At 63.6% G+C, this 56950-nt stretch carries 52 protein-coding genes (1 of these 52 cut by a window edge); 22 read left to right on the top strand and 30 right to left on the bottom strand.

Features of this window, described 5'->3' with window-relative positions:
• Positions 1-314, bottom strand: partial view of a ferrous iron transporter B gene (feoB, locus tag ACO550_RS30655; protein ID WP_315596257.1) — the beginning only. Its footprint begins 1546 nt before the window's first position; the window shows 314 of its 1860 coding nt (coding positions 1-314); its start codon is at positions 312-314; its stop codon lies beyond the left edge, outside the window.
• A gap of 36 nt (positions 315-350) precedes the next feature.
• Entirely contained in the window at positions 351-656 is a 306-nt protein-coding gene (locus ACO550_RS30650) for a FeoA domain-containing protein (RefSeq protein WP_315596258.1), read from the bottom strand.
• A gap of 222 nt (positions 657-878) precedes the next feature.
• On the opposite strand from ACO550_RS30650, the gene ACO550_RS30645 reads away from it, so the two are divergent.
• Together ACO550_RS30645 and ACO550_RS30640 are read left to right on the top strand one after the other, a co-directional pair.
• A complete protein-coding gene (locus tag ACO550_RS30645) occupies positions 879-1397 on the top strand; it encodes a sigma-70 family RNA polymerase sigma factor (RefSeq protein WP_315596259.1) in 519 nt (172 codons plus the stop codon).
• Positions 1394-2149 (top strand): anti-sigma factor, encoded by a 756-nt coding sequence (locus ACO550_RS30640; RefSeq protein ID WP_315596260.1) that lies wholly within the window; start codon positions 1394-1396, stop codon positions 2147-2149. The genes ACO550_RS30645 and ACO550_RS30640 overlap by 4 nt, the downstream gene beginning before the upstream one ends.
• A gap of 174 nt (positions 2150-2323) precedes the next feature.
• On the opposite strand, the gene ACO550_RS30635 is transcribed toward ACO550_RS30640, so the two are convergent.
• Positions 2324-3226, bottom strand: coding sequence for a LysR family transcriptional regulator (locus ACO550_RS30635; RefSeq protein ID WP_315596261.1), 903 nt, complete (start codon positions 3224-3226; stop codon positions 2324-2326).
• Between the two features lie 126 nt (positions 3227-3352).
• Here ACO550_RS30635 and ACO550_RS30630 point away from each other — a divergent pair, with 126 nt between their 5' ends.
• Genes ACO550_RS30630 through ACO550_RS30620 form a run of 3 tightly spaced genes read left to right on the top strand, consistent with a single transcriptional unit; the run spans position 3353 to position 7388 of the window.
• Positions 3353-5164, top strand: a complete 1812-nt coding sequence (locus ACO550_RS30630; RefSeq protein ID WP_315596262.1) for an acyl-CoA dehydrogenase family protein — start codon at positions 3353-3355, stop codon at positions 5162-5164.
• 58 nt (positions 5165-5222) lie between these two features.
• A complete protein-coding gene (locus ACO550_RS30625; protein WP_315596263.1) occupies positions 5223-6221 on the top strand; it encodes a tripartite tricarboxylate transporter substrate-binding protein in 999 nt (332 codons plus the stop codon).
• A 27-nt stretch (positions 6222-6248) separates the two neighbouring features.
• Positions 6249-7388 carry a CoA transferase gene (locus ACO550_RS30620; RefSeq protein WP_315596264.1) on the top strand — a complete coding sequence of 380 codons (1140 nt, stop codon included), beginning with the start codon at positions 6249-6251 and terminating at the stop codon, positions 7386-7388.
• Between the two features lie 158 nt (positions 7389-7546).
• Here ACO550_RS30620 and ACO550_RS30615 read toward each other — a convergent pair whose 3' ends face one another.
• The 4 genes from ACO550_RS30615 to ACO550_RS30600 are packed head-to-tail and all read right to left on the bottom strand — an operon-like array spanning position 7547 to position 12217.
• Positions 7547-9244, bottom strand: a complete 1698-nt coding sequence (locus tag ACO550_RS30615; RefSeq protein WP_315596265.1) for a lactate permease LctP family transporter — start codon at positions 9242-9244, stop codon at positions 7547-7549.
• A 47-nt stretch (positions 9245-9291) separates the two neighbouring features.
• The gene (locus ACO550_RS30610) at positions 9292-10737 is read right to left on the bottom strand and encodes a LutB/LldF family L-lactate oxidation iron-sulfur protein (RefSeq protein ID WP_315596266.1); all 1446 of its coding nucleotides are present in this window, start codon (positions 10735-10737) and stop codon (positions 9292-9294) included.
• Positions 10734-11447 (bottom strand): LUD domain-containing protein, encoded by a 714-nt coding sequence (locus tag ACO550_RS30605; RefSeq protein ID WP_315596267.1) that lies wholly within the window; start codon positions 11445-11447, stop codon positions 10734-10736. The genes ACO550_RS30610 and ACO550_RS30605 overlap by 4 nt, the downstream gene beginning before the upstream one ends.
• Complete coding sequence (locus ACO550_RS30600; RefSeq protein WP_315596268.1) at positions 11444-12217, bottom strand: heterodisulfide reductase-related iron-sulfur binding cluster; 774 nt, start codon at positions 12215-12217, stop codon at positions 11444-11446. The genes ACO550_RS30605 and ACO550_RS30600 overlap by 4 nt, the downstream gene beginning before the upstream one ends.
• Positions 12218-12373: 156 nt before the next feature.
• Here ACO550_RS30600 and ACO550_RS30595 point away from each other — a divergent pair, with 156 nt between their 5' ends.
• A complete protein-coding gene (locus ACO550_RS30595) occupies positions 12374-13081 on the top strand; it encodes a FadR/GntR family transcriptional regulator (RefSeq protein ID WP_315596269.1) in 708 nt (235 codons plus the stop codon).
• A gap of 76 nt (positions 13082-13157) precedes the next feature.
• Here ACO550_RS30595 and ACO550_RS30590 read toward each other — a convergent pair whose 3' ends face one another.
• Entirely contained in the window at positions 13158-14186 is a 1029-nt protein-coding gene (locus tag ACO550_RS30590) for an AI-2E family transporter (RefSeq protein WP_315596295.1), read from the bottom strand.
• A 252-nt stretch (positions 14187-14438) separates the two neighbouring features.
• Between ACO550_RS30590 and ACO550_RS30585 the strand changes: the two genes are divergently transcribed.
• Both ACO550_RS30585 and eutC read left to right on the top strand, forming a co-directional pair.
• Positions 14439-15821 carry an ethanolamine ammonia-lyase subunit EutB gene (locus tag ACO550_RS30585; RefSeq protein WP_315596270.1) on the top strand — a complete coding sequence of 461 codons (1383 nt, stop codon included), beginning with the start codon at positions 14439-14441 and terminating at the stop codon, positions 15819-15821.
• Positions 15822-15839: 18 nt separating this feature from the next.
• Positions 15840-16637 carry an ethanolamine ammonia-lyase subunit EutC gene (eutC, locus tag ACO550_RS30580; protein ID WP_315596271.1) on the top strand — a complete coding sequence of 266 codons (798 nt, stop codon included), beginning with the start codon at positions 15840-15842 and terminating at the stop codon, positions 16635-16637.
• 24 nt (positions 16638-16661) lie between these two features.
• Here eutC and ACO550_RS30575 read toward each other — a convergent pair whose 3' ends face one another.
• The 3 genes from ACO550_RS30575 to ACO550_RS30565 form a co-directional block, all read right to left on the bottom strand.
• On the bottom strand, positions 16662-17135 hold the full coding sequence (locus tag ACO550_RS30575) for a YbaK/EbsC family protein (RefSeq protein ID WP_315596272.1): 474 nt from the start codon (positions 17133-17135) through the stop codon (positions 16662-16664).
• Between the two features lie 30 nt (positions 17136-17165).
• Entirely contained in the window at positions 17166-18110 is a 945-nt protein-coding gene (locus ACO550_RS30570; protein WP_315596273.1) for a LysR substrate-binding domain-containing protein, read from the bottom strand.
• A gap of 73 nt (positions 18111-18183) precedes the next feature.
• On the bottom strand, positions 18184-19497 hold the full coding sequence (locus ACO550_RS30565; RefSeq protein WP_315596274.1) for an MFS family transporter: 1314 nt from the start codon (positions 19495-19497) through the stop codon (positions 18184-18186).
• 385 nt (positions 19498-19882) lie between these two features.
• Here ACO550_RS30565 and ACO550_RS30560 point away from each other — a divergent pair, with 385 nt between their 5' ends.
• The 3 genes from ACO550_RS30560 (at position 19883) to ACO550_RS30550 (ending at position 22096) form a co-directional block, all read left to right on the top strand.
• Positions 19883-20200, top strand: coding sequence for a hypothetical protein (locus ACO550_RS30560; RefSeq protein WP_315596275.1), 318 nt, complete (start codon positions 19883-19885; stop codon positions 20198-20200).
• Positions 20201-20336: 136 nt separating this feature from the next.
• A complete protein-coding gene (locus tag ACO550_RS30555; protein ID WP_315596276.1) occupies positions 20337-21494 on the top strand; it encodes an acyl-CoA dehydrogenase family protein in 1158 nt (385 codons plus the stop codon).
• 50 nt (positions 21495-21544) lie between these two features.
• Complete coding sequence (locus tag ACO550_RS30550; protein ID WP_315596277.1) at positions 21545-22096, top strand: hypothetical protein; 552 nt, start codon at positions 21545-21547, stop codon at positions 22094-22096.
• Positions 22097-22152: 56 nt separating this feature from the next.
• Here ACO550_RS30550 and ACO550_RS30545 read toward each other — a convergent pair whose 3' ends face one another.
• Positions 22153-22524 (bottom strand): PHA-granule associated protein 4, encoded by a 372-nt coding sequence (locus ACO550_RS30545; protein WP_315596278.1) that lies wholly within the window; start codon positions 22522-22524, stop codon positions 22153-22155.
• Between the two features lie 56 nt (positions 22525-22580).
• Positions 22581-25475, bottom strand: a complete 2895-nt coding sequence (locus ACO550_RS30540; RefSeq protein ID WP_315596279.1) for an insulinase family protein — start codon at positions 25473-25475, stop codon at positions 22581-22583.
• Positions 25476-25664: 189 nt separating this feature from the next.
• On the opposite strand from ACO550_RS30540, the gene ACO550_RS30535 reads away from it, so the two are divergent.
• The 3 genes from ACO550_RS30535 to thpR are packed head-to-tail and all read left to right on the top strand — an operon-like array spanning position 25665 to position 28277.
• On the top strand, positions 25665-27179 hold the full coding sequence (locus ACO550_RS30535; RefSeq protein WP_315596280.1) for an AlkA N-terminal domain-containing protein: 1515 nt from the start codon (positions 25665-25667) through the stop codon (positions 27177-27179).
• Complete coding sequence (locus ACO550_RS30530) at positions 27176-27721, top strand: methylated-DNA--[protein]-cysteine S-methyltransferase (protein ID WP_315596281.1); 546 nt, start codon at positions 27176-27178, stop codon at positions 27719-27721. Before ACO550_RS30535 ends, ACO550_RS30530 begins: the two co-directional genes overlap by 4 nt.
• Before the next feature lie 10 nt (positions 27722-27731).
• A complete protein-coding gene (gene thpR, locus ACO550_RS30525; protein ID WP_315596282.1) occupies positions 27732-28277 on the top strand; it encodes an RNA 2',3'-cyclic phosphodiesterase in 546 nt (181 codons plus the stop codon).
• Between the two features lie 200 nt (positions 28278-28477).
• Here thpR and ACO550_RS30520 read toward each other — a convergent pair whose 3' ends face one another.
• Entirely contained in the window at positions 28478-29101 is a 624-nt protein-coding gene (locus tag ACO550_RS30520; RefSeq protein WP_315596283.1) for a LysE family translocator, read from the bottom strand.
• Between the two features lie 137 nt (positions 29102-29238).
• On the opposite strand from ACO550_RS30520, the gene ACO550_RS30515 reads away from it, so the two are divergent.
• Both ACO550_RS30515 and ACO550_RS30510 read left to right on the top strand, forming a co-directional pair.
• The gene (locus ACO550_RS30515) at positions 29239-30111 is read left to right on the top strand and encodes a LysR substrate-binding domain-containing protein (protein ID WP_315596296.1); all 873 of its coding nucleotides are present in this window, start codon (positions 29239-29241) and stop codon (positions 30109-30111) included.
• 243 nt (positions 30112-30354) lie between these two features.
• On the top strand, positions 30355-31149 hold the full coding sequence (locus tag ACO550_RS30510; RefSeq protein WP_315596284.1) for a flagellar regulator YcgR PilZN domain-containing protein: 795 nt from the start codon (positions 30355-30357) through the stop codon (positions 31147-31149).
• A gap of 20 nt (positions 31150-31169) precedes the next feature.
• On the opposite strand, the gene ACO550_RS30505 is transcribed toward ACO550_RS30510, so the two are convergent.
• A complete protein-coding gene (locus ACO550_RS30505; protein WP_315596285.1) occupies positions 31170-32018 on the bottom strand; it encodes an IclR family transcriptional regulator domain-containing protein in 849 nt (282 codons plus the stop codon).
• Between the two features lie 240 nt (positions 32019-32258).
• A complete protein-coding gene (locus ACO550_RS30500; RefSeq protein ID WP_315596286.1) occupies positions 32259-34592 on the bottom strand; it encodes a patatin-like phospholipase family protein in 2334 nt (777 codons plus the stop codon).
• A 208-nt stretch (positions 34593-34800) separates the two neighbouring features.
• Here ACO550_RS30500 and ACO550_RS30495 point away from each other — a divergent pair, with 208 nt between their 5' ends.
• The gene (locus ACO550_RS30495; RefSeq protein WP_315596287.1) at positions 34801-34998 is read left to right on the top strand and encodes an oxidoreductase-like domain-containing protein; all 198 of its coding nucleotides are present in this window, start codon (positions 34801-34803) and stop codon (positions 34996-34998) included.
• Complete coding sequence (locus tag ACO550_RS30490) at positions 34995-35840, top strand: NAD-dependent protein deacetylase (RefSeq protein ID WP_315596288.1); 846 nt, start codon at positions 34995-34997, stop codon at positions 35838-35840. Before ACO550_RS30495 ends, ACO550_RS30490 begins: the two co-directional genes overlap by 4 nt.
• Here ACO550_RS30490 and ACO550_RS30485 read toward each other — a convergent pair.
• The 3 genes from ACO550_RS30485 to ACO550_RS30475 all read right to left on the bottom strand — a co-directional run bounded on the left by ACO550_RS30485 (position 35837) and on the right by ACO550_RS30475 (position 37243).
• Positions 35837-36382 (bottom strand): DUF1439 domain-containing protein, encoded by a 546-nt coding sequence (locus ACO550_RS30485; RefSeq protein ID WP_315596297.1) that lies wholly within the window; start codon positions 36380-36382, stop codon positions 35837-35839. The two genes, ACO550_RS30490 and ACO550_RS30485, sit on opposite strands and share 4 nt — an antisense overlap.
• A 144-nt stretch (positions 36383-36526) precedes the next feature.
• Positions 36527-36730, bottom strand: a complete 204-nt coding sequence (locus ACO550_RS30480; RefSeq protein ID WP_315596289.1) for a SlyX family protein — start codon at positions 36728-36730, stop codon at positions 36527-36529.
• 78 nt (positions 36731-36808) lie between these two features.
• Positions 36809-37243, bottom strand: a complete 435-nt coding sequence (locus ACO550_RS30475; RefSeq protein WP_315596290.1) for a VOC family protein — start codon at positions 37241-37243, stop codon at positions 36809-36811.
• Positions 37244-37497: 254 nt separating this feature from the next.
• On the opposite strand from ACO550_RS30475, the gene argG reads away from it, so the two are divergent.
• The 3 genes from argG (at position 37498) to ACO550_RS30460 (ending at position 43238) form a co-directional block, all read left to right on the top strand.
• Positions 37498-38823: an argininosuccinate synthase gene (gene argG / locus ACO550_RS30470; protein WP_315596291.1), complete on the top strand. Its 1326-nt coding sequence runs from the start codon at positions 37498-37500 to the stop codon at positions 38821-38823.
• A 148-nt stretch (positions 38824-38971) separates the two neighbouring features.
• Positions 38972-39991 carry an aldo/keto reductase gene (locus tag ACO550_RS30465; RefSeq protein ID WP_315596292.1) on the top strand — a complete coding sequence of 340 codons (1020 nt, stop codon included), beginning with the start codon at positions 38972-38974 and terminating at the stop codon, positions 39989-39991.
• Between the two features lie 226 nt (positions 39992-40217).
• On the top strand, positions 40218-43238 hold the full coding sequence (locus ACO550_RS30460) for a transglycosylase domain-containing protein (RefSeq protein ID WP_485995064.1): 3021 nt from the start codon (positions 40218-40220) through the stop codon (positions 43236-43238).
• Between the two features lie 42 nt (positions 43239-43280).
• Here ACO550_RS30460 and ACO550_RS30455 read toward each other — a convergent pair whose 3' ends face one another.
• The 3 genes from ACO550_RS30455 to ACO550_RS30445 all read right to left on the bottom strand — a co-directional run bounded on the left by ACO550_RS30455 (position 43281) and on the right by ACO550_RS30445 (position 46717).
• Complete coding sequence (locus ACO550_RS30455; RefSeq protein WP_315598682.1) at positions 43281-43532, bottom strand: GlsB/YeaQ/YmgE family stress response membrane protein; 252 nt, start codon at positions 43530-43532, stop codon at positions 43281-43283.
• A gap of 111 nt (positions 43533-43643) precedes the next feature.
• On the bottom strand, positions 43644-45749 hold the full coding sequence (gene fusA / locus ACO550_RS30450) for an elongation factor G (protein ID WP_315598683.1): 2106 nt from the start codon (positions 45747-45749) through the stop codon (positions 43644-43646).
• Positions 45750-45844: 95 nt separating this feature from the next.
• Complete coding sequence (locus ACO550_RS30445; RefSeq protein ID WP_315598684.1) at positions 45845-46717, bottom strand: polysaccharide deacetylase family protein; 873 nt, start codon at positions 46715-46717, stop codon at positions 45845-45847.
• 117 nt (positions 46718-46834) lie between these two features.
• On the opposite strand from ACO550_RS30445, the gene ACO550_RS30440 reads away from it, so the two are divergent.
• Positions 46835-47602, top strand: a complete 768-nt coding sequence (locus tag ACO550_RS30440; RefSeq protein WP_315598685.1) for a DUF3047 domain-containing protein — start codon at positions 46835-46837, stop codon at positions 47600-47602.
• Positions 47603-47668: 66 nt separating this feature from the next.
• On the opposite strand, the gene ACO550_RS30435 is transcribed toward ACO550_RS30440, so the two are convergent.
• From ACO550_RS30435 to ACO550_RS30400, 8 genes are all read right to left on the bottom strand, one after another.
• A complete protein-coding gene (locus tag ACO550_RS30435; RefSeq protein ID WP_485995063.1) occupies positions 47669-48439 on the bottom strand; it encodes a lipoyl protein ligase domain-containing protein in 771 nt (256 codons plus the stop codon).
• Positions 48440-48642: 203 nt separating this feature from the next.
• Positions 48643-49653: an MsnO8 family LLM class oxidoreductase gene (locus tag ACO550_RS30430; protein ID WP_315598686.1), complete on the bottom strand. Its 1011-nt coding sequence runs from the start codon at positions 49651-49653 to the stop codon at positions 48643-48645.
• 135 nt (positions 49654-49788) lie between these two features.
• The gene (locus ACO550_RS30425; RefSeq protein ID WP_315598687.1) at positions 49789-52518 is read right to left on the bottom strand and encodes a hypothetical protein; all 2730 of its coding nucleotides are present in this window, start codon (positions 52516-52518) and stop codon (positions 49789-49791) included.
• 84 nt (positions 52519-52602) lie between these two features.
• On the bottom strand, positions 52603-53574 hold the full coding sequence (locus ACO550_RS30420; protein ID WP_315598688.1) for a VTT domain-containing protein: 972 nt from the start codon (positions 53572-53574) through the stop codon (positions 52603-52605).
• A 120-nt stretch (positions 53575-53694) separates the two neighbouring features.
• The gene (locus tag ACO550_RS30415; protein WP_315598689.1) at positions 53695-54123 is read right to left on the bottom strand and encodes an Hpt domain-containing protein; all 429 of its coding nucleotides are present in this window, start codon (positions 54121-54123) and stop codon (positions 53695-53697) included.
• Positions 54120-54752, bottom strand: a complete 633-nt coding sequence (locus tag ACO550_RS30410) for a response regulator (RefSeq protein WP_315598690.1) — start codon at positions 54750-54752, stop codon at positions 54120-54122. The genes ACO550_RS30415 and ACO550_RS30410 overlap by 4 nt, the downstream gene beginning before the upstream one ends.
• A 341-nt stretch (positions 54753-55093) precedes the next feature.
• Positions 55094-55915 carry a hypothetical protein gene (locus ACO550_RS30405; protein ID WP_315598691.1) on the bottom strand — a complete coding sequence of 274 codons (822 nt, stop codon included), beginning with the start codon at positions 55913-55915 and terminating at the stop codon, positions 55094-55096.
• A gap of 358 nt (positions 55916-56273) precedes the next feature.
• Positions 56274-56663 carry an OsmC family protein gene (locus ACO550_RS30400; RefSeq protein WP_315598692.1) on the bottom strand — a complete coding sequence of 130 codons (390 nt, stop codon included), beginning with the start codon at positions 56661-56663 and terminating at the stop codon, positions 56274-56276.
• Between the last annotated feature and the right edge of the window lie 287 nt (positions 56664-56950).

Genomic DNA, 56950 nt, shown 5'->3' with positions numbered 1-56950 from the left:
TTGGTGGCATCCACCACCGATACCAGCAGGTCCGGGCGCGCTTCGCCGGGGCGCTGGCCCATGCAGACCTCGCGCGTGATGGCTTCGTCGAGGCTGGCCGAATGCAGGCTGTATGCGCCGGGCAGGTCAAGGATGCGCACCGTACGCCCGGCCGGCGACGTAAACTGGCCTTCCTTGCGCTCGACTGTTACGCCGGCGTAGTTGGCTACCTTCTGGCGGCTGCCGGTCAGGCGGTTGAACAGCGCGGTCTTGCCGCAATTGGGGTTGCCTACCAGCGCAATGCGCAAGGCTGAGGCATTCTGGGCAACTGACATGATGGGTCTTGGGTGCTGGCGACGGCGGGCGGGCCTTCAGGCAATGCGCTGGGCCGCGTCGGAAGTGTCGGCCTGGCTGGCCGGAGCAATGCTGGAGACGGTGGCGGTTGCAACGTCCACGCCAATGCGGTCCGCTTCCGAGCGGCGCAACGCAAAGCGTGTGAAGCCCACCTGGGCGACCAGTGGATCCTTGCCAAACGGGCCGAAGGTAATGATCTGCACGGTTTCTCCCGGCACGAAGCCGAGATCGCGCAGACGCCGCGCAACGGGGTCGTTCGGGGTGGCATCGTCCACCGATTTCACGATGGCGACCGTGCGCCGGGGCAGTTCAGACAACCGCATATGCTTCCAGTCCAGGGGCGGGATCGCCGCCGCGCGACAGCAAAAATCCTGTCGGGTACGTAAATAAAAATCGTTCTCGATTGTATAGCATTCGCGCCACTTGCGGGCCGTAGGGCTACTTTTACCGGCAGGAAGTCAGTGCGAATCGGGAATAAGCGGTATTGCGGTTCGTATACCTTGTAACCAACCCCTGCTTCGATGGCATCTGCCGTAACCAGACCGATGGACAAGGACTTTACAGACGACGCATTGCGCGAAGTGATTCCGAGACTGCGCCGCTTCGCCATTTCGCTGACGCGCAACGATACCAGCGCGGACGACCTCGTCCAGGCCTGTCTGGAGCGTGCGCTGTCCAGGCGCGCCACGCGCCACGACGGCAGCGACCTGCGCGCATGGCTGTTCTCGATTCTCTATCGCCTGTTTCTCGACGGGCAGCGCCGCACCCGGCGCTACGCCGGGCTGCTGTCGCTATTTGGTGCGGGCAGTGACGAAGACAGCGCGCCGTCGACCGAAGACGTGGTCATGGCGCGCTCGGCACTCGAGGGCTTCAACCGGCTGCCCGCCGAACAACGTGCGCTACTGGTACTGGTCACCGTGGAGGGCCTGAGCTACCAGGAAGCCGCCGATACGCTCGACGTGCCGATCGGCACGATCATGTCGCGCATCTCGCGCGCCCGCAAATCGCTACGTGAACTCACCGAAGGCAAGGTCGTCAATCCTCCCCTGCAGGTCCTGAAATGAATACCCTGATGCCCACCGAACCCGAACTCCATGCCTACGTGGACGGCGAACTGGATCACACGCGGCGCCAGCAGATCGAGAGCCTGATCGCCAGCCACCCTGAACTGGCGCGGCAGGTGGAACAGATCCGCCAGGAATCGCATGCGTTACGTGCCAGCATGGAACCGCCACCGGCCGCTACCCCGGCGCGGCTCGATCCATTCCGGATTCGCCGTGACCTGCGCGATCGTATGCGTCACCGCGTGGCCATTGCAGCGTCGCTGGTCATGGCCGTTGCCTTGGGCGGCATGGGCGGCTGGCAGACGCGCGATATCGCGCTGCGCCAGACCTACCTGCCGATGGCCGATGCGATGTCGGCTTACCGGCTGTTCGCCGTCAGCGCCTCGCCGCAGATGGTGGATGTGCAGGCCAGCGATCCGCGCCAGCTGCAAACCTGGCTCAACCAGCATTTCGTGCAGCCGGCGCCGTTGCCCGACTTTTCCGCATATGGCTTCCACCCCGTGGGCGGTCGCCTGATGTCTTCGGAGCAGGGTGCCGCCGCCATGATCCTGTACCAGAACCCGCAGATGCAGTCGATCGTGTACTACGTGCGTCCGTCCGGAAAGCTGCACTTCAACAATGGTGCGCGCAAGGAGGGCAACCTGCTGGCCCAGTACTGGCGCAACGGGCGCTATCTGTATGCGGTGGTGAGCCCGACTGATAACCCGGCGGCGCTGCCGGTGCAGCAGGCCGTCGAGCCCGAGCGGACATGAGCACTGGCGCAGTGCGTGGGGAACAAGGCGGGGGAAGGGTAGTACGTCCGTTCGATTAACACGTTTGTGGTATTGGTCCGCCGCACGGCTCGGCATAAGCTGCAGGCACGCTGAACACCCCGTTCCACGCGTACTTCTGAGCCACTGGTCCCTGGGCCGGTGGCTTTTTTCTTTCTAGATACCGGCCTGTGCCGCAGCGGCCGCAGCTGCCTTTACCGTGTCGACGAAATGGTCGCGCGCCGGATGGTCGGGCGCCTGTTTCCAGACGCAATAGACCTCGGACGGTACGGTGGCATCGGCCAGCGGACGGAATGCGGCGCCGGCCATGCCGGAGCGCGCCATCGCGGCAGGCACCACGGCCACCCCCATGCCCTGTGAAACCAGCGACACCACCGATAGCCAGTGGCGCACTTCGTGCCGGATGCGGGGATAGAAGCCTTGCGTCGCGCACATGTCGAAAATGCGGCTGTAGTAGTCGGGCGAAGCCTTGCGCGAGAACAGCACGAACGGTTCGCCGCGCAGGTCCGCCAGGGCCACGGCGTCACGCCCGGTCAGCGGATGGTCGGCCGGCATGCAGCAGACAAATGCTTCCGAGTGGGCCAGCGTAGTCGCCAGTTCATCGGGCACGCGGCTGGTGTGGACGAATCCCGCATCGAGTTCGCCATGCAGCAGCGCGTCGATCTGTTCCTGCGAATTCAGTTCGGTCAGCGCCACATGGATGCCTGGATAGCGCGCCTGGAATTCCTGCAGCCGTTGCGGCAACCCCCGATACAGCATCGAGCCGACGAAGCCTACGCGCAAGCGCCCCACCGCGCCGGCCTCGATCTCGCGCGCGAGCAGCCGGGCCGACTCGGCCTGCGCCAGCAACGCAGTGGCTGACTCGCGGAAGGCGCGTCCCGCCGCTGTCAGCCTGACGCCGCGGCTGTCGCGCTCGAACAGCCGGGCACCCACCGAGGTTTCCAGTTGCTGGATATTGAGCGACAGCGGCGGCTGCGAAATCGACAGTCGTTTCGCGGCGCGACCAAAGTGAAGTTCCTCGGCCAGCACGAGGAAGTAGCGCAGGTGGCGGAATTCCATGGCAATACAAAATTTATATTGATCAAGCCAATTTTAGAATTAGACACGAATCGTTGCCCATCGAATAATGGTTTCAAACAATCCCGCCCCCGTTCTGCAGGGCAGGAAGCCATCCGGAGACGATTCATGCCGACCAGCGCCGCTCGCCCCGCTGCATCCCCATTCGCCCCAGCTACCTCGCCAGCCCCCGCCGCTGACGCGCATCCGGTTCCCGATCGTCATGGCGCGAGCCTGTTCACGGCGGATCCCGACCTGCGCGCGCTGCTGCCGCTGTACTTGCCCGCCGACCTGTTCAACCACCTGCTGCCGCATCTGGAGCGCATGGGTGCGCTGGCCGGGGGCGTGCTCGACGAACTGGCCAATGTGGCCGACCATGAACCCCCCACGCTGTCGCATCGCACGCGCAGTGGTCTCGATGCCCAGCGCATCCACAAGCATCCGGCCTATGTGGAACTGGAACGCGTGGCGTTCTCGGAATTCGGCCTGGCCGCCGCTTCACATCGTGGCGGTGTGCTCGGATGGGACAAACCAATGCCGCCAGCGGCCAAGTACGCGCTGACTTATCTGTTCGTGCAAGCGGAATTCGGCCTGTGCTGCCCGCTTTCGATGACCGATTCGCTGACGCGCACGCTGCGCAAGTTCGGCGATCCGGCACTGGTCGAACGCTTCTTGCCGAGCCTGACCACGCAGGTCTTCGACGACCTGTACCAGGGCGCAATGTTCATGACCGAGCAGGGCGCGGGCTCCGACGTTGCCGCCACCGCCACGCGCGCGATTCGCGATGAGGGCGCCGAAGGTGGCTGGCGCCTGGTGGGCGACAAATGGTTCTGCTCGAATCCCGACGCGGCGCTGGCGATGGTGCTGGCGCGCGTCGAGGACGCTGACGGCAAGGCCGTCGAAGGCCACAAGGGGGTCTCGCTGTTCCTGCTGCCGCGCAACCTGGCCGACGGCAGTGCCAATCATTACCGGATCATCCGCCTCAAGGACAAGCTTGGCACGCGCTCGATGGCCAGCGGCGAGATCCGTCTCGAAGGGGCGCATGCCTACCTGGTGGGCGAGCCGGGCCGCGGCTTTGTGCAGATGGCCGACATGATCAACAACTCGCGCCTGTCCAACGGTGTGCGTGCCGCGGGACTGATGCGCCGGGCACTGACTGAAGGTCAATTCATCGCAAGCGAACGCCGTGCATTCGGCAAGCGGCTCACGGACATGCCGCTGATGCGCCGCCAGTTGCTCAAGCTCACGCTGCCCACCGAGCAGGCGCGCACCATGGTGTTCCAAACCGCCGAAGCGTTGCGCCGTGCCGATGCCGGCGAGGCCGACGCGTATCCGCTGATGCGCATCCTGACGCCGCTGATCAAGTTCCGCGCCTGCCGCGATGCGCGCAAGGTGACCGGCGATGCCATGGAGATTCGCGGCGGCTGCGGCTATATCGAGGAATGGAGCGATCCGCGCCTCGTGCGCGACGCCCATCTTGGTTCGATCTGGGAGGGCACCAGCAATATCGTCGCGCTCGACGTGCTGCGTGCGATCCGGCGCGAAGGTTCGTTGCCGGTACTGCAGTCGCATCTGCAAGCACTGCTCAAGGACACGCCGATGCATGCGCAGGCGCGCGCCACGTTTGAACTGGCCATCGCCAATGCTGCCGCGCTGGCCGCGCGTGCCGCCGAAGCCGGTGCCGCCGGCGATGTGCTGGCCCGCCAGGCCGCTTCCGCGCTGTATCACGTGACCAGCGCCGTGGCCATGGCATGGGAAGCAGGCCAGATCGGATCGGTACGTCGCATGCGCCTGGCGCAACTGGTGCTCGTGCATCGCGTGTTGCCGCAAGATCCGCTTGGTGGCGGCACCGAACCCGACTGGCTGGCCGACACCGTTGCACCGCCTGCCGACGGCACCGTCCGCGCTGCGGGGCAGGTCGACCAGATCAATGTGTTCTAAGTGGCGGGCATACGCCACCTTCACGACAAATCAAAAGCTTCACCGGAGACAACGCATCATGCCCCAATGGCACCGCCGCGCGGCCCTGGCCGCATTCGCCTCACTGGCCGCCTGCACGCTGTTTGCAACCGCCACGCCCGCCTTCGCGCAGAAGGATTTCCCGAGCAAGCCAATCATGATGGTGGTGACCTACCCGCCCGGTGGTCCCACTGACGCGATGGCACGCACGCTGGCCGCGGCACTGAAGAACAGCCTGGGCCAGCCGGTGGTCGTGGAGAATCGCGCCGGCGCCGGTGGCAATATCGGTGCCGAAGTCGTGGCGCGGGCCGAATCCGACGGCTACACGCTGATGTTCGGCACGTCGGCTCCGCTGGCGATCAACGTGAGTCTCTACCGCAAGATCAACTACGATCCGGTCAAGAGCTTTGCGCCGGTGATCCAGATCGGCCATCTGCCGAACGTGCTGGTGGTGAACGCGAACGTGCCCGCGAAGAACGTGCAGGAGCTGATTGCCTATGGCAAGGCGCATCCGGGCAAGCTCAACTATGCGTCGTCGGGCAACGGTGCATCGTCGCATCTGGCCGGTGTGCTGTTCAACAACCTGGCCGGTACCGACTTCCAGCACGTGCCTTACAAGGGCACGGGACCCGCGCTCAATGACCTGCTCGGCGGGCAGGTCAGCATGACGTTCACAGACGTGCTGACCGCGCTGCCGTTCATCAAGAGCGGCAAGGTGCGCGCGAAGGGCGTGACCACCAAGGGACGCTCGCAGGCATTGCCCGACGTACCGACCGTGGCCGAGCAGGGTGTCCCTGGCTTTGATGTTTCGGTATTCTTTGGCGTGGTGGCACCGGCCGGTACGCCGCCCGCCGTGATCGCCAAGCTGAATCATGCATTTGCCGACGCGCTGCAACAGCCTGACGTCCGCAAGACATTGCTGGCACAGGGGCTGGAACTGGCACCGTCGACCTCGCCCGAGCAGCTTGGCAGCTTCGTGAAGTCCGAAGTGGCCAAATGGCGTACCGTCGTGCAGAAGTCCGGCGCGCAGTTGGACTAAGACCAGGAAGAAGACAAGGAAGAGACCATGACGCCATCCCAACCCGGCGCGCTGGCCGGTATCCGCGTAGTCGATCTGTCGCGCATCCTCGGCGGCCCGTTCTGCGGCCAGATCCTTGGCGATCACGGTGCGGACGTGCTCAAGATCGAACCGCCGCAGGGCGATGACACGCGCACGTGGGGCCCCCCGTTCCGCGAGGGCGTGGCGTCGTACTATTTCGGCCTGAACCGCAACAAGCGCGTGATGAAGCTCGACCTCACCACCGACGCCGATCGCGAAGTCCTGCTGGCGTTGCTCGCCGATGCCGACGTGCTGGTGGAGAACTTCAAGACCGGCACGATGGAGAAATGGGGCCTCGGCTACGATGTGCTGTCACAGCGCTTCCCGCGCCTGGTCCACTGCCGCGTGTCGGGGTTTGGCGCCGATGGTCCGCTAGGTGGCCTGCCCGGTTATGACGCCGCGATCCAGGCGATGGCCGGCATCATGAGCATCAATGGCGAAGCCGAGCGCGATCCGCTGCGTGTGGGACTGCCGGTGGTCGACATGGTGACGGGCCTGAACGCGGCGCTGGGCGTACTGCTGGCACTGCAGGAACGTGAGCGCAGCGGGCGCGGGCAATTCGTGGAAGCGGCGCTTTACGATTCGGGCCTGTCGCTGCTGCATCCGCATGCGGCCAACTGGTTCATGAGCGGCAAGACGCCCGGACGCACCGGTAATGCGCATCCGAACATCTATCCATACGACACGGTTGCCACCGCCACGGATCCAATCTTCCTTGCCGTCGGCAACGATCGCCAGTTTCGCATCCTGTGCGAGCACATCGGCGTGCCGCATCTGGCCGATGACGAACGCTTTGCCACGGCCGGCGCGCGTTCGGTCAATCGTGCACTGCTCAAGGGGACGCTGGAATCAAAGATGTCCACCTGGGACGGCAAGGCGTTGGCCGACGAACTGGCCGCGGCCGGCGTGCCATGCGCGCCGGTGTTGTCGGTCCCCGATGCGTTGAACCATCCGCATACCGCCCATCGCGAGATGGTGGTGGAGATGCCGGGTGGTTACAAGGGGCTCGGCGCACCGGTGAAACTGAGCCGGACACCGGCGACGTACCGGTATGCGCCGCTGACGGAAGGAAATGCGTTCTTGCCACGCGAAGCTGCCAATGACTGACTTGTTGCTCCCCTCTCCCGCGCGCGGGAGAGGGGCTGGGGGAGAGGGCCAGCAGTTCAAGCCGAGACAAGTCGCAATTTGAACTTCATGCCCTCTCCCCCGACCCCTCTCCCGTTTCACGGGAGAGGGGAGCAAGACATCAGTGATCAACTACCCAACTACCCCGGAATCATCCCGGTCAGCACATAGGCCTGCAGCATCGTGATCACGCCCACGATGAACGCAAACAGCAGGCTGTGCTTGAGTGTAAAGCGGAACAGCTCCGACTCCTTGCCGACCAGGCCGGTTGCCGCGCAGGCCACCGCGATCGATTGCGGCGAGATCATCTTGCCCGTCACGCCGCCCGTGGTGTTCGCGGCCACCAGCAAGGTGTCCGAGACGCCGATCTGATGCGCGGTGGTGTGCTGCAGCGAGCAGAACAACGCGTTGGACGACGTATCCGAGCCGGTCAGGAAGACCCCGAGCCAGCCCAGCAGTGGCGAGAAGAACGGGAACGCCGCACCGGTACCCGCCAGCAACAACGCCAGCGTCGACGACATGCCCGAATAGTTGGCCACGAACGCGAAGGCCAGCACCAGACCGATGGAAAGAATCGGGCGGCGCAGTTCCATCATCGTTTCGCCGAATGTCACCAGCGCATCGCGCGGCTTCATGCGTAGCAGCAGCACGGAGATGATCGCCGTCAGCAGGATGGCGGTTCCCACGGCCGACAGCAGATCAAGCTTCAGCACCGCTTCATATGGCTTGGGCGATGCCACGATCGGCGCGGCCTTGATGACCAGTTGGTCGAGCATTGGCACCTTGAACTTGAGCACCGTACCGGCCAGCACACCATTGCCCGCAAACAGTGCCTTGAAAGGCGGCAGGCTCCACACGGTCACGATGGCAGTCAGGATGCCAAACGGAGCCCATGCACGGACGGTCTGGCCGAACGTATAAGGCGATGCCTTGCGGCTTGTTGCCGCTCCCATGCCACCACCGAAGCCGGCCAGCGCCACCGTGCCGCCCGATACCGTGCCGCGCGCCGACTGCGATGCCGAACGCGGCTGCCAGACGCGCAGGAATGCGGCCAGCGAGATCAGGCTCACCAGTGCCGAGGTGATGTCCGGCAACTCCGGGCCGATATGGTTGGACGTGAAGTACTGCGTCACGGCAAAGCTGCCGCCAACCACCAATGCGGCAGGCCACGTTTCGCGTACGCCCTTCCAGCCATCCATCATGAATACGAGCCAGAACGGTACCGCCAGCGACAGCAGCGGCAACTGGCGGCCGGCCATTGCGCCGATATGCATCGGATCGATGCCCGTGACCTGGCCGGCCACGATGATCGGAATGCCCATCGCGCCAAACGCCACCGGCGCCGTGTTGGCGATCAGGCAGAGCCCTGCGGCGTAGAGCGGATTGAAACCCAGCCCTACCAGCAGTGCGGCAGTGATGGCCACCGGCGCGCCAAAGCCCGCGGCGCCTTCGAGGAACGCACCGAATGCAAAGCCGATCAGCAGCATCTGCAGGCGCTGGTCGTCGGTGATCGACAGCACCGAGGCGCGGATCACGTCGAACTGGCCGGTCTTTACCACGATCTTGTAGAGGAACACCGCCGTCACGATGATCCATGCAATTGGCCACAAGCCATAGGCAAAACCGTAGCCGGCCGCGGCAAATGCCTGCGGCGCGGGCATGCCATAGGCCAGGATCGCCACGGCCAGTGCCAACGCCAGCGTGATGGCAGCGGCCACATGGCCCTTCATGCGCAGTACGGCCAGCGCAACGAAGAAGAACAGGATGGGAATTGCCGCCGCGAGTGCGGACAGCCAGAGGCTGCCCAGCGGCGTGTAGATCTGGGTCCAGGGTTGCACGGGTTGTCTCCTTGGTGGTGTTTAAATTCTTGTCGGCTGCGTGGCCGCTATTCCGGCTGATTTCGCTCGGCCAGCAGGTCTGAAAGACTCTTCGGTGCCGGTGTCAGCGGCTTGCGATGCTGCGTCCAACCCATCTGCGACGATGGTGTCAGCGCACGCAAGCGCGTGGCGGCCCAGCGGAACAGGCGGTAGGTGGCCGGATGCGCGAATGCGCCGCTCCAGAAGCGCCACACCAGATGTTCGCGGCGGCTGTACTTGGCGCCCTGGCCCTTGAGCGGATGCGGCACGGCTTCGTCGGGGTCCCGATTCGCTTCGGTGCGCAGCCGCACCAAAAGTTGCGGAATCGGAATCCGCACGGGACACACCTCGCCGCATGCGCCGCACAGGCTCGATGCGGTGGGCAGGTCCGCCGTGGCATCGAGGCCCAGCAGGTGGGGGGAAATGATCTTGCCGATCGGTCCCGGATAGGTCGTGCCATAGGCATGGCCGCCGATGCGCGTATAGACCGGGCAATGGTTCATGCAGGCGCCGCAGCGGATGCATTGCAGCGTGGCGCGCAACTGTTCGTCGGCGTAGGCCTGGCTGCGGCCGTTGTCGAGCAGCACCAGGTGCACCTCGCGCGGGCCGTCCTGCTCGTTGGCCTTGCGCGGGCCCGAGATCAGGTTGAAGTACGTGGTGATCGGCTGGCCCGTGGCCGAGCGCGTGAGCAGGCTCGACAGCGGCACGATGTGCGACAGCTTTGCCACCACCTTTTCCATGCCCATGACGGCGATATGCACATCGGGCACCGTGGTCGAAAGCCGGCCATTGCCTTCGTTCTCCACGAGCCACAGCGTGCCGGTATCGGCGGCGGCGAAGTTCACGCCGGACAGGCCGATGTCGGCGTCGACAAACGCCTGGCGCAGCGCCCGGCGGCCGGTCTGGATCAATGCATCGACATCCTCGGTATAAGGCGTGTCGGGAATATGCTTTTCGAACAGCGTGGCGATGTCGGCCTTGGTCTTGTGGATGGCCGGCATCACGATATGCGACGGCTTCTCGCCGGCCAGCTGGACGATGTACTCGCCCATGTCGGATTCGATGCAGTCGATGCCGCGCTCGGCCAGGTAATGGTTCAGCTCCATTTCCTCGCTGGCCATCGACTTGCCCTTGATCACGCGTGTTGCCGAGCGCGCCTGGGCGATGCCGTGGATGATCGCGTTTGCTTCTTCCGCGGTTTCGGCCCAGTGCACCTGCACGCCAGCCCGGGTCAGGTTGGCTTCGAGTTGCGTCAGCAGGTCGGGCAGGTTGGCCAGCGCATGCTGGCGTACCGCTTCGCCAAGATCGCGCAGATGCTCGAGTTCGTCGCCATCGGGAAACTGCACGGCGCGCTTCTGTTGCAGGAAGTCCATGGCGCCGCGAAAGCTCTGGCGCAGCTTGGGGTCATCGAGCGCGGCACGCGCCCGCGCGCGAAAGTCCTCGGACGGAACGAAGTGCAGGGTTTGCTCGCTCATTGCGCGGCCCCTTCATGATCGGTCACGATCACGACCCAGAGCCTGCGGGGGCCATGGGCGCCGTAGGCCAGGGTCTGCTGGATGTCGGAAGTCTTGGATGGGCCGGATACCATGACGAGGTTGGTCGGCATGCCGTCGCCCCAGCTCTCGGTGCGCACCGCGCTGTGCAGATCAGGGTGCAACGTCGAGGCATACACCAGTGCGATATGCGTCGGGGGTACCAGTGACATCGTGCGCGGCGAGCCGGTATCCGGTTCCAGCACCAGCGTTCCGGTGGCGGCCAGGCCCGAACGTGCCACCGTGAAGCCGGCGTCGACGGTATCGAACAGCTCTGCCTTCCATGCTTCAAGTGGACGATCGAATGCCGCCAGGGCGATGCCGGCTGGCAGCGCCCTGGCCAGCGCGGCGCCTTCGGGACGATTTTTGTCGAGCAGCAGGCGGCGCACGCCTTCGTCGGCAAGACGGCTGGCTAGCCACGTGGGCCAACTGGCGGCATCGGAGCAGATCACTTCGGCGTGCGAAGCGGTCAACGCGGCCTGCATCGACGCCACCATTGCAGCAATCGAGGGTTGCTCGGCGCGGCGGATATCGAAATGCCGGTCGATGCGCTGGTCCAGCGCAACCGTCTCCGTCGTCAGCATCGATCCGGATGTCGGCACGGCAGCACGCAGCCGGCCCAGCATGCGTTCACGGGCGCTCATGGTCGTCATGCGGCACCTCCGGTACGGCGCCACAGGAATGACGCCAGGTGTTCGACCGGCAACGGCTTACCGGCATGCGCGGCGGCGTGACCGATGTTGAGCAGGCAGCCGCAGTCGGCCGACACCAGCCGGTCGCAGCCGGTAGCGCAGGCGGAGGCCACCTTGTCACGGACCATCGCGCCAGAAATATCGGCATGCTTAAGCGAGAACGTGCCGCCAAAGCCGCAACATTCCGACTCACGCTCGTGCTCCACCCGCGTGACGCCGGGCAACGCATCGACCAATGCCACACCGTGTACCCGCGTACCCATTTCGCGACGTGCCGCGCACGAGGTATGGAGTACGACGCGCTCGTGGTCTGCGGCATGCAGATGGTCGAAGCGCACGTGCAGTACGTTGAGCAGGAATTCTGCAAGTTCATAGACGCGCCCGGCGATGTCGCTGGCCAGCGCAGCGGCCTCGGGATCATCGGCAAATAGCGCGGGCCAGTGATGGCGCATCATTCCGCCGCAAGAACCTGACGGTACGATGATTGGCCATGGCTCGCGGAACAGGTCCAACTGGGCACGCGCCACCTTGCGGGCCTGTTCAGGATTGCCGCTGCTGTAGGCGGGCTGGCCGCAACAGCTCTGGCCACGCGGAAAGTGAACGGTCAGGCCTTCGCGTTCCAGCAGGCGCACGGCATCGAGGCCGGCTTGCGGAACGAAAAGATCGACCAGGCAGGTGCCAAACAAATACACCTGTTGCGGGACGGTGGTGGGGTACTGCCTCGATTGCATTGTCTGCCTCCGGTATGGCATTGCCGCGTCTGATACGCGCTGCGACATTTTTGAGCGCATAATTCCCGCTCTTGCGCCGGAGTACAAATTGGTTGGACCAGTTAGGCGTCAAGGCCAGATTTCAGGCCAGATTCAGGGTTCCAGGGGAAGGGTTCGATGGCAGGCGGCGCACGCAATCGCGTGGAAGACATCATGCGCAGGATGGAAACCGCGCTGCTCGATGGCACGTGGCCGGTTGGTGCGAGGCTGCCCGCCGAGCGCGTGCTGGCCGAACAGTATGCGGTGGCGCGCAACACGATCCGCGAGGCGATCCAGCGGCTGGCCGCGCGCGGCCTGCTGCAAAGCCGGCGTGGCGCCGGCGTATACGTGACCGACCAGTTGCGTACCGGGATTGCCTCGCCGTGGGGGCAGCTGGTTGCCGATCACCCTGCGCTGCGCGACGACATTCTTGAATTCCGGCGTGTACTGGAAGGCGCCACGGCCTACTTTGCCGCGCAGCGTGCCGATGCCTCGGACCTCAAACGTATACGCGGGCTGCTGAAAGAACTGGAGCGTTCGCGCAAGGCTGACGACAAGGCCAGCGAGGCGGATGCCGATGCGAAGCTGCACGATGCGATTGCGCAGGCATCGCACAACACGATGTTCCTGCACCTGCACACCAGTGTGATCGGGATGCTACGCGAGCACATCACGATCAACGGCACCGGCCTGCGTGAAGCCGATGCCGCCTCCTCGGATTTGCTGTTGCTGCAGCACCGCACGCTTTGCGAAGCCATCCTTGCCCGCAGACCCGAGGAGGCGCGTACCGCGATGCAGACGCATATCGATTTCGTCCGCAGCAAGGTCGACGGCGACGGCACGTGAGCCGTGCCCCGCAATATTGGTCGTACCAATTGCTGCGTACGACAAGGCAATGGAATCAGGTACTTGGGATCGCGGACTACACGAGTTCGGCGGTCGTCAGTTCGCGCTTCAGGTACGCATAGAAGATGGGTCCGGCGATCACGCCCGGGATGCCATACAACGTCTCCATCACCAGCATCACGGTCAGCAGCTCCCACGCCGCCGCCTGTATACGCGCACCGATAATGCGCGCGTTCAGGAAGTACTCGAGCTTGTGGATCACGACCAGGAAGACCAGCGACACGACCGCGATCGGCAGCGACACCGACAGCGACGCGATCACGATGGCGGTGTTCGAGATCAGGTTGCCGAGCACCGGCAACAACCCCGCGATAAACGTAATGGCGATCAGCGTCTTGGACAACGGCAAGTGCTGGTTGAACAGCGGTAAGACCACCATCAGGTATACCGCCGTCAGGATCGTGTTGATCAGCGAGATCTGGATCTGCGCGAAGATGAACTGGGCAAACGCCTTCTGCAAGGTGCGCGCGCGATCGATCAGTGCGCGCGCCAGTGGCCGGCGGTTGGGGCGCGAGATGGCACGGTATAACGCCACCATGGCCCCGATGATCAGGCCCAGCACGATATGCAGCAAGGTGCGGAGGATGTCGGTACCGAGCCGCTGCGCCATTTGCGCATGTTCACGCAAGGCCGAGATCAGCGTGGTAGCCAGTTCTTCGACTCCGTTGGGCAGGTAATCGCTGAGCCAGGCGGGCAACTGCGCGCGCGACTGGTCGATGATGTCGGCCGCATGATCCAGCAGCCGCTCGATGGTCGTACTGTCGACACTCAGGAAACGCACCAGCGCCCAGATACCACCGGTCAGCGCGAGCAGGATGATGGCCGAAAGGATTGCCACGGCCAGCGCATCGCGGCGGGAATGGGTCAGGCGTGGTGCCAGTACGTCGACCAGCGAATATAGCAGCAGTCCCGCCAGCAATGCGGCCACCAGATTGGCGTGCATGACCAGCAGCAGCGCGCCGCCCACCAATACAAATGACACGGTGGTGACGCTGAACCAGCTGCCTGGCGTCAGGCGCCGGGACGGGGACGATGTCGTGGGCATTGCAGCGCCAGCGTCGGCGCGGTCTTCCTGATGTTCTGTGTCCAGCTGCTTCATGTCTCGGCAGGTCTCGGCAGTCGAGTACGAAAATTGGAATGGGTAGGCGGATTGTCGATGTGGCGCGTAACAATGGCAAGTCAGGATGACAGACAAGCCGGCCAGCGGACCGCGGGCGACTGCGGGCGTGAAACTTGCGTCGCCCGTTGGCCTATATTGATGAGCAGAGGACGGCGCAACCCCAGGAGACCGCTCGCCATGGCCTTTACCCATACCGTCGGCACCCGCCGGCATGTCTTTGCCGATCTGCGCTCGCTACTGGCCAAGGCCAGTTCCGCACGTTCGGGTGATGCGCTGGCTGGCATCGCGGCCAGCAGTGAGGAAGAACGGATGGCGGCGCGCATGGCCCTGGCGGAGATGCCGCTGATGCATTGCCTCAATGAGGCATTGGTACCTTATGAGGACGACGAGGTTACCCGCCTGATTGTCGACAATCATGATGCGCTGGCTTTTGCGGAGATCGCCAGCCTGACCGTAGGCGACTTCCGCAACTGGCTGCTGCGCCATGAAACCGATTCAGTGGTGCTGGCGCGCGTTGCGCCCGGTATCACGCCAGAGATGGCGGCAGCCGTGAGCAAGCTCATGCGCAACCAGGATCTGGTGGCGGTGGCGCGCAAGTGTCGCGTGGTCACCCGCTTGCGCAGCACCATCGGCTTGCCGGGACGATTGGCAGTGCGGCTGCAGCCGAATCACCCCACCGACGATCCGCGCGGGATTGCCGCGTCAATCGTCGACGGACTGCTCTATGGCTGTGGCGATGCAACCATCGGCGTCAACCCGGCCGGCGACAACCTCGGCGCGATTGTCACGTTGCTGAAGCTGATCGACGATATCCGCGTCCGCTACGATGTACCGACCCAGTCGTGCGTACTCACGCACGTCACCAATACCTTGCGCGCCATGGAGCAAGGCGCACCGGTTGACCTGGTGTTCCAGTCGGTGGCGGGTAGCCAGGCCGCCAACCAGTCGTTTGGCATATCGCTGGCATTGCTCGACGAAGCGCACCAGGCGGCCTTGGCACTGCAACGCGGCACGGTCGGCAGCAATGTCATGTATTTCGAGACCGGGCAGGGCAGCGCGTTGTCTGCCAATGCGCATCACGGCGTGGACCAGCAGACCATGGAAGCACGCGCCTACGCGGTGGCGCGCCGCTTCGAGCCATTGCTGGTCAATACCGTGGTCGGCTTTATCGGGCCCGAGTATCTGTACGACGGCAAGCAGATCATCCGGGCCGGACTGGAAGATCATTTCTGCGGCAAGTTGATGGGCGTGCCGATGGGCTGCGATGTCTGCTACACGAATCACGCCGAAGCGGACCAGGACGATATGGACACGCTGCTCACGCTGTTTGGCGTGGCGGGTATCAACTTCATCATGGGCGTGCCCGGTGCCGACGACATCATGCTGAACTACCAGAGCACGTCGTTTCACGATGCGCTGTACCTGCGCGAGGTGCTAGGCCTGCGGCCCGCGCCGGAATTCGAGGGCTGGTTGCAGCGCATGGGAATACTGGACGGCGCCGGCCGATTGCTCGAGCCCGCGGCGCGCCAGCCACTGCTGGCCATGGCCGAAGCGCTGTAGGTCCGGTGGAGAACCGAGATGCCGAGCCCACCCGATCGCGCAGTTCCCCCTGTTCGTTCCGAAGACGCCGTGGACCCCTGGACCCGTTTGCGCCAGTTCACGCGCGCACGCGTGGCCATCGGCCGCACCGGCCACGCGCAAACCACCGACACCATCCTGGCGTTCGGCCTGGCGCATGCGCAGGCGCGTGACGCCGTGCATCTGCCGCTCGATACGCGCACCATCGATGCGGCCCTGCACGATGCCGGGCAGTCCGCGATTCATGTCCACAGCGCTGCCCCCGATCGAGACCAGTACCTGCGCAGGCCCGATCTGGGACGACAGCTTGACGAAGACAGCCGGGCCAGGCTGGTTACCGCCGGGCAGCCGTTCGACGTGGTGTTCGTGATTGCCGATGGCCTTTCCGCACTCGCGGCGCAATGTCATGGCGTGCCGCTGTTGCAAGCGGTACTGGCGCGCCTGCGGCAGTGGCATATCGGGCCGGTGGTAGTTGCGCAGCAGGCACGCGTGGCATTGGGCGACGAGATTGGCGAGCGTATTGGTGCCAGGCAGGTAGTGATGCTGATAGGTGAGCGGCCCGGCCTCAGTTCGCCGGACAGCCTCGGCATCTACCTGACCTACGATCCGCGCGTGGGACGCACCGATGCGCAGCGCAACTGCATTTCCAACGTGCGGCCGGAGGGGTTGTCGTACGCGCAGGCGGCGGATCGCCTGGTGTTCCTGTTGCGCGGCGCGGTGGCGTTGGGCAGGTCCGGGGTGGACCTGAAAGACGACAGCGTCGCCGTAGGGGCGACGCTGCCGGGTGATACGGGTTGAGATGGGTGGATGCCGGAAGCTGCGCTACATCATGCGGCGTGAAAAACGCCCGCGCTGCGCGTCGTCCATCAGTGACATGAACTGTGCGCGATCCATATGCACCAGTTCCATGTGGTCGCCGGCCTCGAACCAGACTTCCGGCTCGTCAAACAGGCTTTCGTCCACATAAGTCTGCATGCCATACGACATGGCGCAAGGCGGGATGGCGCCGAGGTCGCAATCCTTGAACACTTCGCGGATTTCGTCTTCGTGCGCCAGCACGAGCTTGCGGCCCGTCTGTTCGCAGATAACGGAAAGTTGCAGATGGTGATTCGAAGGAATCACCGCTGCCACGTAGCCGCCATCGTCTTCCAGCAATAACGTCTTGGCCAGCCGATGACCTGGTATATGGGCAGCCTGTGCAGTGGCCATGCTGCTGAGGCTGTAGGGGTGACGAATGATGTCGAACTGGCTGTTCATGCGGCTGAGCCGGCCAGCCAGGGTGCCTGCCATTGCCATGATCGCCTTCCTTCCTGCGCGGTGCGCAGTCTAGTCCTGAGTGTTCTCACTATAGGCATTGGCAGCATGCATGCGAGGCCAGATTGCCTGCAGTTCGGTCTTCAGGAACGTCAGCAGGTAGCGTGTGGCCATGGTCTGGTAGCGGTTGGGCATGGTCAGCATGTAAAGCTTGCTGCCGAACACGCTGATACGGTAGTCGGCCAGTAGCGGCATGAGCTTGCCGTCCGCCAGATCGTTGCCCACGGCGTACAGCGGAAAGATGCCGATGCCGAGGCCGCCGACCACGGCATCCTTGAGGAAGGCGAAGTTCTCGGAGCTTAGCGTCGGTTCCAGCACCACCTGCTCGCGCTCGCCGCTTTCGGCGCGCGTGCCCGCTGCCTTGAGCTTCTGTCCGATCGGCGACGCGCAGACGATGGCGTGGCTGGTCAGGTCGGCCAGTACCGTTGGCGAAACTCGACCGGCCAGATACGACGGCGCGGCGCAAACTATCCAGTCAACCGTGCCAATCTCGGTGGCCACCACGGAATCGGGCGGTGTGGAAATGATGCGCAGCGCCACTTCCACATCCTCGGACACCAGATTGTGGATGCGGTTGTCGAACACCACGTCGAGCGTGATATCGGGGTAGCGCTGCTTGAACTGCACCAGCAGCGGCGACAGCATCGCGTGACCCAGCCCCGTGGGTACCGACAGCCGCACATGGCCCTGCAGGCTTTTGCCCATGCTGCTGATCAGCGCATTGGCGGCGGCCACTTCGCCAAGGATATTGCGGCCATGCTCGTAGAGCCCCGCACCCACCGGCGTGGGTTCCACATGACGCGTGGTCCGGCGCAGCAACTGCACGCCAAGCTCCTCCTCGAGCGCCTTGAGGTGGTAGCTGACATTGGCGCGTGTCATCTTGAGCTTGCGCGCGGCGGCACTGAGATTGCCCGCATCGACGATATCGACAAACAGGCGCAGGGCATTGAGGTCCATGACGAGGCTGGCGCGGAAATGAATAAGGGGCCCGAAGGCCCCTTAGTTTGCCATGATGGCGAAGGTGTACCGCTCAATGTTCGTGATGCAGGTACTTCGCCTGGCGTGGCAGCCGCAGGCTGACCAGGAACGCCAGCACCATCATGCCGGTGACGTACCAGTAGAACGCATTCTCGTGGCCGATCGATTTCAGGGCCAGCGCCACGTATTCGGCCGAGCCGCCAAACAGGGCGTTGGCGACTGCATAAGCCAGGCCGACACCGAGCGCGCGTACTTCGGGCGGGAACATCTCGGCCTTCACGATGCCGCTGATCGAGGTATAGAAGCTGACGATGGCCAGTGCCACGCAGATCAGCAGGCCGGCCATTTCGGGGCTCGACACGGTCTTCAGGGCAGTCAGGATTGGCACGGTGGCCAGTGCGCCCAACGCGCCGAACAGCAGCATGTTGTTGCGGCGGCCGATGCGGTCTGACAATGCGCCGAAGAATGGCTGCATGCACATGTACAGGAACAGGCAGCCCGTCATCACATAGCTGACGGTCTTGATCGGCATCCCGGCCGTATTGACCAGGAACTTCTGCATGTAGGTGGTGAACGTGTAGAAGATCAGCGAACCACCTGCCGTATAACCGAGCACGGTAAAGAACGCGGCCTTGTGATGACGGAAGATCGCGGCGACGCTGCCGGCTTCCTTGTTGTTGCGCTGCTGTGCCGTGGAGGTTTCATGCAGGGTGCGGCGCAGCAGCAGGGCCACCACCGCCGTGATCGCGCCGACTACGAATGGAATACGCCAGCCCCAGGCCTTGAGCTCGGCTTCGGTAAGCAGCTGCTCCAGGATTACCACCACCAGCACTGCCAGCAACTGGCCGCCGATCAGCGTCACATACTGGAACGATGAGAAGAACCCGCGTCGACCCTTGAGCGCGACCTCGCTCATATACGTGGCGGTGGTACCGTACTCGCCGCCAACCGACAGGCCCTGCAGCAAACGCGCCAGCAACAGCAGCGCGGGCGCCCAGTTGCCGATGGTGGCATAGGTGGGCAGGCATGCTATCAGCAACGAGCCGAAGCACATCATCACCACCGAGATCAACAGCGAGTTCTTGCGGCCATTGCGGTCGGCGATGCGGCCGAACAGCCAGCCGCCGATCGGGCGCATCAGGAAGCCCGCAGCGAACACCCCAGCCGTGTTGAGCAACTGGGCGGTAGGATCTGCCTTCGGAAAGAACGACGGCGCGAAATAGAGCGCGCAGAACGCGTAGATGTAAAAGTCGAACCACTCCACCAGGTTGCCGGACGACGCGGCCACGATGGCGAAGACGCGTTTCCTGATTTCCTCGGGGGAGGGTGCCGTGCCGGTGACGGCAGGGTTGGCGATGTCTGTCATAGAACCTTCTTTGCTTGGCGGCCGGGGATGCCGCTGAAAGGGAGCGGGGCGCGAAGGCGGCGAGATTCCGGCAGGCATGCCGGGAGGGGCGTCGCACATCGGGACCCGTGTGCACGGCAAGCGTAACGCGGAACCGCGAACAGCCCAAGAGGGGCGCGTAACATCGTCGCACTGTTTTATTTCAAATGCCTTGCTACCTATGGTTTTGCGCGGCATTGTCCGGCTGGGTGGAAAGAGTTTTTTACATGGCGGTTCGCAAGGCGATAAAAATTTCACTGGCCTGACTTCCATCATCCAGCTAACTTGCGTGAGCGATTGCCCTGCGCAATCATGCATGCCAATCTTGCTGCCCGATCTCTGCCGGTAGTTTCTCGAATCCTTTTCAATGTCCGTACTGCGCTACCTGTCCATCCCGCTGTTGTTGCTGCCTGTCCTGGCAGCGGCCGAGGACGCCGATCTTGTGCAATGCCAGCGCGTCAACCAGGCCCAGTTGCGGACCGCCTCCGAAGCAACGCTATTGTTCCTGCGCTGCCGCGCGCGGCAGATTTCATATGACGCACCACGACTCAAGGGCGTGACACAGAAGTTCAAGGACGATCTGGTGTTTGCATGCCTGGACCAGGCCGATGCTATCGAGCATCAGCTGCGCGTCAGCCATGGCTATACGCGCGAGTCACTGGCCAGGAAAAAATGTGACTATTGATATGCATTGACTTATTGTCAAAGAATATTGTCGGTTCTGTACAAGTCAGCGTGGATTGTCAAAATCCATAGGCCGCGTACCATGGGCGTCCATTGCCGATGTACCAGATTGACGTACCGAATTACCGGAGACTGCCATGGCTCTCGATGCCGAATCCTTTTCCCTGCTGCGCGCCTCGGTGCAGCGTTTCATCGACGAACGTCTGAAGCCTGCGGAAGACATCCTCGAGGAAACCGACGATGTGCCGGCCGATATCGTGGCCGACATGAAGGAAATGGGCCTGTTCGGCATCTCGATCCCGGAAAACTACGGTGGGATTGGCCTTTCGATGTCGCAGGAATGCGATGTGGTCTACGACCTGGGTCATACCGCCTTCGCGTTCCGCTCGGTATTCGGTACCAATGTGGGTATCGGCTCGCAGGGCATCCTGATGGATGGCACCGAGGAGCAGAAGCAAGACTACCTGCCCCGGATTGCCAGCGGCGAACTGGTTATCTCGTTCGCGCTGACCGAACCGAACGCCGGTTCCGATGCCGCCTCGCTGCAGACGCGTGCCGAACTTGACGGCGATCACTACGTGATCAATGGCACCAAGCGCTTTATTACCAATGCGCCGCGCGCCGGTGCGTTCACGCTGATGGCGCGTACCGGGGGTGCTGGCGCCTCGGGCATTTCGTCGTTTATCGTGCCGGCGGACACCCCGGGTATCTCGCTGGGCAAGCCAGACAAGAAGATGGGCCAGCGCGGTACCAAGACCTGTGACGTGGTGCTTGAAAACGTGCGTGTGCCGGCCGCCAATATCATCGGCGGTGTACCGGGCGTGGGCTTCAAGACGGCCATGAAGGTACTGGATCGCGGTCGCCTGCATATTTCCGCACTGGCTTGCGGCATGGCGCATCGCCTGATTACCGATGCCGTGGCCTATGCGAAGGAGCGCAAGCAATTCGGCAAGGCCATTGGCGATTTCCAGCTGATCCAGGGCATGCTGGCCGACAGCCAGGCCGAGTTGTACGCGGGCCTGTCGATGGTGCGTGACTGCGCGCAGCGTTACGATGCCAAGCCGGCCGGCAAGAGCGATCCGGAAGTCAGCATGCTGGCGTCGTGCACGAAAATGTTCTGTACCGAAATGGTGGGCCGCGTGGCCGATCGCGCCGTGCAGATCCACGGTGGCGCCGGTTATATTGCCGAGTACAAGGCCGAACGTTTCTATCGCGACGTGCGCCTGTTGCGCCTGTATGAAGGCACTACGCAGATCCAGCAACTGATCATCGCCAAGCAACTGCTGCGCGATTGAGTCCGGCGGCGGCATACACCAGGCCGGCAAGACAGGGGATAGGAGACAGGATGAGCAAGATCCAGGTAACAGCCCCGCAAGGGCCGGTCGCTGCCAATGACAATGGGATGCACCGGCTGCGCGCCGTGGTGGCCACCTATCGTACGGCGCTGCAAGCCTACACGCTGGTGGTGTCCGCCAACGAGCTGATGGCGCTTACCAAGGGTCCGGAGCCGGCGCACTCGGCGCGCGACTATCGCGCGCAGGCCCATCTTGATCGGCTGCGCGACAGCGTACGCGAATCCGGGCTGGCGCTGCCGAGTGCCATCGTCGTGGCCGTGGCTGGTGGCACCATGCACTGCGAGTGCGATCACCTGTACACGCTGGATCTCCATCCGCAGGCTGGCGACAGCCTGATCGTGCTCGATGGGTATGATCGTCTGACCGCGCTCGCCGACAGTGGCCGCGGGCATATCAAGACGCTGGTCACGGCCGTGCTCTGCTCGACCGCGATTGACTGCATCGGACAGTCTCAACCTGCCGCGACCGAGGCTGAATGCGCGCTCATGCACACATCGGCAGCGGCGCGATGGGCGGGTGCTACCCGGGTCTGGCGCCAGTAATTGCCAAGGGCTCAGGCCCACCCGGGTTTCAGGTCCATCTTCAGGCCCACCCAGACTCAGGCCCAGATAGTGTCCACATCGCGAAGCAGGTGCCCCGCCAGGATGTAGTCGCCCAGGCGGGTCGCCTTGGCTTCGAGTTCCAGCAGTTCTTGCTCGGACAGCAGGCCGAGATCGAACTGGCAGTACAGATTGCGCTGCCGGAACGTCGTCTTGGGTTTGCCAAACCCTTCCAGCAGGGCTTCGCGGGAGCGGACAGCAACGCTTTCCTGTCCGCGGTACTGCACCTTGATGCCGCGCTTTTCCCCGAGCCGGCCCAGTTCGACGGCGTCCTGCCATCCGGTCTCATAGTCCAGTTCAAGCGCAATCGCTTCTTCCGAGGTCAGAAGCCTGAGCGCTTCCGCCTTGCTGCCAGCTCGCACGATTGACATCCACACCTCAAATCTCTACAAAGACTGTATAAATATACAGTGATCAACGGAAGCGCTCAAGGCCTGGTTACATCGGCTGGCGCCGCGGCCGCAGCGGGCGCTGCTTCGGCAGGGGCGGCGCTCGGCACGCCCGTCCCCGTACCAAAATCGCCAGCGAACGCCTGGGTCAGCGTGGGCGGTCCAAGATAGCGCCGGATGACCGTATTGACTGCCTCCGGCGTGGCGGTACGGATCCGCTGCTCTATTGCCGCGGTATGCGCCATCGTACGGCCCAGGTAGGCCTGGTTGGCGAGTGCGCCGGCCAATGCGCCATCGCGGCTACGGCTAAGCACGCCCTGTTGCAACAGGCCGCTCGTTGCTTCCGATAGTTCGCTGGCGGTGATGCCATCGCGCACGAAGCGGTTCAGTTCCTCGTCAACGGCCTTGCGCAGGCGCGGAAGGTTCTGCGGGGCATAGGCTGCCCACAGGCCGAAGCGTCCCGCGCGGTCTAGCGCCCCAATGGAAATGGAACTCGACACGCCGTAGCTGATGCCGTCGATCTGGCGTAGCCGGTCTGCCAGCCGGCTGCGCATGCCCGTGCCGCCAAACACGCGGGTGGCGATCAGCATCAGCGGATAGTCGGGTGAGTCACTGACAAGGTCGATCGGCTGCGAGGCCAGGTAGACCGCGTTGGCCTTGCCTGGGGTGTCGAGCGTGAACTGCGAGGCCGGAATCTCCACGAAGGGGCGATCCACGCGCTCGAACGGCACCTGTGCTCGCCAATCGCCAAACAGGAACCCGGCCTGCCTGATCGCCTCGTCGGCATCGAAATCGCCGACCATGGCCAGTTGCGCGTGTTCCGCGCCGTAGAAGCGCGCGTGGAAGTCGCGCAGCTCGGCAAGAGACACCGCCTTTAGTCGCGCAATGCTTTCATCGAAGGTTGGCGTATAGCGCGGATCGCTGGAGGGGTACGGGTTGCCATGACGGCCGAGCGCATTGGGGGCCAGCGCACCGGGCTGATTGCGTTGGCTTTCGATGCCCGCGATGCTGCTGGCCCGCAATGTTTCGAGCTCGTTGCCCGGGAAGGTCGGCATGCGCAACACGGTGCGCAGCAGCGCCAGCAGGTCTGGCAAGTATTCCCGCCGGGTCTCGAAGCGAACGCTCAGCTGTTCCGCACTGCCGGAGATCGAGACGTTGGCTTTCAAGGCCTCGAAGCGGTCGGCAATCTTCTGTCGGTCGAATGCACCGGCGCCACGATCGAGCATGGCGGCGGTCAGCGACCCGACCGAAGTCTTGCCTTGCAGGGTCTCGGTATTGCCCAGGCGCAGGATCAGCGTACCGTTGACCGCGCCGCCTCGCGTGGGTTTGGGTAGCAGTGCCAGTTGCATGCCATTGGGCAGCGTCTGACGCACGGTATGGGCGTCGATATTGGCCGGGCTGGGATCGAATGCCGCCACCGCCTGCGCGGCGGGCTTGCCCGTGTAGTCACGCGTCAGCGCAGCCAGGTCCGGCGAGGCCGGAATGCTGGCGAGCCGAGGCTTGTCGCCGGGCAGGAACTCGCCGACCGTGCGATTGGACGGGCGGAAGTAGTTCTCGGCCACGCGTTGTACGTCGGCCACCGTCGTCGTTTCCACGCGATCGCGATTGATAAAGAACAGTCGCCAGTCGCCCTTGGAAATGGCGCCCGAGAGTGCCACCCCATAGGCGGCGGGATCATTAAGCGTTTTCTCATAGGAGTTGCGCAGCCGCACACGCGCGCGTTCGAGTTCTTCCTCTGTCACCGGCTGCGTGGCGAAGCTCTCGATTGCCGCCAGCAGCGCATCGCGTACCGGTTCGATCGGACGATCCTTGCTGGTACCCGCCGCGAACAGGATCACGCCAGGATCCTTCATCGACGTGAAGAACGAACCTTGCCATGCGGCCTTGCGGGTATCGACGAGCGTACGTTCAAGCCGACCGCCGGGCGTATCGGCCAGGATCACGGACAGCATATCCAGTGCGGTGGTGTCGGGATGGGCGCCCGGTGCGACGTGGTACATCGCGGCAACGATGCTGCTGTCCCCGGGGCGTGTCAGCGTGAGTTCGCGCGCCCCTTCCTGGGTGGGCTCCACTGTGTACTCGGGGGGCAGCACGCGCGTCGGGCGCGCAATCGACCCGAAGGCCTGCTCGATGCGTGCCAGCGTGCGTGCCGGGTCAAACTGGCCTGTGACTACCAGTACCGCGTTGTCCGGCTGGTAGTAGCGGCGGTAGAACGCCTGCAGGTTCTCGATGCCCACGCGTTCGACGTCGCTGCGTGCACCAATCACCGCCTTGCCGTAGTTGTGCCAGCGATACGCCGCCGCATACATTTGCTGTTGCAGCATGCGCATGGGATTGTTCTCGCCAATCTCCATTTCGTTGCGCACCACGGTCATCTCGCTGTCCAGGTCCTTGCGCGCGACGAAGCTGTTGACCATGCGATCCGCTTCCATGCGCAACGCCCAGTCGAGGTTGTCCTCGCTCGCGGCGAACGTCTCGAAGAAATTGGTACGGTCCTGGTTGGTGGTGCCGTTGTACTGCATGCCGCGCCGGGCGAATTCGGTCGGGATGGTCTTGCCGGGCAGCGTCGGCGTTCCCTTGAACAGCAGATGTTCGAGCAGGTGTGCCATGCCGGTTTCGCCATAGCTTTCGTGGCGGCTGCCGACCAGATAGGTCACATTGACCGTGGTGGAGGGTTGCGCATCGTCGGGCGCCAGCAGGATGCGCAACCCGTTTGGCAGCCGATACTCGGTGATGCCTTCCACCGTGGTTATGCGGATGGCGTGTGCTACCGGCGCGGCAGATAACGCAGCGGCCGGCGCCGACGATGATGATGGCGCAATGGCCAGCATGTCCGGTCGGGCCGCAAAGGCGCTGGATACCAGCAGGCTGCTGACGATTGCACAGGCCACGCCGGCAATACCGGCACGACCCGCAACAGGACGACGATTCATGCATGCTCCGTTAGCGGCGAGGCTGCCGCCGTTGGGCAGATTCTATCCGCTGCGGCATGCCGTGAAACGCGTCCGACCGCACTTTAAGAATCTGGAGCATTCCGGGCCGTAAACCGGCGAAAAATCCGATCAAGGAGGATGTCCGATTCCAGCGCATCTGCCTCACCGTAAACGCGTACGATGCATGTCATGGAACTCGATCCCGACACCTGTTACAAGGCCGTTGCCTCACACGACCGACGCTTTGACGGCCGCTTTTTCGTAGGCGTATCGTCGACGGGCGTGTATTGCCGGCCGATCTGCGCGGTGCGCACGCCCAAGCGTGAGAACTGCACGTTCTACGAATCGGCCGCGGCCGCGGAAAAACACGGCTTCCGACCCTGCCTGCGCTGCCGGCCGGAGCTAGCGCCCGGCCACGGACTGGCAGATATCTCGGGGCGCCTGGCGCAAGCCGCCGCCACGCTGATCGACGAAGGTTTCATGGTCGGCGCGGGCGTGACGCAACTGGCCGCGCGCATTGGCGTGACGGAACGTCACCTGCGGCGCCTGTTCGACGCGGCCTTCGGTGTGTCGGTGCATGAGTATGCGCAGACGCAAAAACTGTTGCTCGCCAAGCGACTGCTGACCGACACCGCGCTACCGGTGACGGAGGTGGCGCTGGCGTCCGGCTTTGGCAGCGTGCGGCGTTTCAATGATGTGCTCAAGGAACGTTATGGCCTGACGCCGCTGGCCATGCGCCGTCGTGCCGCCGACGGCATGGCGGACCGGCTCGTGTTCGAGCTCGGTTACCGGCCGCCACTGGCATGGGCGGAGATGCTTGAATTCCTGGGGGTGCGGGCCGTCGATGGCGTTGATGTGTGTCATGGCGACGTCTACACCCGCACGATGGCGCTCGACGTGGATGGGCGTCGCCATCTCGGGTGGGTACGTCTCGAGCATGTCGCCAGGCGCACGGTGGTTCGGGTGACCCTGTCAGGTTCGCTCGCGCATGTCATTCCACAGGCGCTGGGCAAGGTCCGGAGGCTTTGCGATCTTGGTTGCCGGCCAGACATTGTCGACGCGCATCTGGGTGACCTCGCGGAACAGACGCCAGGCATGCGTTTGCCTGGCACGTTCGATGGACTGGAAATCGCGGTGCGGGCAATAGTCGGACAAGTGATTTCGGTAGTCCATGCGCGGCGCATTCTCGCGCGGCTGGTAAACATCGCTGGCGATCCCTTGCCGGAGGCGGCGCTGGCGGGACTCGTACTGCCGCCCGGCGCGGGCTCGCTGACGCATGCGTTTCCCAGTGCGCCGGCATTGGCCGCGCTGCCCGACGCCGACTACCAGGCGGCCGGCCTGCCAACTGCAAAGATCCGCGCGATTCGTGCGTTGGCACGGCAGGTGTCATCGGGCGCGATCCGGCTCGATCCCCATGCCGCACCCGACGACACCGTGGCGCAATTGCGCGCCATCGACGGTATCGGCGACTGGACCGCGCAGTACGTGGCCATGCGGGCGCTGGGCTGGCCCGATGCGTTCCCGGCAACCGACTATGCATTGCGCAAGGTTCTTGGCGTCGAGACCGTGCGTGCGATGCACGCATTGACCGCGCACTGGGCGCCTTGGCGCGCCTATGCGGCGATTCATCTCTGGCATCGCTACGAGGCACTCAAGGAAGAGTCCAAGGCGACAGACCACGATATCGAGGAGCAGGCAGCATGAGCAGCTATCAGATCATTGCCAGCCCGTTGGGCGACATCCTGTTGCGTGCGGAACGCGGCGAGATGACTGGCGTGTTTTTTTCGGGGCAGAAGTACTATCCCGCCGAAGGCAAACCCGCGGTACCGATGCCGGCGGCGGATGCGCGCGTGATGGCGCAGGCAGCCATGCAACTCGATGCTTACTTCGACGGCACGCTGCAAGCCTTCACGGTGCCGTTCCGGTTTGCCGGCAGCGCGTTCCAGCAACGGATCTGGCAGGCGTTGTGCGAGATCGGTTTCGGAGAAACCTCGACTTACGGACAACTTGCCGCCGGACTTGGCCTGCCACCGAGCCATTCACGCGCGGTGGGCGGCGCGGTAGGCCGCAACCCGTTGTCGATCATCGTGCCGTGCCATCGCATCGTGGGTGCATCGGGCGATTTGACCGGTTACGCGGGCGGTGTCGATCGCAAGCGCGCGCTGCTTTCACTGGAAGGTGTGTTGCCGGCTGCGAGCGCCGCTGGCCGTGCCCCATCGAGTCAGGCTGCGCTCGCCTTTGCCTGAACGTTAAACGGTGCCCCGGCTTTTCCTCGCCATCGATACGCCGCCGACCCTTGCGCAAGGGTTGTTACAGACGTTACCCGCGCATCGTGGCATTCGCGCCACGCCTGCCATGCAGTTGCATCTGACACTGCGCTTCCTTGGCGAGCAGGACGACGCCACCACGGCGCGAATCGCGCAGGCCTTGCGCTCGGTCGAGATGGCGGCGATGTCATTGCAGGTACATGGCGTCGGCCGCTTTCGCGGCCGACAGGGAGCAATTCTCTGGGCCGGCTTAACCGATTCGGCCGACTCGCAGCAATTGCTGGCACTGGTCGATGCAATCAGCAAGGTGCTCGAACGTGAGGGCATCGCACCCGAGCATCGCCGGTTCTGGCCACACCTGACCCTGGCGCGCTGCCGGCCTCGCGTGCCGGAACCTGTATTGCGCGAATGGATCGAGTCCTGTCGCACCTTGACGTCGCCAAAGTGGCAAATCGACCGGTTTGCATTGTTTGAGAGTTTTCTCCATGCGGAGGGGGCGAAGCATGTGGCGCGGGAAATCTACCTGTGCCACTGATTTCTATAGTCTGCTGATGCAAGTCATGGCATCGCAAGTTAGTAGAGCCGCGGACTTGCGCCTGGACAGTTTCAGATTAATATCCGCTTCAACGCATCTGGCATCATGCCTAGGTGCCCACCATACGAGGCCCGCTTCGAGCAATCGATGCGGGCTTTCGTTTTTTCCATCTCGATCTCAGCCCAGCCGCCCACCCCGTCTCACCCCAAATTGCTGAGTCCGAGCGCCACCCCCAGCCCGCATAACGTCGAGCCGATCAGCCGGTCCAGCAAGCGTTGCCGGCGCAGCATTGCCGTGCGCAGTGCCGTCGAACCGAAGCACCACGCGACGATGCTGAACCAGGCCCAGTGCGCGGCCGACATGAACAGTCCGTACCCGAACTGCATGGGCAGCGGCGTGTGGGCGCCGACCACCTGCGTGTAGGTGCTGACCACGAACAACGTGGTCTTGGGGTTCAGCGCGTTGGTGAGAAATCCCATGCGCAGGGCGGCGGCTCCCGAGATTGCTGGTGCCGCCGACGTGTCGACGGTCAGCGTCGAGCGGTTGCGCAGCGTCTGGTAGCCGATCCACACCAGATAGGCCGCGCCCAGCAACTTGATGACCGTCAGCAGGCCGTGCGCATGGGCGATCAACAGCGATACGCCGAACATCGTGTAGGCCACGTGCACCTGCACGCCCAGCGCAATGCCCAGCGCGCAGAGCAAGCCGGTACGGCGGCCGAACAGGTAGCTGTTACGCGTGACCATGGCGAAATCCGGCCCTGGGCTGATAACGGCAAGGATGGTGATCGTGGCGACGGCCAGCAGTTCGGCGAACGGGGTCATTTTCTGTCAGTTTTCGTCAATGAAAGCATGGCCGTCAGGCCATTGGCATGCCCATTCTGGCTCGCAGAAATGGGTACGGAAAGCGATATATACTTGCCGGATTACGTGAGAAAAACTGACTGATTGGCATGGCTTCGATGCATTGGCTTGGCTGGATCCGCTTTTTCGAGGCGGCCGCGCGCCATCAAAACTTCGCCAGGGCGGCCGAAGAACTGCACCTCACGCATGGCGCGATCAGCCGCCAGATCCGGCAACTCGAGGATGCATTGGGCGTGCCCCTGTTCGAGCGGCGCAATCGTGCGGTCTTCCTGACGGAGGCCGGCCGTGCCCTGCATGCCGCGGCCAGCCAGTCGATGGACCTGCTGGCCGCGACGGTTGAGAAAATTCGCGCACCGGCACCGCAAGCGGCCCTGGTACTGTCCTGCGAGCCGACTATCGCCATGCGCTGGCTGATTCCTCGGCTGGGACGCTTTACGGCAGCCCATCCGGACATCCCTCTACATCTGATGGCGGCGGGTGGTCCGGTTGATTTCCAGTCGAGCGGTATCGATGTTGCGCTGCGGCGAAACGACTTTGCATTTGATCCGCGCTGGCACACGCGGGAACTGGCGCCGGAGCGGGTCGGGCCGGTTTGCAGGCCCGATCAGGCCGTGACCGATCCTGGGCGCATGGTTCGCCTGCATACGCGTACCCGGCCAGATGCCTGGCAACGGTGGGCGAGCAGCGCCGGGGTTGCGTTGGCTGGCTCTGCGCCGGAACCGTCGAACGAGGCCTGGTACGAACACTTCTACCTGAGCGTGCAGGCCGCCGCCGCTGGCCTGGGATGGGCCATGGCATCGGCGCTGATGGTTGCCGACGAACTTGCCGACGGACGTCTCGCGGCGCCGTTGGGCTTTGTGGCCGACGGCTCGGCGTATCACCTGATCTCGCCGGTTCCGTTTGTCCATGACGGGCGCAAGCGAGCATTGCTAGACTGGCTGCGCAGTGAAATCGGATCGCCAGTTGCTTAATGCTCGTAGTGCACGTAGTGCAATGTGTAGGGTGTTTTCTTTGCCGAAAGCGTAGCGGAAGCTACCCCACCGAAGTTGGTCGCTAAAGTTACGTCGTATTTTGCCGAAGGCCATGGCATATGCTTGCGCCGCCTTGATGGCGCGCTTACCATGCGGCGCTGGCCGCCGCCCGATTCCAGACCATTGCGTCGCCTGCCCCAGGGCGCATCGCGGTGCAACCACCTTTAGAAGTAGCGTATTTCCATGAGTCTTCAAGATCCCCGCGGGCCGCAGGCAGCCCAGTACTTGTCCCAGGCAGAGGGTGAGTCCGACGAGCAGGATGTGGTTCAGTCGGATGAACGCTACCGGCTGACACACAGTTCCCAGATCGGTACCGTGCTGCGCGACATGGCATGGCAGAAGTGTCTGCTCAACGTGCGCTCGAAGGGCGGTTCGGAGATCGTGACGTCGATCCTGCACGTCGATCCGGCCAACAAGACGTTCATCTTCGACTGGTGCCGCGCCGATGGCGAGCGTCAGGCGCTGATGGCCTCGGACCAGAACGCGTTTTCGGGTCTGCTGCGCGGCGTGCCGGTGAATTTTGTGGTGGGCACCCCGGGCGCCACGCGCTTCGAAGGCGGTCCCGCGTTTATCGCCGACTTTCCCTCGAAGCTCTATCACTTCCAGCGTCGCCGGCATTTCCGCGCGCGCACGCTGCTGACCAAGGGATATCGCTGCGAAGTCCAGCTGCCGGATTCCACCGACAAGACCGTGCTCCAGCTTGATATCGCCGACCTGTCATTGTCGGGCGTAGGCTTGCGTTCGCGTGCGGTGGGCGCTGACCAGCTTCCCGTGGGTACCGTGATCAAGCGGTGCCGGCTCGATTTTGGCGAGCTTGGTCGCCTGGAGCTGGACATGCAGGTGGTGGGCCACTGGCTGGTGGGCTTTGACGACAATACCGTTCACCACTACGGCTGCGCCTTCCTGAACCCGGACGGACGTATGGAAAATTTCCTGCAGCGACTGGTGTTCCAGCTGGAGCTGGCGCACCGGGGTTGAGCCCCGGGGCTTGCTTGCTGTCAGCTTCCCACCAGTTTGCCGATCGCGGCTGCCGCCTCGCGCATGGGGTTGAGCAGCCGCGCGATCATTTCGGACTCTGAAACCTTGTTGGCCTTCACGCTTACGCTGATGGCCGCCACCACCACGCCTCCCTGCGAGCGCACCGGTACGGCAATCGCGCGCAGACCGGGCTCCAGTTCTTCATCGATCAGCACATAGTCCAGTTCTCGCGCACGCTGGAACGCCGTTTCCAGCTCGGGACGCGAGACCTTGGTCAGCAGTGTGCGCGGACGCAGCTCCGCGTGCTCGAAGAAGGCTTCCAGCACGGCATCGGGCTGGTGTGCCAGCAGCAGGCGTCCCGTGGACGTGCAATAGGCCGGCAACCGGCTGCCCATGCCAAGCGCATGGGTCAGGACCCGCTGAACTTCCGAGCGCACCAGATACAGGATGTCGATGCCGTCCAGGATTGCCAGGGCCGAGGTCTCGTGTACGCGCGCGCTCAGCGTGTCCAGGATCGGTTGGGCCAGCGAAACCAGCGAGGTGGACGAGAAATAGGCGTGCCCCAGATGCAGGACACGCGGCCGCAGCGCAAAGTGTCCATCCTGCTGGCTGACATACCCCAGTTGTTCCAGCGTATAGAGACAACGTCGCACCGACGCCCGCGACAGCTGCGTGCGTTGCGCCACCTGCGAGATCGTGAGTGGGCGCTTGCGTTCCGAAAATGCCTCGAGCACGGTCAGGCCACGCGCCAGCGACAGCATGAAATTCGGATCGCCGGCAAAACTGTTGAGAATGTCGGCTGGCGGATGCGCGGCGCGTACCGTATCGGCTTGCGCGGGCTTGATGCTGATCGGGCTGGGGGCGTCCATGGACCGTTGGTAGCGATGCGGCGTTCGATAATCGCGCATCTTAACGCCGCTGCCCCACGATTGCCGAATTCCGGACAAAAAAATGTCGCCGATCAATGCGGCGACGGGGAAGGGGGTTGTCGATCAGGGCAAATCCTCTCGACGGCGCCGAGTATAAGCACCGCCGCTAAGACATTAAATACAACTTTTGTGGGGTTTTGGGCGTAGCGCAAGTCATGGTCCGGGTGGCGGCGGGCCGGCTCAAGGCTTGCCCAGGAACAGGTAGAACGCATACTGGCCGCCGGCTGCACGACCGTAGGCCAGGTACAGCGGCCCGATCGGGCTGTCCACGCCCAGGAAGGCCGAGGCCGATTTCAGCAGTCCGGTCGGATTTCCGGGCACCAGCGGAGCGCCTACCCGTCCGGCTTCGAGCGATGCGCCGACGTAGACGCCGTCAAGCAGCGTCTGATGGGCGAGCTTGTTGTAGTAGACCAGTCTCGCAAACTGCAGATTGCCGCCAATCAACTGCCCGGTGCTGTAGCCCGACTGTTGCAGGAAGCCACCCCACTGGAACAGGTCATAGCGCGGCAAACCGGGGCCACCCAGGTTGCTGCCCGCGCGGATGGCGCCGCTAAGCGTGTGGTTGCCGACCGAATAGGCACCGGATACCGCGACTTCGCCCTTCGTATAGGTACTGGTGGCACCCATGCCGGCCTGGGACGAGAAAACGGTGAGCGTTCCGCCATAGCCGAAACGTGGGAAGTTGATGCTGTCGAGCTGATCGAACAGCAGGCGCCCTGTGATGGCGCGCCGGTCTATGCTGCCCGTCGTCGAAGGTGCCAGGGTTGCGGGCCCGGTGGACAACGATACGTTCTGGTGGCCGATCACCACGCCCAGCCGCGCCTCGCCATACTTGGTGAACTGGCTGCCAACGTCGAAGGCAAAATCGGTACGGCGCAGATCGTACTCGGCGATCTTGTTCTCACCGCTGTAAACATTGACCGGGCGCCGTTCCAGTTCGATGCGCGGCGCCACGAAGAATAGCTGGCGCGTATCGAGCGGCTGGTAGAACTCGCTGATCAGGCTCGAAGTTTGTCCTGCCTGTACATCGTTGCGCCATTCGGCGCCGAGCGAATTAAGCCACGTCCGGCGGTAGCTGGCCAGCAGGTTGAAATATGCGTTGCCGCGGAAGTCCGAACTGAGGCCCAGCCCAAAGCGCAGGTAGTTCGGCCCGTAGGACTTCTCCACGGCGTCCACGCCCAGCACACGCTTGCCGGGCTCCTCCAGGAAGCGGTAGTTCACGTGCTCGAAATCGCCGGTGCCGAACAGCCGGCGCATGTCGCGATCGAGTGTTGCCTGCGTGATCGGCTGGCCCGGCCTGGTTTCCATCGTGGCGGCCGCAAATGCCGAATTCACGCGCTCCAGCGGCGCGAAACGGATCTCGTCGACTGGCCGCGGGTCCGGCGGCGGCAATGCACGTTGCGCGACGCGCAGTTGTTCGTACCGGTCCGGCGGCAGCGACAACGCTGCCAGGCGACTGGCTTCGCGCCGCGCCGCGGCCTCGCCGATCGGCACGGTCTTCGGCAGGTGATTGAAATCGCCGGCCGAGAAGTCGCCCAGCTCGGGCAGGATCAGGATGTCAGTCGGCTTCAGCGACGCCAGCGAGGTCCGTACGTTCTGCTCGGTCAGGATATTGAGCATCTGGCCGGTGACCCCGATCAGCGACGTGAGCTCCTCGCGTTTCATCAATGGGGTGCCGAGATTCACGGCGATGATGATGTCCGCCCCCATTGCGCGCGCCACGTCCACGGGCAGGTTGTCGGTCAGCCCGCCATCGACGAGCAGTTTGCCCTGGTATTCGGTGGGTGCCACGGCGCCCGGCACCGACATGCTCGCGCGCATGACGTTGGCCAGTTCGCCCTCGCTGAACACCACGGGTGTGCCGGCCACGAGGTCGGTGGCCACGGCACGGTAGGGAATCGGTAACTGGTCGAAATCGCGGTAGCCCGGCGCGTTGGCCAGCTGCCGCAGGACGGTTTCCAGTTGCACGCCGGAAACCACGCCCTTGGGCAGCAGGAGTCCGTCAGATCGCACGCCAATCTCGGGCGTCACCAGGTTCGTGTGGTCATCGATCTTGCGACGGATCGCCAGATCCTGTCGCGGCGGCCGTTCCTTGAAGATGGCATCGGTGGTCAGACCACCCACCAGCTTCTCCATGTCGGCGGTGCTCATGCCCGTGGCATAGGCGCCCCCGACCAACGACCCCATGCTGGTTCCGGCGATACAGTCGACGGGGACGCGCAGTTCCTCGAGCACCTTCAAGACGCCGATATGGGCGGCACCACGCGCCCCACCGCCGGACAGCACGAGGCAGATCCTGGGCCTGCCGTCGGGATGCGGCGGGAGCGAAGGTTTTACGATGACGGTATTCGGATCGGCGGGTGCCAGAACCGGCGGAGCGGTCGGTGGCGGATTAGGTGGCGGCAGGATCTGGCTGCCCTTCTCGGCGCCGCAGGCGACCACGCATGCCAGCATCCCCGCCGTGATTGCGGTGGCCTGTTGCAGCACGGAAATGACACGCGTGGTAGTGGGCATGGCTGGAGACAATCCGCCGCATACCGGCTTGGCCCAACACTAGCAGCAGAGCCAGGCGCGGCACCGCATCATCGAAACAATTCAGTATGGGCACGGATTCCTGCATATCAGAGATTGAGCGCGCACACATTGGACCAAAGGCCCTGGCCGCATGGGGCGCGCGTGGCCGGCATATACTGGCGCCGTACCAGATTCTTCAGGCTTTGCCGTGTCCGCCGATCACGAATTTCCAGCTTCCAATGACCCCAAGCCGTTGCCGCCCGACAGGCCTGGCGACAACGAGTGTTGCCAGAGCGGTTGCGATCCGTGCGTGTTCGATTTCTATAACGACGAGATGGATCGCTATCGCCAGGAACTGAAGGCCTGGGAAGCGCGCCAGGTCGGACGCGTCAAGGTCGATTCGTGAGTGAATCCGTGAGTCCGGCCGCCGAACTGCTCGATTTCGTCGAGCGTCATCCACGCCTGTTCGTGTTGACGGGCGCGGGCATCAGCACGGACTCCGGCATTCCCGGCTATCGCGACGAGCAGGGGCGCTGGCAACGCTCGGCACCGATGACGATCAGCGCGTTCATGAGCGGCCATGCCGCCCGGCAACGCTACTGGGCACGCAGCATGGTGGGCTGGCCGGTGGCGGCCGGGGCGTTGCCGAATATCAGCCATCGGGTAGTGGCGCAGTTGGGTGAGGCCGAACGCGTTGCGGCGCTGGTGACGCAGAACGTCGATGGCCTGCATCAGCGCGCGGGCAGCCGTGACGTGATTGAACTGCATGGCAGTATCGGGCACGTGATCTGCCTGTCCTGCGCCACGCGCTACCCGCGTGCGGACCTGCAACGCTGGCTATGGCAGCACAACCCGGATTTCCGCGACATCGCGGCGTTACCGGCCGCCGATGGCGATGCCCATCTGGAGTCGCCGCTGTTCGACAACTTTGCGGTGCCGGTATGCGAGCGTTGCGAAGGCGTGCTCAAGCCTGACGTGGTGTTCTTTGGCGAATCGGTGCCGCGCGATCGCGTGGACGCGGGACGCCTGGCATTGGATGTGTCGGACGCGTTGCTGGTGATTGGCTCGTCGCTGACCGTGTTTTCCGGCTATCGGTTCTGCCTGTGGGCCAGGGACAAGGGTTTGCCGATTGCCGCGCTCAACCTTGGCACCACGCGTGCCGACGGATTGCTGGCGCTCAAGGTTTCAGCACCGATCGGGCCCACGCTGGCCGCACTGGCGGGCCAGCTGGGAATCTCCGCCGCCTAGCGCTGCTTGACCTGCACGCGTATGCCGTCAGGCGCCACGGTAATGGCGCCCGGCTCCACGTCCTTGCCGTTGAAACGGAGTTCGTCGGGCTTGAACGTGTACAGCGGATAGTCCTTGAGCAACTGCTCGGCCACCACCGCGCCGATTGCATTGAGCTGTTGCGAATACTGGCTCATGCCCTGGACCTGTACATCCTGCACGGTAGGGTTGTCGAGCAGCACCGCGCGGCGCGTGGTGTCATACCGGATGCCGCTGTTGAGCGCCATCGTGCCGTTGATCGGGGGCGACGGGATGAGCGTGTTGGTCATGGCCGCATCCATCTGCGTGATCACGCGGTTGCTGCCTTCATCGAGCACCAGGCGTGGATGCGACAACTTCACGCTGACCAGTTCACCGTAGCGCAATGTCGTGGGGAAGCGCTGCTCCACCGCGCTTTGCAGTTCGGCCTTGCTGAACGTGTATTCACCGGTCCAGACGTTATAGCCGGCGTGGGCGATACCAATGGTCGAAATGGCTGAAACGGCGAATGCCGTCGCGGCCATCAGCCGGCGGGCGCTGTGTGCTGTCCAATGTGCTGTCAGGGGCATGGGCTAGGACCATGGTGTCGATAGCCGGTCTGACCCCCCGCGCCGGGCGATCGTTCCGATATGTGACTCAAACATACCATTTGCGGCGAAATCCGCACGTCAATAGTGCGGCGGAAGCTCGTGCTGCGGACTGGATTCGGCCGTGGCCGATGCGCTGGTGCGCACCTGCTGGTACAGCGCGCGAAACTGGGCCTGCAGCAGGTCGAGCTGTTGCTGCTGGCGTGCGACGGTCAGGTTCAGCGTCTCGATCAGGTCCTCCTGGAAGGCGACCTTGATTTCGAGATCGGTCAGGCGGGATTCCATGGGCGATTCTCCGGTTGGCCGCGCATTGTACGAGATGCACGCACGATGCTATGGGGCGGCCAACCGGAAGCCGATGGATCAGGCGGCCTGTTTGGATTCCACCAGCACCATCCAGGTAATGCCGAACTTGTCGGTCACCATGCCAAAGCGCTCGCTGAAAAACGTCTTGTCGGCCGGCATCACGACCTGGCCACCCTGGGCCAGCGCACTGATCGTCTTGTCGACTTCGGCACTGTCGGCGGCATTGATCGCCAGCGCAAAGCCTTTGAATTCGGTATTTCCCTTGCACTCGCCATCGGACCCCATGACGATCGTGTCACCGATCCGCAGGGCCATGTGCATGACCTTTTCGGCATTGCCCGCACCAGGGCCACAGCCCGGGCCGGCATCGGGCGGAGCATCCTTGAAGCGCATCAGGCCTTCCACCTTGGCACCTACGGCGGTCTTGTAGAACTCGGCCGCTTCCTCTGCACGGCCATCGAAAAACAGGTACGACTCGACTTTCGAAGACATCGACAACTCCTTGGATTGGGCCCGGAAGAGGCCGGGCGGTGTGCTGGCGCGGCGCTTGTGTACGCCGTCCACAAAAGCCTAGTCGACGGCCTGAACGATGTCCACATTTATTTTCGGCAGCCCCGCGTTTGGCGCTGACGCCGCGCCATGTCACAATTCACGGTTACGAGTTTCGGGCGCCGGACCGGCTCGCCGCATGATCCGATCATGCGGGGGCGCCCCAAGAGCCGACAAATTCACCTGGTTTTCTGGCGATGACTACCATCCTGCAGCACATTCCTTCCGGCCAGCGCGTCGGAATCGCCTTCTCGGGCGGACTCGACACCAGCGCCGCGCTCCTCTGGATGCGCCAGAAGGGCGCCATTCCCTACGCCTACACCGCGAACCTGGGCCAGCCGGACGAGCCGGACTACGACGAGATCCCGCGCCGTGCCCTGGCCTACGGTGCCGAAGCCGCCCGCCTGGTGGACTGCCGCGCCCAACTGGTGGCCGAAGGTATCGCCGCGCTGCAGTGCGGCGCGTTCCATATCTCCACGGCTGGCGTCACGTACTTCAACACCACGCCGATCGGCCGTGCCGTGACCGGTACGATGCTGGTCGCCGCGATGAAGGAAGACGGCGTCAACATCTGGGGCGACGGCAGCACGTTCAAGGGCAACGACATCGAGCGCTTCTACCGCTACGGCCTGCTGACCAACCCGGGTCTGCAGATCTACAAGCCGTGGCTGGACCAGCAGTTCATTGACGAGCTGGGTGGCCGTGCCGAGATGTCCGAGTTCATGCGCCAGAGCGGCCACGACTACAAGATGTCGGCTGAAAAGGCGTACTCGACCGATTCGAACATGCTCGGCGCCACGCATGAGGCGAAGGACCTGGAGCACCTGAACTCGGGTATCCGCATCGTCCAGCCGATCATGGGCGTGCAGTTCTGGCGCGACGAGGTGGAAGTGAAGCGCGAGGAAGTGACCGTGCGCTTCGAGGAAGGCCAGCCGGTGGCGCTGAACGGCAAGACCTTCGCCAATGCCGTGGACCTGTTCATGGAAGCCAATGTCATCGGCGGCCGTCATGGCCTGGGCATGAGCGACCAGATCGAGAACCGTATCATCGAAGCCAAGAGCCGTGGCATCTACGAAGCCCCGGGCCTGGCGCTGCTGTTCATCGCCTACGAGCGACTGATTTCCGGCATTCACAACGAAGACACGATCGAGCAGTACCGCGACAATGGTCGCCGCCTCGGCCGCCTGCTGTACCAGGGCCGCTGGTTCGACCCGCAGGCGATCATGCTGCGTGAAACCGCCCAACGCTGGGTGGCAGGCGCCGTGACCGGCGAAGTGACCATCGAACTGCGCCGCGGCAACGACTACTCGATCCTGAACACGAACTCGCCGAACCTGACGTACAAGCCCGAGCGCCTGACGATGGAAAAGGGCGAGTCGATGTTCACGCCGCTGGACCGTATCGGCCAGCTGACCATGCGCACGCTGGACATCATCGATACCCGCGAAAAGCTGCAGACTTACGCCAAGTCTGGCCTGCTGTCGACGCAAACCAGCGCCGCGCTGCCCAAGCTCGAAGACTGAGCGCAGGTTGTTTCGCTGAAAAACGGCACGAGCATTCGTGCCGTTTTTTTTTGCCCGCCTGCGTCGCCTGCAAGCTATGGCGCAACGCGGCACAATGCCGTTTGTCGTTCCTGCACCATTTATCTTTCGTCCATCGGGGACTTACGCCATGCCAGATTTCACCATGCAGTTCCGCCGCCTCGGCGCCAGCAACCTGAATGTGTCTGCCCTGTGCCTCGGCACGATGATGTTCGGGGACCAGACCGACGAGGCCGAAGCCGGACGTATCGTTGCCAGCGCCCGCGCGCACGGTGTCAACTTCATCGATACGGCCGATGTCTACACCAAGGGTGCTTCGGAAGAAATGGTGGGCCGCCTGCTGCAAGGTCAGCGGCATGAGTGGGTGCTGGCCACCAAGCTTGGCAATGCGATGGGCAAGGGTCCGAACCAGCAGAACTACTCGCGCACCTGGATCATGCACGAGGTGGAACAAAGCCTGCGTCGGCTGGCTACGGACTATGTCGACGTGCTCTACCTGCATCGCGACTTTGCCGGCGCGAATCTGGAAGAGCCCGTGCGTGCGATGGGCGACCTGATCCGTGCGGGCAAGATCCGCTATTGGGCCGTATCAAATTTTCGTGGCTGGCGTATCGCCGAGATCGCAGCGCTTTGCGACAAACTTGGCGTGCCGCGCCCGGTGGCCTGCCAGCCGTACTACAACCTGCTGAATCGCATGCCGGAAGTGGAAATCCTGCCGGCTTGCCAGCATTTCGGGCTGGGCGTGGTGCCCTACAGTCCCATCGCGCGCGGCGTACTGACCGGCAAGTACCTGCCGGGGCAGGCGCCTGACGCAGGTTCGCGCGCGGGGCGTGCCGACAAGCGCATGATGGAAACGGAATTCCGCGAAGAATCGCTGGTCATCGCGCAGACGCTCAAGGCGCACGCGGAAAGCCGTGGCCTGACGGCGGGCCAGTTTGCCACGGCCTGGGTACTCGCCAATCCGATCATCAGTTCGGTGATTGCCGGACCGCGCACGCTGGCACAGTTCGAGGACTATTTTGGTGCGGTCGGCGCAGCGATTTCGGCACAGGAAGAAGCCATGGTTGACGACCTCGTGCCGCGTGGTCATGCGTCCACGCATGGCTATAACGATCCGGGCTATCCGTTCGGTGGACGTCCGGTGGTGTGATGCACAAGCTGCCTGTTGCGTGCCACGCACGGGCAGCGTTTCAATACGTGCGACAGCCAACTTCCGTCGCACATTCCGCAGCCGATACGCGTAATATGAATGCATGCGGTGGCCATCGGATGATGGCTATCCGGCGTGGGCATTGAGCCGGCGACGCCCGCCGAAACGGCGGGCCCGGCGCAACCGGATGCAAATCGTGTCACGTCGTGGCTGGATTCTCACTGGGATGGCGGTCGCCGTATGCGGCGGCGCCTACATCGTTGTCAGCCTCGTTGCGAACGAGGCCCGCACATCCCAATGGCAGGCTCGATACATGAGTCGCCTGGGCAAGTCATTGACCTATGAAGTCGAGGCAGGCCCCAGCGACAGCATCCGCTATCCGCATTCCGGTCCTTACGATGAACGTCTCGGCTATGAGCGCCTGGGCGATTTCGGCGAGCGGCTACATAAACTCGGCTTTGTGACAACTTCGCAGTCGCGCATGTCGTTCGACATGGTGCGGCTGATGGACCAGGGCATCTTCCCGCCCTACCGCGAGAAGAACCAGGCGGGGCTGCTGATCCGCGACTGCAATGCGCTGACGATGTCATTCGATCGCTATCCGCAGCGTCAGTATGACAATTTCGAGGCCATCCCCAAGGTGCTGGTGTCATCGCTGCTGTATGTCGAGAACCAGACCCTGCTGAACCCCGAGTATCCGAACATGAATCCGGCCGTGGACTGGCGCCGGCTTTCGCGCGCGGTGCTTGACCAGGGCATCAGGATTGTCGACCGCCACCACGAGCGGCCGGGCGGTAGCACGCTGGCCACCCAGATCGAGAAGTATCGCCATTCGCCCGAGGGCAAGACGCAGTCGATTCCGGACAAGTTCCGGCAGATGACCTCGGCCTCGCTGCGTGCGTATCGCGACGGGCCCGATACGCAGCGTGCGCGTGAAAACATCGTGGTCGACTACCTGAACACGGTGCCGCTGTCGGCACGCGCCGTTCATGGCGAAGTGAACGGCATCGGCGATGCGCTGTTTGTCTGGTACGGCGAAGATTTCACCGAGGTCAACACGCTGCTGCGCGAGATGGATGTGCGCAAGCCCACGGCGCGCGAGGCACAGGCATACAAGCGGGCGCTGTCGTTGATCATCTCGCAGCGCCGTCCGTCCTACCACCTGCGTCGCGATGACACCAACCTGGACGCGCTGACGGGCAGCTACCTGCGCCTGCTGGCAGCCGCCAACGCCATTACGCCCGAGTTGCGCGACGCCGCGCTGACGCAATCGCTGGACAAGTCCGCGCCGCCGCCACGTCCGGTGCCCGAGCCGTGGGTCACACGCAAGGCGGTGAACCAGGTGCGCAACGACGTGCAGCACATGATCGGCATCGACAGCCGCTACGATCTGGACCGGCTCGACCTGACCGTCGACAGTACGATCAATCGCGAAGCGCAACGCAAGGCGACCGAGACACTACTGCGTATCGGCAACAAGACCGACGCGCACGACATGGGCCTATACGGCAAGAATCTGCTCAAGGAGAGCGACGATCCGTCGAAGCTGGTAGCCAGTTTCACGCTGTTCGAACGCGTGGGGAATGCCGCCGTGGTACGCGTGCAGGCCGACAACGTCGACCAGCCATTCGATATCAATGCCGGGGCCCGCCTCAATCTTGGGTCCACCGCCAAGCTGCGCACGCTGGTCACGTATCTGGAAGTCGTCAACGAACTGCATGACCGCTACGCCGGCATGAGTCAGGCAGAGCTGACTGCGTTGAAGGTGCCACGGCAGGATTTGCTGACGCGCTGGGCGGTGGACTACCTGATCAAGGCCAAGCCCGCCGACCGTGAGCGCGCCGCGATGCTGGACGCCGCGATGGAGCGGAAATATTCCGGCAACCCCGGCGAGGCGTTCTATACCGGCGGCGGCATGCAGAGCTTCACAAACTTTGAGAAATGGGAAGGCGAGCGGCAGATGACCGTGCGCGTGGGCTTCCAGCATTCGGTCAACCTGGTGTTCATCCGCATGATGCGCGACATCGTGCGCTACGAGGTATTCCAGGCGCACCCGGAGGCAGCATCGCTGATCGAGGACCGCTACGATCCGGGACGCCGGGCCTACCTGGAACGGTTTGCCGATGAGGAAGGCAGCGCGTTCATGCTGAATTTCTGGCAGCGCTATCGCGGCAAGAGCAATGATGAGCGGCTCAAGGTGCTACTGGGCCGTGTCAAGCAACCGACGCCGCATCTGGCGGCGGTGCGCCTGTCGGTGACCCTGCTCAGCGTGCGTCCGAATATCGACTACGACACCTTCGCCAGCACGCTGCGCCAATGGATGCCGAAGCAGAAGCTCGACGATGAAGACCTGCAGAAGCTGTTCGTGAAGTACGGCCACGACAAATTCAACCTCAACGATCGTGGCTACCTGTCGCGGATCCATCCGCTGGAACTGTGGATGGTCGAATATCTCGATACCCATCCCGATGCGCCGCTGAAGGAAATCCTCCACGCCAGCGGTCCTGACCGGCAAACCGTCTACGCCTGGCTGTTCAAGACGCGCAGCAAGCTGGGACAGGATGGCCGTATCCGCACGCTGCTGGAACGCGAGGCGTTCGAGAAGATTGCCAAACGGTGGCAACGGGTTGGCTATCCGTTCGATTCACTGACGCCTTCGTACGCCACGGCGATCGGGGCCTCTGGCGATCGGCCGTCGGCGCTGGCTGAGCTGGCCGGCATCATCCTGAACAATGGGGTCGACGCGCAGCCGGCCACGGTGCGGGCATTTGCGTTTGCAGCGGACACGCCGTACGCCACGACCTACGGCCTGCAGCCGCAGCCCGGCAAACCGCTGATTGCTCCCGAAATTTCCGTGCTGGTGCGCCAGTCGATGCTCGATGTGGTGCAGCGCGGCACGGCCAAGTCGATCAACGGCGCGTTCGTGCCGCTGAACCGCAAGGGCCAGGCGCAAGGTGCACCGCTACAGGTCGCCGGCAAGACCGGCACGGGCGACCAGGTGTTCCAGACCTATGGCGCGGGCGGACGCGTGATCGCGTCGCGTACTGTGAACCGCTCGGCCACGTTCGTGTTCCTGGTGGGAGATCGGTACTTCGGCACGGTCACGCTGCATGTACGCGAGCCGTACGCCGCGCGCTACTCGTTCACGAGCGCACTGGCCGTGCGCGTGCTGCGCACGCTGGCGCCGCAGATCACGGCCATGGCGGCGCCAGGCAGCGATGCGACGCTGCTTCGCTGCCAGCGCTAGTGTGTAATGCGTCGTGCGTAGTGCGGATTTGGAGGTGGCGTTTCAGGATTTACGCCGTACCAGATCATAGATGACCAGCAGGACGATGGCGCCAAGCACCGACGCAATCCAGCCAGCGGGTTGCCCGGGTTGGTAGAAGCCCATCGCCCGGCCGACATAGCCCGCCGCGAGCGCTCCCAGAACCCCCAGGATGATCGTCATGATCCAGCCCATCTTGTCGTCGCCGGGCTTGATCGCGCGAGCAATCAGTCCAACGATCAGGCCAACGAATACCGTACCGAGAAATGCCATCATGATGCGCTCCCTGGAGTCGGTTGGGACGTCGCCATCATGCCACGAGCCGGACCGTTGCGGGAGAAACCGGCGATGTGAAAATTTTCACATCGCCGTCCGGCCGTCGTTGCGTCAGGCCCTGCGCGAGCTGATCACGGCCTCGGCCACGTTGGCCGGCGCCTCGGTGTAGTGCTTGAACTCCATCGTGAACGTGGCACGGCCCTGCGTCAGCGAGCGCAGTGACGTGGAATAGCCGAACATCGTCGCCAGCGGAACCTCGGCACGCACGATCTTGCCGCCGCCGCCCAGGATGTCCTCCATGCCATGCACCATGCCGCGCCGCGATGACAGGTCGCCCATCACGTTGCCGGTAAATTCCTCGGGCGTCTCCACCTCCACCGACATCATGGGCTCCAGCAGTACCGGCTTGGCGCGTCGCATGCCCTCCTTGAAGGCCATCGAACCGGCCATGCGGAACGCATTCTCGTTCGAGTCCACGTCGTGGTACGAACCGAATACCAGCGTGGCCTTGACGTCGACGACCGGATAGCCGGCCAGCACGCCGGTTTCCAGCGTTTCGCGAATCCCCTTGTCCACCGCCGGAATGAATTCGCGCGGCACCACGCCACCCTTGATGGCATCGACGAACTCGTAGCCGCCGCCTTGCGGCAACGGCTCCACGTTCAGCACCACATGCCCATACTGGCCGCGGCCGCCCGATTGCTTGATGAACTTGCCTTCCACATCCTTGGCGGCAGTCTTGATGGTCTCGCGGTAGGCCACTTGCGGCTTGCCGACCGATGCTTCCACGCCAAACTCGCGCTTCATGCGATCCACCAGGATTTCCAGGTGCAGTTCACCCATGCCCGAGATGATGGTCTGGCCCGATTCCTCGTCGGTGGCCACGCGGAACGACGGATCTTCCTGGGCCAGGCGGTTCAGCGCGATGCCCATCTTTTCCTGGTCGGCCTTGGTCTTCGGCTCCACGGCCTGCGAGATCACCGGCTCGGGGAACGTCATGCGTTCCAGGATGATGACCTTGTCGGGATCGCATAGCGTATCGCCGGTGGTGGCCTCCTTGAGACCCACCGCCGCGGCGATATCGCCGGCGCGCACTTCCTTGATCTCGTTGCGGACGTTGGCGTGCATCTGCAGGATACGGCCCAGGCGCTCACGCTTGGACTTGACGGGGTTGTAGACCGTATCGCCCGAGTTGACCACGCCCGAATACACGCGGAAGAAAATCAGCTGGCCGACAAACGGGTCGGTCATGATCTTGAACGCCAGCGCGGAAAATGGCTCGTCGTCGCTCGGATGACGTTCGGCTTCCTTGTCGTCCTCGGTGTGGCCCAGGATGGCGGGTACGTCCACCGGCGACGGCAGGTAGTCGATCACGGCGTCCAGCATGGCCTGTACGCCCTTGTTCTTGAAAGCGCTGCCGCACAGCATCGGCACGATCTCGCCCGCCACGGTGCGTTTGCGCAGCGCGGCCTTGATCTCTTGCTCGGTCAGGGTCTCGCCGCCAAGATATTTTTCCAGCAGTTCCTCGCTGGCCTCGGCCGCGGCCTCGATCATCTTGTCATGCCATTCCTGCGCCAGCTCCTTGAGATTGGCGGGGATGTCGGTGTACTCGAAGCGTACGCCCTGGCTGTCATCGTCCCAGACGATCGCCTGCATCTTGACCAGGTCGACCACACCCTTGAAGTCGTCTTCGGCGCCGACCGGAATCTGGATCGGAATGGCATTGCCCTTGAGGCGTGAGTGAATCTGGTCGCGCACACGCAGGAAGTCCGCACCGACGCGGTCCATCTTGTTGACGAATGCGATGCGTGGCACGCGGTACTTGTTGGCCTGGCGCCAGACGGTTTCCGACTGCGGCTGCACGCCGCCCACGGCGTCATAGACCATGCAGGCGCCGTCGAGCACGCGCATCGAGCGTTCCACCTCGATCGTGAAGTCGACGTGGCCCGGCGTGTCGATGATGTTGATGCGATGCTCGGGATAGTTGTTGGCCATCCCTTTCCAGAACGCAGTAGTGGCGGCCGACGTAATGGTGATGCCGCGCTCCTGCTCCTGCTCCATCCAGTCCATGGTGGCCGCGCCGTCGTGCACTTCGCCCAGCTTGTGGTTCACGCCGGTGTAGAAGAGGATGCGCTCCGTCGTCGTGGTCTTGCCGGCGTCGATATGCGCGCTGATGCCAATGTTGCGATAGCGTTCGATGGGGGTCTTGCGGGGCACGGTGTTTCTCCTGGTTAGGGCACCACGGGCCGTTAGCGTAGCACTTCCACGCCGCGCCCGTATTCCCCCGCGCCGCATAAGGCATGGCGAGGCAATCAGGGCCAGCTTTCGCGGGCGTAGACGCCGGCGCTGGCGCGCACCAATGCAGCGCGCCCGGCCGCCTGTGTATCGGTATAGAACGGCGGGTTGGCCAGTGGCAAGCCATTGTCGCGGGCCGTATCCACCAGGATCTGCAGATAGTCGGTCATGTGCGATGCCGTGAAGCCGTTGGGGTCATGGAAGGCCACGATCACCGGCGTTACGCCATCTACCGGCTGCAGCCGCTGCGCAACCATGGCCTGGCCAACACGTTCGAGTTCATGGCGCATGTGCGGGCGTCGGCGCAGGCTGAAGTGCCAGCCGTAGAACTTGCCGTCGCGCGCGTTGGCGTCGGCCATCAGCATGCCCAGCCCGACCTGACGATAGATCGTTTCGGTTTCCGCGCTGAATGCCCAGTTTGGTGGCCGTACTATCTTGGCCACGCGGCCGCATTGCGCAACGATATCGGCTTCTCCGCGCCGCAGCGATGCGGCCAGGACGTCGGGCGCCAGCTTCGTATGCGATACGTGGCCTTCGACGACACCGCTGTGCACAGCCATCAGTTGGCCCTGCGCACAGGTATCGTGCATCTGCGCACGGCCTTCAGGACCGCCGCCACGCCGCGGGTGTTCGGTCTGGACAAAGAAGATTGCCTTGATTCCCGGCGCGATCGGATTGTCGGCAAGCTGGCGCAGGATCTCCGGCGTGCCACCATAGGGGCCGCTGTCCGGGCCGTCGTCGAACGTCAGCAGGAAGCGCACCGGTGCGAGGCGGGCAGCCGTGTTCGGAGTGAGCGGGGTGACCGGGGTCAGGGCGCAGCCGGACACGGCCAGGGCAACGCCGGCCATCGTCAGGGCGCGACGCAGGAAAGAAACGGATGTGATGTTCAAGACGCGAAATATTCCACAGCAATACGATTGCCCGGAAGTATGCCAGCCTGTGTCAGCGCGAGTCCGATCGCGCATTCAGCGTTCGACTCACTGCGGCGCGCCAGCGGGGTACCTAGAATGGTGGCAGCCACCGGCGCTCACTCCACCAACAAGAAGGCGGTATCCATGCTGCGGCCACGAACTTCAGTCTTGCTGTCTTTCCTGTGTTGCTGCGCCCCACTGTTGGCCAACGCGGCCGATGCGGGCGTCGCGTTTTCGGCGGGTAAGCCCGGCGGGCCATTGCCCGAGGGCTGGCAGAACAAGCCGGTTGTATCTGGCAAGACGCTGACCCACTACACGCTGGTGGCCGAGCAAGGCACCACGGTGCTGCAGGCCGATGCCAGCAGCGCGGCGTCGGGGCTGGTGCATGAAGGCGATGTCGACTTGTCGAAGACCCCGTTCGTGAACTGGCGCTGGAAAGTTGCCGCAGCCATCCCGAATGCGGACAACAGCGTGGGTGACCGCGAGGATGCACCGGCCAGGCTGGTGTTCTTCTTCGATGGCCGCAGTAATGGCCTGTCGCTAGGCGACCGCGCGGAGATGCTCGCCGCCAATGCCGTAGGCGAGAAATTGCCTTACGCCACACTGATGTACATCTGGACCAACAGCGCGCCGGTGGGAACGGTGATCGCCAATCCTCACACTAGCCGCGTACAGATGATCGTGGTGGGCAGCGAGGTGGGCAAATGGCAGAGTCTGCGCCGCAATGTCGCCAGCGATTTCGAGAAAGTGTTCCACGAGAAGCCGGGCAAGGTGGCGGGCTACGGAATCCTGACCGACAGCGACAATACCGGCGGCACCGCACGCGCCTGGTACGGCGATATCCGCTTCTCGGCGGAACAGTGAGCGAGTAAGCGGACTAGCGTCGCGTGCGCAACCGATGCGATCGCTTGTGGTGATCGCTGGTTGTTATTACGGATGTCCTGGGGGGACAGACTGCAGCACCGCTTCGCGGATCGCCGTCACGACCCGGTCGGTCAGCCCCTGGCCGTCGGGCAGCCCGGCCGCCTCGCGCACGCTGACGACCTTGGCCGGATCGTAGTGGCGTCCGCTGTGAATGGCCGCTTCAAAAGCATTGGCGCGTTCGTTGATTGCCACCGGATCGGCATCGACCAGCAGGATTGCGTGTGCCAGTACCAGATGGCGCTGCCCGTCCGGTGACTGGAATTCGGCGGGTGCGCGGCGCCAGTACTGGGCGGTACCGGCAATCTTGCGCGCGCGGTCGCCAGGACCCCAGGCCAGGTTGTAGCGGCCATCGCAAAATGATCCCTCCACGGCCTGCCAGTGGGTTTCCACGCCAACTTCGCGCAGCCCGGCCGCGATGACTTCGCACAGATGCAGATACACCGGTTCCATCCACGTGGCCGCCCCCTTGGGCACCGCATAGGCCAGGCTCACATTGAGAATGCCTGGACCCTGTGGAACCAGTCCGCCCCCCGACATGCGCAGCCAGACCGGGCATCCGCGCGCGGCGAAATCGGCGCGGGCCGCATCGAGGCCGGGCTGGCGCAAATAGCTGCGGGGAATCACCAGTGACAGCGGCGCTTCCCAAAGCTGTGCGACCGGCCCCACGCGCGCGGCATGATCGAGCAGCGCCAGTTCGCCTTGCAACGGATCGGCCTCGGCCGGATCAGGATCGACAAATGAAAACGTCGTGGAGTTCATTGAGGTCATGACGGTCATGGCGCCTCGACATTTATCTGGTTGCCGCGCGCGGCGGATAACGCATTTTCCACGCAGAACGCACCGTGCGCCAGTCCGGTGCTAAAAAGTTGCGGCGCGACGTTCCGGTTGGCAAGGGCCTGACCTCGACGGGTCAAACCAGCAAAAGAAAAAACCGCGCAAATTGCCGCGGTTTTTTCTTTTCATGCTGCAGGTTTCGAATCTCAGATGACTGGCAACGGTTGTAGATTGCGCATCGCATCGGCGGCGATTTCAAACGAGCGCAATCGGGCAGCGTGATCGTATATCTGTCCGGTGAGCATCAACTCGTCGGGACGCAGATCATCGACAAAGCGCTGGATGCCGTCGCGCACGGCAGCGGGGTCGCCAACTACCGAGCATGCCAGCGAGCGGCGGATATGATCGGCTTCGCTGGCGTCCCACAAGCGCGCAATATCGTCGACCGGTGGCTTCAGTTGGCCGGGCGTGCCACGCACCAGCGCCAGGAACTGCTGCTGCAGCGAACTGAATAGCCGGCGTGCTTCGTCGCCGGTCTCGGCACCGAATACATTCAGGCCCAGCATGACGTGCGGCCGGTCGAGCTGTTCGGACGGGCGGAACGTGCGGCGATACAGATCCACGGCCTGGCGCATGAAGCCGGGTGCGAAATGCGAGGCGAAGGCAAACGGCAAGCCCATGGCCGCCGCAAGCTGCGCGCTGAACAGGCTCGAGCCAAGCAGCCATAGCGGCACCTTGAGCCCCGCGCCCGGCACGGCGCGCACGCGCTGGCCCGGGCGGACATCATCGAAGTACGCCTGCAGCTCCTCAACATCTTGCGGGAAGGTGTCGGCAGTGTCGTGGTTGAGGTGTCGGCGCAGCGCACGTGCCGTGGCCTGATCGGAGCCCGGTGCGCGGCCCAGGCCCAGGTCGATACGGCCCGGATACAGCGACGCCAGCGTGCCGAACTGCTCGGCCACCATCAGCGGCGAATGGTTGGGCAGCATGATGCCGCCCGAGCCGACGCGGATGGTCGACGTGCCTTGCGCAACATAACCAATCAGTACGGCGGTGGCGGCGCTGGCAATGCCGGGCATGTTGTGGTGCTCGGCCAGCCAGAAACGACGAAAGCCAAGCCGCTCCGCGTGGCGTGCCAGGTCCAGCGTGTTATGCATGGCCTGCGCTACATCGCTGCCTTCGGCAACAGGGGAAAGGTCCAGCAGGGAAAAGGGGATCATTGCATGCAACGCGGCGGATAGACCGCGCGTGTTCGATTCTTGGACGGGCTATGGTAGTCACACCGGCCGGATCTTGCTGGCGGTGGCCAAGAGGCCATGCTGGCCGTGGGGCCACATGGCCTCGGCTTCATGGGTCTAGCCGAACAGCCGTGCGGCGACCGGCCCGGTGGCGATCCGGCGGCCGATGGCCAGGCCGAGCGCGCGATAGCTTTCCCACTGCGCTTCGTCGAAGCACTGGTCGGCGGTGCCTTCCTGCGGGAACGCTGGATGGAGCCCGCCATACTGGCGCACGTCGGCCGGCACCGATGCCGTCAGGCGTGGCTTGAGCAAAACAATCCGCATCACCGGCGCGCTGTCGCGCGCCCCGGTCTGGCCTGCCGCATGGACATTGAGCAGTAGCGCCACCTTTTGCTGCGCATCGGCGGAGGCCGGATCCGCAAAGTCTTCGGGCGTGCCAAACACGCTGCCGAGCACCGGGTCCCGTGCGCAGGCACTGTCGACTACGATCTCCAGGCCAAAATCGATGCGGGCGAGCCGGATCAGGTTGGCCAGGTCGCCAAAGCGGAAGTCGGCATCGCAGCCGCAATCGCACAACACGACCAGGCTGATGCGCCGTTCGGGCCGTAGCAGTTCATAGACGCCGGTATTCTCGAAATGGCCGCCGTCGGAAAGATATTGCCAGCGGCGCCGCGTGCCGTGGAAACACGCAGTCAGTTCGCAGGCAAGGTAATACTGGGTACGGAATAGCCGGCCAAGCAATCCGGGCGTTGCATCGGTCTGCTGAAGCATGGCCGACGATGCGGGGCCGCAGGAAGTGCCATGCGCCATGTGGGACGGCCACCAGATGCCAAGCCTCAGATTTGCCAGCCCCAGCAACAGCGAGGTGCCCAGCGTCGATGCACGACCCAGGCCGGTGGAGACGGCGGCGCCCGAGATGGCGATCCAGTCGCCAACGGTGCGCGCCTGCGCCATTTCCGTGGCGCGTCCCGCGCGGCCGGTCAGTTGCTGCGAGTGGGCACAGCACAGTTTGCCGTCGACCGTGAAACGTGCATAGGAATCGGCGGTCAGTTGCTGGGCGCCGCCCGGTTGCACCAGCGCCGTACCGGGGCCAACGCAAAGCGGCTTGCCTTTGCGGTCGCGTTGCACCAGTTGCTCGGCCGGGTCCACGGTCTGGTTCAACGTGATGTTGATCAGGTGAAGCGGGGCCAGCACCCGTGGGTCATAGTATTCGTTGAGGTTCAGGGCGTCGTCGGATGCCGGCTCGGCCACGCTGAAGCGCCGGCGGTCTTGCGGGTCGGCCGCCGGTGTGTGGAAGCGCTGGCCATTCGAGGCACCAAGATAGGCGCGCGTAAGCCGTGATGCGTAGAACGATTGCAGCGTCGACAGGTTGAGAAAGCCGGCAAAGCGTCCGACCAGCACAGCCATGCACAGCGCAAGCAGGAACAGGGCAGCCAGCGCCGGGGTCGTCCACGCCTTGCCGAACACCAGCCAGTCGACCGGTTCCCGGCCATCCCATCGCACCCACAGCACGACCCACGACCATAGTACGAATGGCAATAGCGCCAGCAGCGCAGCCACGAGCCCGGCCAGCAACGACACCGGTAGCCGCGCCAGTATTGCGCGCCATGGCGAATCAGTGGCGCCCCTCTTGCCGTTGTCGAGCAATGTGGCGCCATAGCGAATCAGCCAGACCAACAGGCCCAGCGCCAGGGCGGCTCCGATGGCCCCCCAAGGCCGAGCGGCCATGAAGCTGTAGAGATAGAGGGTGCGGGCCACCGTATCGGCCGCGCCAAGTGCGGCCAGCGCGGCCGTGACCGTCATTGCCCCGCGCAGCGCTCGGGTGGCCCTGACACGATAGGTGGTCACCGTGCGTGGAGCGGGCCCCAGCAGCATGAAACACGTACCCACGGCTAGCCATACCAGGCTGCCAATTGCCAGGCATGCCCCGGCCAGACGCAGACCCGGCTCGAGCTTCTGGAACCACCAGGCCGCAAGCAGGAACAGCGCCCCAATCATGAGTGCCAGCAGCGTGGCCTGGTTCAGCGCGGCAACCGGCTGGCGCGGATCGTCGGACCTTGGGTAGACCATCCAGTAGGCAACGCCGGGCGGTACGGCCAATAGCAAGGCCGAGATGACCGGCAGCCAGAGATACTCGCTCCACCAGATGGCCAGCGTGCCTTCGTTGAAAGCCTGCCGGGCATCGTGCAGCAAGTCCATTTCACTGCGGCCCAGACTGGGCCATGCGCCCGTGGCCAGATGCAGTGCCAGCGCCAGCGCAGCCAGTATTACCAGCAGGGCGCTGCCGACCACGTATTGCATCGCTAGCCAGTTACGCACGATGACGGCGGCCGCGTAAAGGTTGTCGCCGGCACCGGTTGGTGTCAGGTAGCGGCCGTTCTCGCGTAGCCAGGCCATGGCGGCACGCCCTGGCGCATTGGCATACGACTCCCCGGTGCGAATGCGGCCCGGTGGCTCGTGCTGCAGCGTACGGTACGCTTGCTCGGCAGCCTGGAGCGGATTGGTTCCGCGTTGCAGGCGGCCAGGTACGAACAGGCTGGCGAAGAAAGCGCCGATGTATCCGCCGCCGCTGACCGTGGACAGATAGTCGAAACGCGCCAGTATCGAGCGGATGCCGGGGTTATCGGTGGAAGCCGCCTGCGGGGCAGGGGCCGCTGGCAACGGCTGCGGCGCCTCGGCCAGCGCCTGCATCACGCCCAGGCAGAAGGTGGCGCTGCGAATACCGCCACCCGAAAGTGCCAGGGCCAGGTTGGAATCCGGGTCCTGACGATCCGGCATGCCCAGTGCGCGCCTGCGGTGCGCTACGCGCGCGGCTTCATCGGCCCAGCCATGGTCTTCTCCCGACATGCCGCACCCCCTGCACTGACGGTCTGCGCCAAGTATAGGAAGGGGCCGGCAAACAGAAAGTGCGGGGCACGCGGTTGCGGCGTGCTAGTGGGCGGCCGCCTGCTTTGGCGAATCGGGCGCAGTGTTTTCGACCAGAACGCCCTGCAGCCGCTTCCATTCATCAAAGCCGCCGGCCAGCGCCCATGTATTCGCGTAGCCAGCGGTCCGCAGGCGTTCAGCCAGCACGGCTGCGGACATTTCATGAGGGCAGGCGCAATACACGACGATGTCGGATGCGGCGTCCTGTTCAGCCAGCGCATCGAATGGGGCGTGCAGTTCCATGACAAGCGCGCCGGGAATGCGTTCGATGGGCGTGTCGCCGTGGGCGCGTACATCGACAACCACAACCGGCCTGTCTCCGGCGTTGCGCCGCTGCTCCAGTTCCATGACGGTCATGCGTGGAATGAGGCCAGTGCGGCGCAGCAGACGCCAGCGCAGCCAGAAGCGCCAGGCAATGAACAGTACGAACGCCGCGGCCACAATCATCACCGCGATATGCCCGTAGGCGCTGAAGGCGGCAAGAATGGTGTCGACGAAGTCGCTGAACACCACGCCCGCCAATAATGCACCGCCGGCCCACACCAGCGCGCCAAGCGCGTCGTAGAAAATGAAAGTGAGGAAAGGTGTTGCGGTCATGCCTGCCATCGCAGTCGATAGCGCACCGGCCCCCGGCAACAGTTTCGCAAAGATCAGCGACCGCGGCCCGACGCGCAGGTACAGCGACTGGGTCTGGCGTATGCAGGTGTCTGGCGATAGCGAAACGCGGCAGATCGTACGCAGCATGGGCTGGCCCAGCCGCTTGCCGGCAAAATACCAGGCGCTGTCGGCAATCAGGCAGGCGGAGATGACTGCGAACAGTACCGCGCCAATCGATGGCCCGCTTTCCTGCATCGACAGCGCACCGGCGACGAACAACATCGGATAGGCCGGTACCGGAAGTCCCGCCTGTTCGGCCAGCACACTCAAGAACACCAGCATCAGCCCGTGGCCATCGAGCAAGGCCTGCAAATCACCCACGACATGTCTCCTGCCAAATTGATCATGGCCGGCGGCGGATGAGACCTGGGGGCGCTGCCGGAACCGTTTCACAGTGTGCCAGCGCGCCGGACGACTTGCACGCGGCCGATGCGCAGATGTTCAAATGTGTTGAATATGACTCGGCGCAGACCTGCTTGCGGCAACGTTTCCGGCAGCCGGACTCAGTGCCGCCAGTGTGGCATTGAATTCTTCAAGGATTGCGGTGTAGCGAGGCAACAGTGTGTTGACTACTGCGGCATTGCCATGGCCCGCCGCTGACTCCATGGACTTGCCGGCCGCGACCAGCGTGGCGCAGCGCGCCAATGCCGCGCTGCCCTTGATCCGGTGCACGCTGCGATGCACGGCCTGCCAGTCGCGGCGGGACACAGCCCGCCGCAGATTGGCCAGGTCGGACGTATTGCCTTCGAGCAGATGTGTCACCAGCATGGCGTGCACGGTGGTGTCGTGTCTCGCGGCGTGTGCCAGGGCGGCGCCGATTGCGCGGCGTTCCTCGGCAGGCAGTCTGGGAGGCGCGCGGGCGGGCGTCATGGTATCAACCGGCAGCGACGGGCGAAATCGATCAGGTCCACCAGGGATTCGGCGCTGAGCTTGTCCATGATCCGCGTCTTGTAGCTACTCACGGTCTTGTTGCTGATGAACAGTGCCTTGCCAATGGACTTGTTGGTCATGCCGCGCGCCAGCATGCGGAGGATTTCCATTTCCTTGTCCGTCAGCTTGCGCAGCCCTTCGTTGTCGTCGACAACCTGGCTGTCACGCGGCGCATCGCGCGGACTGTTACTGGGGAACACCGTGAAGCCACCGAGCACGCTTTCCACGCACCGCACGATGGCATCCAGCTCCTGGGTCTTGCTGACAAAACCATGCGCCCCGGCCTGGAAGGCGCGCGCGGCGAAGGGTACGGGATCCTGGGCGGTCAGGACCAGTACCCGGACGGGCGGATGCAAGGCGCGCATGCGCGGCACGGCATCGAGCCCGCTCATGCGCGGAATGTCGAGGTCCAGGATGACCAGGTCGGGTTTGAACTGGCGCACGGCGTCGATGGCCGCCTGTCCGTTGTCGGCCTCATGAATGCGCTTTACGCCCAGCAATTGGGAAAGCTGCGCGCGCAGCGCGAGCCGCAACGCGGGATGGTCGTCGACGATCAGGATGGTTGTCATGTCCTGCTCCCATTGCCACCATGTGGCCCGGGCGTTTCACATGACGGGGCAGTATAGGGACGTGGCAAGCCGCCGGAAATGCGACGCTTCCGCAATTCTTGTGGGAAATTTCCGCAGTTCAGTGTTTCTTGCGCCAGATCGAAGCGATCTGGCCGCTGCTGCCCTTCAACGCCTTGCGGTCGCCCAAAAAAATTGCGACCCACCGTGCGCTACGGGGGTCGCCAATCGGGAATGCGAGGAGGTCAGATTCCTCAAGAGAGGTTATCGACGCTTCTCAGGGGCATTGATCCCTACTGTAGTGGGGCATGCGGCACAAATTCCATGGAACTCCGGTTTTCGGCCTACGCGATGAGCCGGTCCGGTTGGCTGGCTGGCGCCATGGCCGCGCGGATACGCCGCGTACCGGCCTCCATCTCGGCGTGGGCCGCATCGAGCCAGGCCAGGCGGTGACGCACGGGATCATTGGGCGACAGGTCGCGTTCGCGGACCTCGCGCAGGAAGTAACGGACCATGCTGCCTGCGCGGGCCGGGACCGGCATCATGCCAATCAGCTGGTGGCGGCTCAGTAGCCCGAGGTGGACGGCATGCAGCAGACCTGCCCAGGCAGTGCGCCCAAGACCCACGTAGACGGCGTCGGCCCGGCACTGGCGCAAGGCCGCCAAAAACAGTTCTTCGAAAACCATGCGGAGCATCGGAACCCCAAGCAGTTCCTCCAACGGGCCATCGAACGCCAGGCCGCGCCGAGTGGTGGCGTGCGGCAGCAGCGTCAGTGGTTGCACCAAGGGGAAGCCTTCATTCCACAGGGCCGCGGCGTGGGGCTGTTCGATGAGTTCCGGCACGCGGAAATGGTCGAGCATACGTATCAGGTTAGGCCTGACCATGCCGCCCCCGAGTTCCACGCGTCGCTTGTGCTCGCGCTGGATGACCCTGCCCGGCGAATGTGCGCGCAACAGTTCGTCGGTGAGCGCTGCAGCCAGCCGTACGTGCGTATGGCCAGGCGTGGTGCTTACCAGCATCAACCGCGCGCCTTCGTTGCGGTGTTCATAGGGGACGTATGTCATGACGTAGGTCCCGTCCTGGTCAACCACTACCGGCTTTTCCGCGATACCGCGTATGCCGCCACGGCGGATACGCGCGCAATACTCTTCGATGTAATTCGCCAAGATGTCCCCGCTCCCGATGAATCCCTGCCTGGTGCTGCCAATGTTTTCTTTTAGGTTCATCTTAAGCCGCGACTAATGTGCGACAAAGCGGGTGAGTGCTGTTTGCGGCCTGTGGCGTCATGTAGTTCGTGGGCCAGCGAACAAAGACTGGTGCGTGCCGTTGTGGGTCAACGTATTGAAGCTTGCGGAGCTAGAAGGGGAGGTAGCCAGGATGACCGGCCAGCAGGAATGGCAAGCAAAAAAAGGCCGGACACGAACGTGTCCGGAAACCCATTTGCTGACTCAGGTCGTGTCAAAAACCCGAGAACTCAAATGATAACTATTATCATTTGAGCCGTCAATATCTATGCGATATTGTTTAGTCGATCAGCGAGGTGTCGATCGAGATCTGGGCGGACAGTGACTTGTGTACCGGGCACTTGTTGGCCACGCGGAGCAGGTCCTCACGAACATTTGTCGCCAACTCACCGCGCAACGCGATGGTGCGTACCATCTTGTAGGCGCCAGGCGTTTCTTCATGGGCGACGCTGACATGTACTTCCTGAAGATCGTAGCCCTTGCGCTTCGCATAGATTTGCAGCGTCAGGGTCGTGCAGGCCGCAAGCGCCGAGTCGAGCAAATCGTGGGGGTTGGGAATCGTCGGGTCGCCCATGGGTGCATCGAGGTCACTTTGCCATCTGGCCGTACCGTTACCTAGATCGCAGACGCTGGAGCCTGAACTGGCCAGCCACTTTGCTTCGATTGTCATGGGTTCGTTCCTGTTCACGGAAGGCCTGCAACTGGCCTGGAAGTCCTGATTCTATACATCGACAAGAAAATCGATTCCCAAAAGTATCCCATGGGACCCTTTCAGACTTTTTTAAAGTCTTTGTGACAAAAGTCTTGTCAGCAGGGAAAAGCTCATCTAAGATTCGCCCCCTCGCAACACAAAGCGCTCTGCAAACGCAGTCGCGACAAGGGTTGGGAGGCAGCAGTGGGCGGGGTTGGAGAGGTTTTTCAGCGCTGACCGGCAGAGAAAAAAATCTTCTGCAAACT

The organism is Cupriavidus sp. (genome assembly GCF_057315035.1).
This window is presented reverse-complemented; position numbering and strand designations above follow the sequence as displayed.

Excerpts from the sequence above, each read along its gene's own strand:
- ACO550_RS30650 (WP_315596258.1), bottom strand. The coding sequence starts at position 656 with ATGCGGTTGTCTGAACTGCCCCGGCGCACGGTCGCCATCGTGAAATCG.
- ACO550_RS30645 (WP_315596259.1), top strand. The coding sequence starts at position 879 with ATGGACAAGGACTTTACAGACGACGCATTGCGCGAAGTGATTCCGAGA.
- ACO550_RS30640 (WP_315596260.1), top strand. The coding sequence starts at position 1,394 with ATGAATACCCTGATGCCCACCGAACCCGAACTCCATGCCTACGTGGAC.
- ACO550_RS30635 (WP_315596261.1), bottom strand. The coding sequence starts at position 3,226 with ATGGAATTCCGCCACCTGCGCTACTTCCTCGTGCTGGCCGAGGAACTT.
- ACO550_RS30630 (WP_315596262.1), top strand. The coding sequence starts at position 3,353 with ATGCCGACCAGCGCCGCTCGCCCCGCTGCATCCCCATTCGCCCCAGCT.
- ACO550_RS30625 (WP_315596263.1), top strand. The coding sequence starts at position 5,223 with ATGCCCCAATGGCACCGCCGCGCGGCCCTGGCCGCATTCGCCTCACTG.
- ACO550_RS30620 (WP_315596264.1), top strand. The coding sequence starts at position 6,249 with ATGACGCCATCCCAACCCGGCGCGCTGGCCGGTATCCGCGTAGTCGAT.
- ACO550_RS30610 (WP_315596266.1), bottom strand. The coding sequence starts at position 10,737 with ATGAGCGAGCAAACCCTGCACTTCGTTCCGTCCGAGGACTTTCGCGCG.
- ACO550_RS30605 (WP_315596267.1), bottom strand. The coding sequence starts at position 11,447 with ATGACGACCATGAGCGCCCGTGAACGCATGCTGGGCCGGCTGCGTGCT.
- ACO550_RS30600 (WP_315596268.1), bottom strand. The coding sequence starts at position 12,217 with ATGCAATCGAGGCAGTACCCCACCACCGTCCCGCAACAGGTGTATTTG.
- ACO550_RS30595 (WP_315596269.1), top strand. The coding sequence starts at position 12,374 with ATGGCAGGCGGCGCACGCAATCGCGTGGAAGACATCATGCGCAGGATG.
- ACO550_RS30590 (WP_315596295.1), bottom strand. The coding sequence starts at position 14,186 with ATGCCCACGACATCGTCCCCGTCCCGGCGCCTGACGCCAGGCAGCTGG.
- ACO550_RS30585 (WP_315596270.1), top strand. The coding sequence starts at position 14,439 with ATGGCCTTTACCCATACCGTCGGCACCCGCCGGCATGTCTTTGCCGAT.
- eutC (WP_315596271.1), top strand. The coding sequence starts at position 15,840 with ATGCCGAGCCCACCCGATCGCGCAGTTCCCCCTGTTCGTTCCGAAGAC.
- ACO550_RS30575 (WP_315596272.1), bottom strand. The coding sequence starts at position 17,135 with ATGGCAATGGCAGGCACCCTGGCTGGCCGGCTCAGCCGCATGAACAGC.
- ACO550_RS30570 (WP_315596273.1), bottom strand. The coding sequence starts at position 18,110 with ATGGACCTCAATGCCCTGCGCCTGTTTGTCGATATCGTCGATGCGGGC.
- ACO550_RS30565 (WP_315596274.1), bottom strand. The coding sequence starts at position 19,497 with ATGACAGACATCGCCAACCCTGCCGTCACCGGCACGGCACCCTCCCCC.
- ACO550_RS30560 (WP_315596275.1), top strand. The coding sequence starts at position 19,883 with ATGTCCGTACTGCGCTACCTGTCCATCCCGCTGTTGTTGCTGCCTGTC.
- ACO550_RS30555 (WP_315596276.1), top strand. The coding sequence starts at position 20,337 with ATGGCTCTCGATGCCGAATCCTTTTCCCTGCTGCGCGCCTCGGTGCAG.
- ACO550_RS30550 (WP_315596277.1), top strand. The coding sequence starts at position 21,545 with ATGAGCAAGATCCAGGTAACAGCCCCGCAAGGGCCGGTCGCTGCCAAT.
- ACO550_RS30545 (WP_315596278.1), bottom strand. The coding sequence starts at position 22,524 with ATGTCAATCGTGCGAGCTGGCAGCAAGGCGGAAGCGCTCAGGCTTCTG.
- ACO550_RS30540 (WP_315596279.1), bottom strand. The coding sequence starts at position 25,475 with ATGAATCGTCGTCCTGTTGCGGGTCGTGCCGGTATTGCCGGCGTGGCC.
- ACO550_RS30535 (WP_315596280.1), top strand. The coding sequence starts at position 25,665 with ATGGAACTCGATCCCGACACCTGTTACAAGGCCGTTGCCTCACACGAC.
- ACO550_RS30530 (WP_315596281.1), top strand. The coding sequence starts at position 27,176 with ATGAGCAGCTATCAGATCATTGCCAGCCCGTTGGGCGACATCCTGTTG.
- ACO550_RS30520 (WP_315596283.1), bottom strand. The coding sequence starts at position 29,101 with ATGACCCCGTTCGCCGAACTGCTGGCCGTCGCCACGATCACCATCCTT.
- ACO550_RS30515 (WP_315596296.1), top strand. The coding sequence starts at position 29,239 with ATGCATTGGCTTGGCTGGATCCGCTTTTTCGAGGCGGCCGCGCGCCAT.
- ACO550_RS30510 (WP_315596284.1), top strand. The coding sequence starts at position 30,355 with ATGAGTCTTCAAGATCCCCGCGGGCCGCAGGCAGCCCAGTACTTGTCC.
- ACO550_RS30505 (WP_315596285.1), bottom strand. The coding sequence starts at position 32,018 with ATGGACGCCCCCAGCCCGATCAGCATCAAGCCCGCGCAAGCCGATACG.
- ACO550_RS30500 (WP_315596286.1), bottom strand. The coding sequence starts at position 34,592 with ATGCCCACTACCACGCGTGTCATTTCCGTGCTGCAACAGGCCACCGCA.
- ACO550_RS30485 (WP_315596297.1), bottom strand. The coding sequence starts at position 36,382 with ATGGCCGCGACGGCATTCGCCGTTTCAGCCATTTCGACCATTGGTATC.
- ACO550_RS30480 (WP_315596289.1), bottom strand. The coding sequence starts at position 36,730 with ATGGAATCCCGCCTGACCGATCTCGAAATCAAGGTCGCCTTCCAGGAG.
- ACO550_RS30475 (WP_315596290.1), bottom strand. The coding sequence starts at position 37,243 with ATGTCTTCGAAAGTCGAGTCGTACCTGTTTTTCGATGGCCGTGCAGAG.
- argG (WP_315596291.1), top strand. The coding sequence starts at position 37,498 with ATGACTACCATCCTGCAGCACATTCCTTCCGGCCAGCGCGTCGGAATC.
- ACO550_RS30465 (WP_315596292.1), top strand. The coding sequence starts at position 38,972 with ATGCCAGATTTCACCATGCAGTTCCGCCGCCTCGGCGCCAGCAACCTG.
- ACO550_RS30460 (WP_485995064.1), top strand. The coding sequence starts at position 40,218 with ATGGCGGTCGCCGTATGCGGCGGCGCCTACATCGTTGTCAGCCTCGTT.
- ACO550_RS30455 (WP_315598682.1), bottom strand. The coding sequence starts at position 43,532 with ATGATGGCATTTCTCGGTACGGTATTCGTTGGCCTGATCGTTGGACTG.
- ACO550_RS30440 (WP_315598685.1), top strand. The coding sequence starts at position 46,835 with ATGGTGGCAGCCACCGGCGCTCACTCCACCAACAAGAAGGCGGTATCC.
- ACO550_RS30435 (WP_485995063.1), bottom strand. The coding sequence starts at position 48,439 with ATGACCGTCATGACCTCAATGAACTCCACGACGTTTTCATTTGTCGAT.
- ACO550_RS30430 (WP_315598686.1), bottom strand. The coding sequence starts at position 49,653 with ATGATCCCCTTTTCCCTGCTGGACCTTTCCCCTGTTGCCGAAGGCAGC.
- ACO550_RS30425 (WP_315598687.1), bottom strand. The coding sequence starts at position 52,518 with ATGTCGGGAGAAGACCATGGCTGGGCCGATGAAGCCGCGCGCGTAGCG.
- ACO550_RS30415 (WP_315598689.1), bottom strand. The coding sequence starts at position 54,123 with ATGACGCCCGCCCGCGCGCCTCCCAGACTGCCTGCCGAGGAACGCCGC.
- ACO550_RS30410 (WP_315598690.1), bottom strand. The coding sequence starts at position 54,752 with ATGACAACCATCCTGATCGTCGACGACCATCCCGCGTTGCGGCTCGCG.
- ACO550_RS30400 (WP_315598692.1), bottom strand. The coding sequence starts at position 56,663 with ATGACAATCGAAGCAAAGTGGCTGGCCAGTTCAGGCTCCAGCGTCTGC.